Source organism: Azospirillum sp. VT-I1 (genome assembly GCF_055698305.1).
Genome location: NZ_CP168800.1, coordinates 2302559 through 2357140, shown reverse-complemented (window position 1 = coordinate 2357140; position 54582 = coordinate 2302559). Strand labels below are relative to the sequence as shown.

Genomic DNA, 54582 nt, shown 5'->3' with positions numbered 1-54582 from the left:
ATGAGCGCATTCCTCCGCGTCAACGGCCGGGAAGAGCCGCTGTCCGCCGCCTGCGTCGCCGACCTGCTGGCGGCGCGCGGCATCGCCGAAGGCACGCCCGGCGTCGCCGTCGCCCTGAACGGCGCCGTGGTTCCCCGCCGCCGCTGGCTTGAGACCCCGCTCCAGCCCGGCGACAGTCTGGAAATCGTCCGCCCGATCCAGGGCGGCTGAACCTCTGATCCTCCCTCTCCCGCCCGCGACCCGGGAAGAATCCCCTCTCCCCCCGGGGAGAGGGTTAGGGTGAGGGGGACGCACGGCGTGGATTCTCGAGAATCCACCCTTGTGCATCCCCTCACCCCGACCCTCTCCCCGGGGGGAGAGGGAGATTTCCACGGGCTGGTCGCCTCGGGAGAGGGCCTTTGAAAAGGCTCCCACCATGTCCCAAACCGATACCCTCACTATCGCCGGGCGCAGCTTCGGTTCGCGGCTGTTCCTCGGCACCGCCGGCTATCCCAACCAGCAGGTGATGCTCGACGCGCTGGAGGCCAGCGGCAGCGAGCTGGTCACGCTGGCGATCCGGCGCATCAGCCTGGACGGCTATTCGGAAAGCCTCGTCGATGTGCTGGCCCGCGCCACCGCCAACCGTCCCGCCGGCCCGGTCGGGCTGCTGCCCAACACCGCCGGCTGCATGACCGCCAAGGAGGCCGTGCTGACCGCCCAGCTGTCGCGCGAGGCGCTGGACACCCCCTGGATCAAGCTGGAGGTCATCGGCGACCGCGAGCTGCTCTATCCCGACGTGGAGGAACTGCTGCGCGCGACGGAGGAGCTGGTGAACGACGGCTTCGTCGTGCTGCCCTATTGCAACGACGATCCCGTCACCTGCCGCAAGCTGGCCGATCTGGGGGCTGCGGCGGTGATGCCGCTGGGCGCCTTCATCGGCTCCGGCATGGGCATCCGCAACCCGCACGCCATCGAGACGATCTGCGCCCGCAGCCCGGTGCCGGTGGTGCTGGACGCCGGCATCGGCACCGCGTCGGACGCCGCGCTGGCGATGGAGCTTGGCTGTGCCGCCGTGCTGCTGAACACCGCGGTGTCGAAGGCGCGCGATCCGGTGCGGATGGCGGCGGCGATGCGCGACGCGGTCCGCGCCGGGCGCGGCGCCCATCTGGCCGGCCGCATGCCGATGCGCGCCTATGCCGAGCCGTCCAGCCCGCAGATGGGCCTGATCGGCAGCTGATGGCGGGTTGGTGGCGGCTGCGGCGTGTTGGCGGCTGTCCAATCGGCCGCTTGATCCGGCAGGGCGGCTGACGCAGGCTGTCGCGCACCGCCTCTCAAGCCGGAGACCTTCCGACCGTGCCCGCCACCTTCGAACCCCGTACCCCCGACTGGAAGGCGCGCTGCCTCGCGTCCTTCGAACGGCAGCCGATCTGCAGGACGCTCGGCATCGAGATGGCGGCGATCGAGCCCGGCTTCTGCGAGATGCGGCTGCCCTTCCGCGCCGACCTGACGCAGCAGCACGGCTTCTTCCATGCCGGCATGGTCAGCACGCTGGCCGACAATGCCGGCGGCTATGCCGCGCTGAGCCTGATGCCCGCCGGGGCGGAGGTGCTGGCGGTGGAGTTCAAGATCAACCTGATGTCCCCGGCCAAGGGCGACGTGATGATTGCCCGCGCCCGCGTGGTGAAGCCGGGTCGCACCCTGGTCATCACCCAGGTCGAGGTGTCGATGCTGGACGGCGGCGCGGAGAAGGACTGCGCCCTGATGCAGCAGACCACCTTCTGCGTGATGCCGAAATGATGGTCCAACCGGTTCGAAAGGGATTTCCCATGCCGTCCACTCGCACCGCCGCCCTTCTGCTGGCCGGCGGCCTGATGGCGCTCGCCGTCCAGGCCGCTCCGGCGGAGGCCAAGGATCCGCCCTCCTGCGCCGCCATCTCCTTCCGTCCGCTGCCGAGCGGCACGCCGGACGGCGAGCAGGAAACCGGCCTCTACAAGTCGCGCTTCGGCAAGATCGAGGTGAAGGCCGACGTGAAGGGCGGTCTGGCCACCAACTATTACATGGTGCTGAACGGCAAGAAGGTGGACGGCCCGGCCACGCCGCCGAAGATGTCGGACGCCTGCCTGAAGTCCAAGCACGTCAAGCTGCCCTTCGCCAAGCAGGCCCAGGGTGCCTGCACCGGCAGCCGGTTCCGCGTCGTCGTCGACCGGTCCGGCGCCAAGCCGGTTGCAGCCTTCTTCGGGCTGCAGGGCGAGGACTGGGCCTACTGCAGCGCCACCACCCTGTAAGGGTATCCCGGCGCGGCGCCCTCACCCGCACCCGCCGCGCCCGCCCCTTTACAGCAGGAACACCGACGCCAGCCCCAGGAAGGCCAGGAAGCCGATGACGTCGGTGATGGTGGTCAGGAAGACGGCGCTGGACACCGCGGGATCGACGCCCAGCTTTTCCAGCCCCAGCGGGATCAGCGCGCCGCTGAGCCCCGCCACCACCAGATTGATGATCATGGCGAGCCCGATGACGATGCCGATCATCGGGCCGTACCAGATCAGCGCGATCACCCCCACCATCACGGCGAAGATGCCGCCGTTGATCAGCCCGACCAGCAGCTCCTTGCCCACCACACGCATGGCGTTGGTGGAGGACAGGTCGTGCGTCGCCAGCGCGCGGACGACGACGGCCAGCGTCTGGGTCCCGGCATTGCCGCCCATGGAGGCGACGATGGGCATCAGCACCGCCAACGCCACGATCTGCTCGATGGTCGCTTCGAACAGCGAGATGACGCCCGACGCCAGGAAGGCGGTGGCGAGGTTGACGGTCAGCCAGCCGACGCGGCCGCGGGCGATGTCGGCGATGCCGCTGAACACGCCGGTGTCGCCCGACCCGCTCAGCTTGCGCAGGTCGTCCTCCGCCTCCTCGTCGATGATGCGGACGACGTCGTCGACGGTGATGACGCCGATCAGCCGGCCGGCGGGATCGACCACGGGGGCGGAGACCAGGGCATATTGGCGGAACAGGTTGGCCACCTCCGCCCGCTCCATGGTGGCGGGGATTACGTCGACCTCGCCGGTGACCAGATCGGCGATGCGCACGGCCCGGCGCTGGCGCAGCAGGCGCGACAGCGGCACCGCCCCCACCACCCGGTGCATCGGGTCGACGATGAAGATGTCGTAGAAATCCTCCGGCAGCGTGTCGGTCGCCGCCCGGACGAAGTCGATGGTCTTCCCCACCGTCCAGAATTCCGGCACCGCGACCAGCTCGCGCTGCATCATGCGGCCGGCGCTGTCCTCGTCGTAGGTCAGGTTCTCCTGCACCAGGGCGCGTTCGGCCTCGGGCAGCTTCGCCAGGATCTGCGCCCGCGTCTCCGCGTCCAGATCCTCGATCAGCTCGACGGCGTCGTCGGTGTCGAGGTCGGCGACGGCGGCGGCCAGCTCCTGCGGCTCGAACCGCTCGATCAGCGATTCGCGCAGGTCCGGGTTCAGGTAGGACAGCACCTCGCCGTCCAGCTCCGCCGGCAGCAGGTCGATCAGGTCGGCGCGCTCGGCCGGGTCGGCCTGCTCGATCAGGTCGGCGATGTCGGCGGCGTGCAGCCCCTCCAGCCGCGCCAGCACGGCGTCGCGTTCGCGGGCGCGCAGCAGGGCGACGATCTCTTCCACGAATTCGGGTTCGACGCCGTAGGGACGTTCGTCCTCCGCCTCATGGCCCGTGGGACGAGGTCCATGGGCATTGGAGTGGGCGGCGCTGTCCGGCCGCAGGTCCGGCGTGTGGGGATCGGTGTGCATGCCGGCACCCTCCCTTCGACGATGGCAACGCCCGAACGCCGGCACGGACGCCGACGGCACGGCAACGGCGACGCGGCTCCGCAGCAACGGACGGCGGGCCGGCGGCGTTCGGGGTTTGCGGGTTGTGGAAGGCCCCCGCGCGGTACCATGGTCCCGGCGCGAAGGACGGGAGCGGAACCGGCGGGGGCGCCCCCGACATAGAGGCGCCGCCCCCGTTTGTCCAGTCCGGTCGGGCATGGAACGGCCGTTCCCGACGCTTTTCCCACCATACCCTTGCACCGCAACAACCCTTCATGTTCCCATCACGGCGTGCCGCATCACGGGGAGAGGGGCCGGACCCGCCTATGGAGTATGCCTTCACCACCGTCGGTGACCGCGACGGCATCCTGCTGTCGGGCCGCTGCACCTACGAGGACGGCGGCCGCTTCCACGACATGCTGCGCGATTGGGACTTTGCCGCCAGCCCGGTGGTGCCCATCGACCTGCGCTTCGTCACCTTCATCGACTCCGCCGCCATCGGCATGATGTTCATCCTGGCGAACCGCTGCCGCGAGGCCGGCGGCCACATCGTCGCCAGCGGTGCCGCTCCCCACATCGTCCGCGCCCTGCGCCGCGCAGCACTCGACCGCTATATCGAGTTCCGCTGAGGCAGGTCTCCCCGGCAGTCCGAATTCGGGGAGGGTGGCACCCCGAACCGCTTTGCCCGCGGCCCGGACGGCGCCTTCCGATGCGCCGTTGACCCGTCTTGTCATAAAACCGCAACACTGGCCGGCACCCCATCAACCCGTGGAGTCGCCGTGGAGACCCTGCATCGTCTCGACCAGGCATTTCTCCTGTGGCTGAACCAGGTCGCGGGGCACAGCGCGGCGCTGGACATGGCGGTGCGCGGGATCGCCAACATCTACCTGATAAAGCTGGGCGTGCTCTGCGCTGCCCTGTGGTGGCTGTGGTTCCGCCGCGACGATATGGAGGCCGGGCGCCGGCTGGTGGTGGACGCTCTGGCCGCCGTGGTCCTGGCGGTGGCGGCGTCCATCCTCATCCAGGCGGTGATGCCGGCGCGGCCCCGCCCGCTGCACGACGCCGGGCTCGCCTTCGTCCCGCCCATCGGCCAGAGCCGCGACGCCCTGAAGAACTGGAGTTCCTTTCCCAGCGACAATGCCGCCCTCGCCTTCGCGTTGGCCGCGACCTTCGTCCGCGCCTCGCGCTTATGGGGGCTGCTGGCCTGCCTGTGGGCGGCGCTGGTCGTCAGCCTGCCGCGGGTCTATCTGGGCCTGCATTATCCCGGCGACGTGGCCGGCGGCGCCCTGATCGGCATCGCGGGCGCCGCCACGGTCGCCCACCTGCTGCCGATGGGCGGCGTCCACCGGCTGGCGGCCTGGGCGGAGGAGCGCTGGCGGCCCTGGTTCTACAGCGGCGCCTTCCTGGCGATCTACGAGATGATGGTGCTGTTCGAGGATGTCCGCCGCGCCGCCGGGGGTGCGGCGAGGCTGCTGCGCGCGATGGTCGGATAGGCGCGGGAAAAGGCGGATACGAAAAAGCCCGCTCGGTCTTGCGACCTGCGGGCCTTTCGTCATTCCCGTATCCCCGGGATGGTCCCATCTGCATGGGAGAGTGGTGCGGTCGAGAAGACTCGAACTTCCACGGGTTGCCCCACAGCGACCTCAACGCTGCGCGTCTACCAATTCCGCCACGACCGCATCAGGCTGGTAGTTCCCGACGTCCGCTTGCGCGCCTCATCGGGTGGAGCGGGTAGATATCAGCTTCCCGACGGTCGATCAAGCGCTACAATCATCGTTCGCGAAGAAAATTTCGGAACGGCCCTCCGGCCGCTCCGCCGATACTGCAGCCGACACCGCCAGAGACCTTATCGAATGACCACCCCGACCAGCCTGTCCGCCAGTCAGTCAATCAGTCAGCCAGCCAGTCAGCCAGCCAGTGAGCCCGGCACCGCCGCCCCGCAGCCGATCGAGTGGCGCATCTCCGACGAGCCGGTGCCCTACCCCGACGCCATCGCCGAGATGGAGGCCCGCGTCGAGGCGATCCGCGACGGCACCGCGCCGGAGATGGTCTGGCTGCTGGAGCATCCGCCGCTCTACACCGCCGGCACCAGCGCGCGGGACGAGGATCTGCTGGAGGCCGACCGCTTCCCCGTCTACCGCAGCGGCCGCGGCGGCCAGTACACCTATCACGGGCCGGGCCAGCGGGTGGCCTACGTCATGCTGGACCTGAAGGCGCGCGGCGCCGACATCCGCGGCTTCGTCCGCGACCTGGAGGACTGGATCATCCGCACGCTCGCCTCCTTCAACATCAAGGGCGAGCGGCGGGAGGGCCGCGTCGGCATCTGGGTCGACAAGCAGCCCTATGGCGGGCTGAAGGGCCAGGAGGACAAGATCGCCGCCATCGGCGTGCGGGTGCGCCGCTGGGTCAGCTTCCACGGCATCGCCCTGAACGTGGAGCCGGACCTGTCCCATTTCGGCGGCATCGTCCCCTGCGGCATCGCCGAGCATGGCGTCACCTCCATCGTGGCGCTGGGCCAGCTGGTGACGATGGAGGATGTCGACTCAGCCCTGATCGCGGCGTGGCCGGAGGTGTTCGGCGGCGCGATGCGGGGCGAGGACGCCTAATACTTCTGGAATCCGCCGGCGGCCGGGGTGGCGGCCTGACCGCCGGCGGGGTTCACCCGCGGGTCCTGGTTGTCCATCGACTGCACGGTGCAGGCGGTCGAATCGCCGTTGCGGAACAGATAAATCTTCTTCCGGTCCGCCTTGCGGTCGGGATCGTTCAGGTTCAGCCCATGGCCGAAGGCGACGCCCAGCACCTCCCCCTTGAAATAGGCGCGGAAGCGCAGCGGCGTGATCTCGGTGAAACGCAGGGCGGCGCAGTCCCGGCTCAGTTCCTTCTCGAACTTGCCGGCCTTGCGCCAGTCCTCCTTGGAGCGGATCGTCACCCATTGCGGCGGCAGCGGGAACTGCACGAGCGGCGGCGCGATGGGCAGGGTGGAGCCCGGTTGCGGCGGCGCCTGATGGCCCGGCTCCGTCCGCTCCAGCGCGCCGGCCAGCGCCGGGGCGGCGCCCGGGATCAGCACCGCCAGGACGACTGCCGGAAGGATGAAGGCCGGAAGGATGGCCGTCATCCGGCGGCGCGGGTCAGATCCGGACATCGTATTTCCGCTCCCTGGTCTCGGCCTGCTTGGGCGCGGCCTCCACCGTGGGTTTCGCCTTGGCGGGTTGGGCCGGCGCCGCATCGGCCAGCCGGCCGGACAGGACAAGCGACAGATCCAGTCCTCCGCCATCGCCCGGCGCCCCTTGCGGCGACAGGATCACCGTCCCCTGCAACCCCTTCGGCGGTCCGGCCATCGCCTCTTCCAGCAGGGCCATGACGCGGCCGAGATCGTCGATGGCGACCCGGTCGGTCTCCACCGTCAGTCCCCTGCCCGGCCGGATGACCGAGCGGATGGCACCCAGCACCGCGGCAAGCCCCTCGCCCGCCGCCTCGACCGGCACGCGCTCCAGCACCAGCGCCGCCTCGTCCAGCCGCACCGCCACGCGACCGCCGGCCAGTTCCAGCCCGATGCCGCGCAGGTCGACCGCAATGTCCTGTCGCGCATCCTGCGCCAGCGGCCGCAACTCCCCGGCCGGCCCGTCCAGTGCGGCAAGCGCGGCCCGGCGCTCCGCCTCGCCGAAGCGGACGGCGAGCGCATGCTCCGTCGCCGCAGCCTCCTCCCCGCTCATCCCGAACGCGCTCAGCAGTCGCCCCAGGTCGCGGGCCAGCGCCTGGATCGCCGGGGTAAGCCGGTCGGCAAAATCGACGGACGGCAGTTCGGACGACCGTGCCGTCGCATCCTCCGCCGCCTCCGGCCCCAGGCTGAGACGGACGGCCGGCTCCTGTGCGGAAGCGGCGGCAACCTGACGGGCCGCGGCAGGCGCGGGCTTGCGCACGGCCTTCCCCTTCGCCTCCGCCGCCTTGGCGAAGACGCCGGTGAGCATGGCCTTCATGCCGGCCACATCCGACTTCCTGGCAGTCATCCCGGCTGTCGTCCCTTAGACCCTTGGCCTTTATCCACGGCGACAGCCAGCATGCCGCCGTCATGGTTAGCGGAACGCTAATGCGGACGTCACGCCGTCGGCCGCTGTTCGAAGCCGGCCATGCCGGGGTCCTGCTCCGGTTCGGACACCACGTCGCGGACGATGGCCGAGGGCGGGCCGCGGCGGCAGGCCTCCAGCATGCGGTCGACGGCGTCGGCGGGACCGGCGAACAGCGCCTCCACCGTGCCGTCGCTGCGGTTGCGGACCCAGCCGGTCAGGCCCAGCCGCCCCGCGGTATCGACGGTCCAGCCGCGATACCACACCCCCTGCACCTTGCCCTGGACGCGGACGCGAACCGCCTTCCGTTCGACGGCGCTCATGCCGAGCCACCACTCGCGGCGGCGGCGTTGCGTTTGCTCTGCTCCTCGTCCAGCAGGGCCTTGCGGGACAGTTTTCCGATCATGGTCTTGGGCAGCTCCCGGCGGAATTCCACGACTTTCGGCATCTCGATGGGCGACAGCTTGTCCTTCAGGAAGGCGTGCAGCTCCTCGGCGGTCAGGCTCTGCCCCTCGTCCAGCCGGACATAAGCCTTCACCGTCTGGCCGCGATACTCGTCCGGCACGCCGGCCACCACGCATTCGGCGACGGCGGGGTGCAGGTAGATCGCCTCCTCCACGTTGCGGGGATAGACGTTGAAGCCGCTGCACAGGATCATGTCCTTGATGCGGTCGACGATGGTGGTGTAGCCGTCCTCGTCCATCACCCCGACGTCGCCGGTGTGCAGCCGGCCGTCGACCAGCGTCTGCGCCGTCTCGTCCGGCCGGCGCCAATAGCCCTTCATCACCTGCGGCCCACGGATGCAGACCTCGCCCTTCTCGCCGGGCGGCAGCACGCGGCGCGGCTCCTCCAGGCTGACGATCTCCACGATGGTGCCGGGCAGCGGCAGGCCGATGGAGCCCTTCTTGTCGCTGTGCAGCACCGCCGGGTTCACCGTGGCGACGGGGGAGCTTTCCGACAGGCCGTAGCCCTCCACCAGCGTACAGCCGGTCGTCCGCTCGAACGCCTCCTTCACCTCCAGCGGCAGCGGCGCCCCGCCCGACATGCAGAAGCGGATGGAGGACAGGTCGAACTCCTTCAGGCGCTTGTGGTGGTTGATCGCCGTGTAGATGGTGGGGACGGCGGGGAACAGGGTGATCCGCTCCTTCTGCAGGGTGCGCATGACCTGCTCCAGCTCGAAGCGCGGCAGCAGGACGATCTCCGCCCCCAGATGCAGGCCGAAATTCATCACCGCGGTCATGGCGAAGACATGGAAGAGCGGCAGCACGCCCAGCATGCGCTCCTGCCCGTCGTCGTCGCCCTCTCCCGGCTTGCGCTCCTTCGCCGCGTACCAGGTCGCGCACTGGATGGTGTTGGCGTAGAGGTTGGCATGGGTCAGCATCGCGCCCTTCGGCACGCCGGTGGTGCCGCCGGTGTATTGCAGGACCGCCACATCCTCGCGCGCGTCGATGGCGACCGGCGCCGGCCGGCCGTCGTTGGCGATCAGCCGGGCGAAGGGGATGTGGCGGTCGTCGCGCGGGATCGCCGCGATTTCCGCCTTCTTGGCGATGGGGAACAGCCAGTTCTTCGGGAAGGGCAGGATATCGGCCATGCGGCAGATCACCAGCCGCTTCAGCCCGGTCTCGGCCAGCATCCGCGCCATCTTGTCGTACAGCAGCTTCAGGTCCAGCGTGACCATCAGGTCGATGTCGCTGTCGCCGATCTGGTGGGCCAGTTCGCGTTCGGCATAGAGCGGGTTGAAGTTCACCACCGTGCCGCCGGCCTTCAGGATGCCGAAGAAGGCGATGACGTAATAGGGCGTGTTGGGCAGGAACAGCCCGACCCGCGTGCCCTTCCCCACCCCGATGGCCTGGAAGCCGCGGGCGGCGTGGTCGACCAGCTGCCCCAGCTCGCGATAGCTGGTGCGCTTGCCCAGGAAGTTCAGGCAGGGCTTGGCGCCGTGGCGGGCGACGGCGCCGTCCAGCAGCTCCGTCAGCGGCCGGGCGGGGATCGGCATCGCCCAGTCCACCGTCGGCGGGTAGGAGGCCAGCCATGGATGATCGGGCAGTGTGCGGGCAGCTTCTCCCATGCGCGTGTCCTCCCCTATGTTCGTTTCCGGCTCGATGTCCGTTTCCGGATACCGGTTTCCCCCGGCATCGCCACACCCCGAAGTCTATGCGCCGGAGCGGGGGATTGTCCCCTGGAGAGGAGATGGTTACGCGCACAATCCGAACAAGCGGGGATACCGGCGGGAGATGAACGGAAGGGTGCCGGCGCCCCGCTAACGCCTGCCGCGCAGGCGGTGCAGCACCTCCACCGCCATCCATTCGGCGAGGTTTCCGTCCTCGCCATCCAGGAAGACGGCGACGGAGACCGGGACCGGCCCCGGCATGTGGTAGGCGACCGGCGTCACCCCCGGACCGCCGCCGGTGTGACCCCAATAGGGACCGGCCGCCGGGTCCAGCTCCATCATCAGGCCCAGGCCATAGGACGGCTCCACCCAGGGCCTGCCGGCCATCGGCCCGCCGACCGGCAGGGCGTCGCGCATCCGCCGCAGCAGCGCATCCGGCAGATACCCCTCCGTCAGGCCATGGATGAAGCGGCAGGCGTCGGACACCGTCATCGCCGCCACCCCATGCGACACCCAGCCGGGATGATAAGCTTCGGCCACCGGCCGGCCGCCGAAACTGGAACTCGGCCCGAAGAACAGCCCGGCAAGGTCGGAGCGATCGCGCAGCAGCGCCGCGCTGGACAGGCCGAGCGGCGCGAAGACCTCGCGGGCCAGCAACTCCGCCAGCGGGGCGCCGCCGGCCCGCTCCAGCAGCCGGCCGACCAGCAGATAGCCGATGTTGGAATAGGCGAAGCTGCCGACGGACGGACCTTCCAAGCCGCAGCGGGCCAGGAACTCATCGCCGCTCCACGGCTCGCCGCCGGCGGCGACGGCGGCGTGATAGTCGGCCCGCCCGCCGTAATCGGGCAGTCCGGCGCGGTGCATCAGAATCTGGGCGACGGTGACCGCCCCCGGCCGGCCGGCCAGTTCCGGCAGCCAGCGCTCCGCCGGCCCGTCCAGATCGACGATGCCGCGCGCCGCCAGCCGCAGCACGGCGGCGGCCAGGATGGTCTTGGTCAGGCTGTAGACCAGGGCGCGCCGCTCGGCCGGATCGTCGGCAGCGCTCTCGCCACGCACCGCCCGCCGCCGCAGCACCAGCGTGCGCGGCGGTTCCGCTTCGGCGCCGCGCCCGCGGAGGATGGCGACCAGCGCCGTGCCGGCGGGGGCCGGGCTGGTGCTCTCCTCCTCCAGCAGGCCGGCCAGGGCGGTCCTCAGCAGCCCCAGGTCCATATCGGCCTTCGCCGCGTTGCTGTCGTCCGTGCCCATCGCCTGCCCGCTCCCGTCCGCTTGTCCTGCTTGTCACCACCGATAAGAAGGCAGTGCCGCGGCAAAAGGAAATCCGGTCCGTTCCCACTGGGGCGCCCAGCAAGGGAGCCGTTAACCACAAACTGCCGGCTGTCGCCCGCCGCTCACCTGCGGTATCCTTTTGCGAATGCCCCTGGGGAGGGCCGGGCCATGCCCGCGATGGACGCCGACCAGCGCCGCAAACTGGAAGACCAGCTTCTCCGCAAGGCGGAGGAGGCGATCCGGAGCCTGCGCCGGGAAGCTGAAACCGGCGACCCCGCCCGCGTCGACTCGCTGGCCGAGGGGCTGGCCGGGCTGCTGAAGACCCGCGAATTTCCCAGCCTGCGCGCCGCCGAGTTCCGCGAGCTTGCCCGCGCCATCCAGCGTGGCGCCTATCAGCGCAGCGTCGATTCGCTGCTGGTCCAGGCCGAACGCTGCGGCCACCGCGGCGACGAGAAGGGGCGCAACGCCCTGTTGACCCGGGCCAAGGACCATTTCGCCAAGGCCCTGCGCTTCGGCGCCGACGACGAGTTCCGCCACGGTGTCGAACGGCGCGTGCAGGCGACGCTGATGACCAGCAAGGACGGGGTGGACGACCGCACCAAGCAAGCCGCCAAGCGCAAGCTGGACCAGCACGACGTCGGCGCCAAGCCGCCGAACGGCATCGAGCGGCGCCGGGCCATCCGCTACATGGACCCGGTGCTGGTGGTGGAGGCGGAGGGCCGGCGCTGCCGGACGATCAACTGGTCTACCCGCGGCCTGCTGGTCGATCTGCCGCCGGAGGAATTCAGCCACGCTGTCGGCGGCAAGCTGCGCCTGGAGCTGCGTTGCCCGGACATACCGGAAACCGCCGGCCACCCGGTCGGCGGCCGCCAGATCGCCCATGTGGTACGGCTCGACCCCGACCGCCGGGCGGTGGCGCTGTCATTCCCCGACATCAGCACCGTCGTGCTGGACCTGACGCACGCGATGAAGGAGGCGGGCATCAAACCGGAACCGGAACGATGACCGCACCCCTTCGCGTCCTCGCTTACACCACCCCGATCCCGCTCGGCGCCGTCACGGCGTGTTCCTTCAGGATCGCCTCCGAGATGGCCGACACCTCGACCAGCTGCACCTCGTAGCCCCACAGGTTGGCGATGTGGCGCAGCACCGCCTTGGCGTCGCTCTCGTCCAGCAGAACGCCGTTGGTGACGCGGTGCTGCAGGATCAGCTTGCGGTCGCCGGCAAGATCGACGTCGACGATCTGGATGTCCGGTTCCAGATAGCCAAGGTCGTACTGGCGGGCCAGCTTCTTGCGGATGTCGCGGTAACCACGTTCGTTGTGGATGTGATCGACCAGCAGATAGGGGTCCTCCGCGTCGTCGCGCACGCTGAACAGCTTCAGCTTCCGCATCAGGTGCGGGCTGAGATACTGCAGGACGAAGCTCTCGTCGCGGAAGTTGGCCCAGGCTTCCCGCACCGCCGCCATGCCGTCGCCGCGGCCGGCAAGCTCTGGGAACCACTGGCGGTCCTCGTCGGTCGGCTTTTCGGCGATGCGGGCGATGTCCTGCATCATCGCGAAGCCCAGCGCATAGGGGTTCAGGCCGGAGAAGCGCTTGTCGTCGAATTCCGGCTGGAACACGACCGACGTGTGGGAGTGCAGGAATTCCAGGAAGGCGCCTTCGCTGATCTGGCCGGTCTCGTGCAGGCGGCTCATGATCTGGTAATGGACGTAGGTGGCGCAGCCCTCGTTCATCACCTTTGTCTGTTTCTGCGGGTAGAAATACTGGGAGATGTGGCGGACGATGCGCAGGATTTCGCGCTGCCAATGCTCCAGCCGCGGCGCCTTCTTCTCCAGGAAATAAAGGATGTTCTCTTCCGGCAGGCCGAGCAGCTTCTTGCGCTCCGACACCGACTTGCTGGGTCGCGGGCCGGCGGCGGTCTTGGGCACCGTGCGCCACAAATCGTTGAAGGTCTGGTCCTGATATTCCTGCCGCTCGCGCTCGCGCCGTTGCTCGGTCCGGAGATCCGAGCGCTTCTTCGGATACTTGTGCACCCCCTGGCTCATCAGCGCGTGGGCGGCGTCCAGCACCCGCTCCACCGCGGCATGGCCGTAGCGCTCTTCGCAATGGGTGATGTAGGTCTTGGCGAATTCCAGATAGTCCAGAATGCCTTCGGCATCGGTCCATTGCTGGAACAGCTGGTTGTTCTTGAAGAAATGGTTGTGGCCGAAGGCGGCGTGGGCGATCACCAGCGTCTGCATCGTCATGGTGTTCTCTTCCATGATGTAGCTGATGCAGGGGCTGGAGTTGATGACGATCTCGTAGGCGAGGCCGCGATAGCCCTTGCGGTACATCATCTCGTCGCGGGCGAAATGCTTGCCGAAGGACCAGTGCTTGTACATCAGCGGCATGCCGATGGACGAATAGGCGTCGAGCATCTGCTCGGCGGTGATGACCTCGATCTGGTTGGGATAGACGTCGAGGCCCATCTCCTTCAGCGCGATGTGCTCGATGGCGTCGTAGACGCGCTTGATCTTGTCGTAATCCCACTCGACGCCGTCATACAGCAGCGCCTCGGGTCTGGTGATCACAGCGGTCATTCTCGATCTCCCCCAGCCTTCCATTCCTGGAAGGGATTCAAAACTGCCCTCTCCCGCCCCGGGAGAGGGAGGGGCCCGCCGAAGGCGGGAGGGTGAGGGGTGATCCAAAGGGCCAGAAGCGCATGGTTCCTTGGATCACCCCTCACCCTTCCCATGCTCCGCATGGGCCCCTTCCCTCTCCCGGGACGGGAGAGGGAGATTACGCCCCTGCCTTCTCGCGGGCGAACAGCTCGCGGAAGACCGGGAAGATCTCCCGGCGGGAGCGGACGCGGCGCATCGCCAGCGGGCGTTCCGGGCTCTGCACCTGCTTGTAGGTGCGCCACAGCTCGGTCTCGCGGCCCAGCGCCGACAGGCCCATGTTGTGTTCCGCCGCCACCTCGATGTAGGCGAAATACTGGCACATCGGCAGGATCACGTCGCGCAGCAGGGTCGCCGACTTGGCGTTGTCCGACGACATGTTGTCGCCGTCCGACGCCTGGGCGGCGTAGATGTTCCATTCATTGTGCGGGTACCGCTCCTGCACCACCTTCTGCATCTCCTCCAGCGCCGTCGACACCACGGTGCCGCCGGTCTCGGTGGAGTAGAAGAAGGTTTCCTCGTCCACCTCCTTGGCCTCGTGGGTGTGGCGGATGAAGACGATGTCGACCGACCGGTAGCGCCGCCGCAGGAACAGGTACAGCAGCATGAAGAAGCGCTTGGCCAGATCCTTCATGTGCTCGGTCATCGAGCCGGACACGTCCATCAGGCAGAACATCACCGCCTGGGCGATCGGCTTCGGCACCGTCTCGAACCGGTTGTAGCGGACGTCGATCGGGTCGATGAAGGGGATGCGCCTGGAGCGCAGGACGATGTGTTCCAGCTGTTCGCGCAGCGCCTGGATCTGCTCGGCATCCTCGCCGGCCTCCTCCGCCTCGCGCAGCATCTCCTCCAGCTCGCGGATCTCGTCGCGCTTGGGGCGCTTCAGCGCGATGCGGCGCGACAGGCTGTTCCGCATGGTGCGGACGAGGTTCAGGTTGGCGGGCGACCCCGACACCGAATAGCCGGCCCGGGTCAGCGTGTGCGATTCCGACTGCTTGACCTTCTGCTTCACCAGATCGGGAAGCTCCAGATCCTCCAGGAAGATGTCCAGGAACTCGTCGCGCGACAGGACGAAGCGGAACTCGTCCTCGCCCTCGCCGTCGGCGCTGCCCTCGCTGCCGCGGCCGCCACCGCCGCCGTCCGGGCGCTGGATGGTGTCGCCTTCCACATATTCCTTGTTGCCGGGAACGACATAGTCGCGCACCCCGCCCTGGCTGGCGCGATGGAAGGACGGCTCCCGCACGCCGCCGGCGGCGATCGTCACCTTCTCGCCGTTCTCGATATCCTGGATGCCCCGTTTGCCGGAGGCGTCGCGGACCGCCTTGACCACCTGTTCCTTGGCACGGCGCAGGAACCGCTGGCGGTTGGCCAGGCTCTTGCCCTGCGGGTTCAGGCGACGGTCGATGATGTTCATCAAGGGGCTGGCCCTCCCACCCGTTTCGTCACGCGGCCTTCGAACTCTGACAGCATTCTATGACAGTGGGGTTGCCGCGGGGCGTTGCAACACCCCGCCCCGCGGCAATTAAGAACCCCGTCAGCCTACCGGACTCAGCCCGCCTGCTTCACCCGCATGTACCACTCGACCAGCCGGCGGACCTGCCGCTCGGTGTAGCCGCGGGTCATCATGCGCGAGACGAACTCGGTGTGCTTCTTCTCGGTCTCGCCGTCCTTCTTCGAGCCGAAGCTGATCACCGGCAGCAGATCCTCGACCTGGCTGAACATCCGCTTCTCGATGACCTCGCGGATCTTCTCGTAGGAGGTCCAGGACGGGTTGCGGCCGGCATTCGCCGCACGCGCGCGCAGGGCGAACTTCACCACCTCGTTGCGGAAGTCTTTCGGGTTGGCGATGCCCGCCGGCTTCTCGATCTTGGTCAGCTCCTGGTTCAGCAGCTCGCGGTTCATCAGCTGCCCGGTGTCGGGATCCTTGAAGTCCTGATCCTCGATCCAGGCATCGGCATAATCGACATAGCGGTCGAACAGGTTCTGGCCGTAGTCGGAGTAGGATTCCAGATAGGCCTTCTGGATCTCGTTGCCGATGAACTCGGCGTAGCGCGGGGCGAGCTCGGCCTTGATGAACTCGACGTATTTCTTCTCCGTCTCCTCGGGGAACTGCTCGCGCCGGATCGCCTGCTCCAGCACATACATCAGATGGACCGGGTCGGCCGAGATCTCGGTGCTGTCGTAGTTGAAGGTCGAAGCCAGCACCTTGAAGGCGAAGCGGGTGGAGATGCCGCCCATGCCCTCGTCGACGCCGGCCTGGTCCTTGTACTCCTGCATCGACTTGGCCTTGGGATCGGTCTCCTTGACGCTTTCGCCGTCATAGACCCGCATCTTGCTGTAGAAGCTGCTGTTCGGGTGCTCGCGCAGGCGCGACAGCACGGAGAAGCGGGCCAGCATCTCCAGCGTCGCCGGCGCGCAAGGGGCCGTCGCCAGATCGGAGCCGTTGACCAGCTTCTCGTAGATCTTCTGCTCCTCCGCCACCCGCAGGCAGTAGGGGACCTTGATCACGCAGATGCGGTCGATGAAGGCTTCGTTGTTCTTGTTGTTCTTGAAGGTCTGCCACTCCGCCTCGTTGGAGTGGGCCAGGATCACGCCCTGGAAGGGGATGGCGCCGATGTTCTCGGACCCGACATAATTGCCCTCCTGCGTCGCGGTCAGCAGGGGGTGCAGCATCTTGATCGGGGCCTTGAACATCTCGACGAATTCCAGCATGCCCTGGGTCGCCCGGTTCAGGCCGCCGGAGAAGCTGTAGGCGTCGGGATCGTTCTGGCTGTAGATCTCAAGCTTGCGGATGTCGACCTTGCCGACGAGCGAGGAGATGTCCTGGTTGTTCTCGTCGCCCGGCTCGGTCTTGGTCACGCCGATCTGGCGCAGCTTGCTGGGGTGCAGCTTCACCACCTTGAAGCGGTTGATGTCGCCGCCGAACTCGTCGAGGCGCTTGACCGCCCACGGGCTCATCAGCCCGGTCAGGCGGCGCTTCGGGATGCCGAAGCGTTCCTCAAGCTCGTCGCCGATCTCGTCCGGGTTGAACAGGCCGAGCGGGCTTTCGAAGATCGGGCTGATCTCCTTGCCGGCCTTCAGGACATAGATCGGGCATTTCTCCACCAGCGACTTCAGCCGCTCGGCGAGAGAGGATTTGCCGCCGCCGACCGGACCCAGCAGGTAGAGGATCTGCTTGCGCTCTTCCAAGCCCTGCGCTGCGTGCCGGAAGAAGCCGACGATCCGTTCGATCGTCTCTTCCATGCCGTAGAACTCGGAAAAGGCGGGATAGACCTTGATGGTCCGGTTCATGAAGATGCGGCCCAGGCGCGGGTCGCGGGCCGTATCGACCACCTCCGGTTCGCCGATGGCGGCCAGGATGCGTTCGGAGGCCGAGGCGTAGGCCATGGGGTCGTCGCGGCACAGCTGGAGATAGTCCATCAGGGACATCTCGGTCTCGCGGCGGGTCTCGTAATTCTGCGTGTAGCGCGTGAACAGTTCGTCGGCCGGGAACATTCGTCGCTCCGTCTTATCTGGTCCGATGCGCCGGGGCGCCGCCGGTGGCTGCGGCGGCAGGCCGCGGCGCATGCCGCGATCCAAGGGGCACTCCAGGGGAGAGGCGGACCGCGCGGGGTCCGCAGCCTCCCCGCTCAGCGGTAGAAGCCAGCGGTCTGGTGTAAGGAACGGTCCTGTGAAGGCCGGGAGCCGTCCGTCCTGCGACGCGGCAACCCCCGAACGAGTCATTTTTGAATGTAATGCTCCACCTAGAGCTTTCCAGGCACTCAGGCTCCATAGCCGGAAAGCCCGCGATGGAGCCGGCCTCTGCCATAGGACCTAGGTCCCACGGCCAGGGTTGGTGCGGCGAGCGCACCCGTTCAACCCGCACGCGCATCGGCCGCGCGTGCGGAAGGTTCGGCGAAAGAAAAGAGACAGTATCGGAGAGGGACGGCGTGAAACCGGCGGCAATCGTCGTTGCCCGTCCAGTCGGGGAGAGTAGCCCAGTGAGGTTCGACCCGGTACGGTTCGATCGGGCGCTCATTATCACGCCATCGGCCTCCTCAGGAAAGCGCGCCGCCTCGACCAAGCACGGCGCAGGGACTTACCGTCGATGCTGAACTCCAAACCTTAACAAAATCCCGTCAGCGGAATTGCGGTCGGCCGTATCGCTCGGCCGGGGCGCCGCAACACCTCTTAGAGATCATGTTGCGTCCCAATCGTCCCCAGCAACAAGGCGGAAATTGGGTGATGATGGGGCACCCATACGGCACGGTGGAGGGTTACCGTTCGATTGCCGAACTGTTTCAATCACTTGGCAGGCTTGCCACAGAGTGGGAATTTTTTGGGCAACACCGGCGCCGGTCGCGGACTGCCGCCGAAGCGGGCAATCGAAGGTCGTAAAGGGGACTTTCGGACGAGGGGCGCCGGCCGTCAGGCGGGCAGCGCCGCTCCCAATCCTATGGACAGCGCCTCGCGCAGGCTGGCGGGGGTGACCGGCTTGGCCAGCACCAGGGCGGCGCCGCTGGCACGCGCCGCCGTTTCGCGGTCGTTGTCGACGCGGCCGCTCATGAAGACGACCGGCAGGCTGCTGCTGCGGGACTCCGGGCTGGCGCGCAGCGCGCGGACGAAGCCGAAGCCGTCCATCGGCTGCATCTCCACATCGCACAGCACCAGATCGGGGGCATGGGCGGCGACCGCGGCCAGCGCCGATTCGCCGTCGGCTGCCTGATGAACCGCCTTGACGCCCAGCGTGCCCAGCATCTTCGCCAGCACCATGCGGGTGAAGGATTCGTCTTCGACCACCAGGACGGACAGGGCGCCGAAGGGCGTCTCCGTCTCCTGCGCAGCCGCGCCATCAACCGATCGGTCCGCCACCACGCCCCGCCCTTTCGCTGCGCGATCCCCCGGCATGCGCCGGAGGTCATTTCGTGACTGAACCTGTGTACGATGGCAACCAAAGCGGCGCAAGATGCCCGAAGCGTCCGGCTCAAGGCGCCCGGCCCAAGGCGTTCGGCCCAAGGCGTTCGGCCCAAGGTGTTTAGCCGGGAGTGCCCTGGATGAGCGGTTGCGGCGCCGGCCCGGCCCCATGTAGATGGAAACCATGAGCTTCCTCGATCACATCCGCGCGTGCAACGCGCATGACCTGTCCGGCTTCCGTCCCTTCGAGCTGGAGGGCCACACCGTGGGCTGGGTGCGCCATGCCCTGGCCGAGGCGTTGCCCGGCGTCGATCCCGGCTTCGTCGTCACCCCCGACCGGCTGACCATCGCCCCCGAGATCCGGGATTTCGAGGCGCGCTCGACGCTGCTCGACCATGCCGCCGCCTATCTGGTCGAGCAGGGAACGGTGAAGGCACTGCGCGGGGAATATTACCCGGTCCTGCCGCGCTGGGGGGCGGAGCCGCTGGCCCGCCTCGACCGTGCCGCCGTCGGCGCCTTCGGCATCGAGGCTTTCGGCCTGCACATCAACGGCTTCGTCCGCGACGACTCCGGCGGGCTGCTGCTGTGGGTCGGCCGGCGCGCCCGCGACCGCGAGGTGGCGCCGGGCCAGTTGGACAACCTGATCGCCGGCGGCCAGCCGATCGGCCTGACGCTGGCCGAAAATCTGGAGAAGGAGGCGGCGGAGGAGGCCGGGCTCGATGCCGAGACCGCGCGGCGCGCCGTGCCGGTCGGCGCCATCAGCTATACGATGGAGACCCCGCCCGGACTGAAGCGTGACCGCCTGTTCGTCTACGACCTGGAGCTTCCGCCCGGCCTCACCCCGGTGAACACCGACGGCGAGGTGGAGACCTTCGAACTCTGGCCGCTGGACAAGGTGGCGGAGTCGGTGCGCGGCACCGGCGACTGGAAGTTCAACGTCAACCTCGTGGTGACCGACTTCCTGATCCGCCACGGCTGGCTGACCCCGGAGACGGAGCCCGACTATCTGGAGATCGCCTGCGGCCTGCGGCGGTAGGCGGGACAGCCCGCAGATCGGCCAAACAAAACGGCCCCGCCCTCTTGCGAGAGCGGGGCCGTTTTCGTGATAGCGCGACCCGCCTTACTGCGGCAGCGGCTGCGGGCTGTCAGCCAGCGAGCGCAGATAGGCGATGACGGCGGCGCGGTCCTCGTCCTTCTTCAGGCCGGCGAAGGTCATCTTCGTCCCGGCGGCATAGCCCTTCGGGTCATAGAGGAACTTGTTCAGCTCGTCATAGGTCCAGCTGCCGCCGGTCTTCACCAGGGCGTCGGAATAGCTGAAGCCCTGGATGTGGCCCTTCGGACCGCCGACGATGCCGTACAGGTTCGGGCCGACCTTGTTGGCGCCGCCCTTGTCGAAGCTGTGGCAGGCGGCGCAGGCCTTGGCGACCTTCTGGCCGTTCTCCGGGCTTGCGGCGGCGAGCAGCGGAGCGATCGGTGCCGGACCGGCGGGAGCGGCCCCCTTGTCGGCGGCGGGCGCTGCCCCCTCGGGCGTCGCGACGACATAGACACTCTTTTCCAGCGGCTTCGAATGAACCAGCACCTTGGAGGCGAATCCGGCCAGCATCGCGATCAGCCCGGCCAGCAGCACGGCGCCGAAAATCTTGTTCCACTCCATGCTCATTGATGAGCCCCTTTGTTCCCTAATTTCAGTGCACTCGGCGTTTCTCCCGCCCGCGGCTGAACGCGCCGCGGTCACCATAGCCTGCGGTCCGAAGCTTGTCATAGCCCGGTGGACCGCGAAAAAAGGTCGCATACAAATTTGTCGCAGTCACCAACCTCTTAATTTACTTGCGCATTACGCTGCATCGCAAAACATCCCCCGTTCGGGTCATGCCGGCACTTGACGCCGCAGCGGCGTCCGTGTTTCACCCGCGCCGGTATGTCACGGATCCGTGATCTACCGGCCATTTCCACCGGAGCTTCCGCGCCATGCCGACCGCCTCCAGCCCCACCCGTCCCGCCAACCCCATCGTGGTGATCCCGGCGCGCATGGCGTCCACCCGGCTGCCGGGCAAGCCGCTGGCCGACATCCTGGGCGCGCCGATGATCGTCCATGTGCTGCGCCGCGCCATGGAGGCGGCGATCGGCCCGGTGGTGGTCGCCTGCGCCGAGCCGGAGATCGCCCGCGCGGTCGAATCCGCCGGCGGCACCGCGGTGCTGACGCGCCCCGACCACCCGTCGGGCTCCGACCGCATCTTCGAGGCGCTGCAGCTGATCGACCCGGAGGGGCGTCACGACGCGGTGGTCAACGTGCAGGGCGACCTGCCGACCATCGAGCCGGAGAGCGTGCGCGCCGTCTTCGCGCCGCTGGCCGACCCGGCGGTCGACATCGCCACCCTGGTGGTGGAGATCACGCGGGAGGAGGAGCGAACCGACCCCAACGTGGTCAAGGCGGTGCTGGAGCTGCCGGCCGGTGCCCGCCAGGGCCGCGCGCTCTATTTCACCCGCGCCACCGCGCCCACCGGCGAAGGGCCGCTCCACCACCACATCGGCCTCTACGCCTACCGCCGGGCGGCGCTGGAGCGCTTCGTGTCGCTGCCGCCCTCGGTGCTGGAACAGCGCGAACGGCTGGAGCAGCTGCGCGCGCTGGCCGACGGCATGCGCATCGACGCGGCGGTCGTTGACGCGGTTCCGCTGGGTGTCGATACTCCCGCCGACCTGGAGCGCGCCTGCGCCCTCCTGTCCGCCCGCAAGGGCGGCTGAAACACGATGCCGTCCGCCCGCAAGGGCGGCTGACGCCCTAAAGACCCGCCTTATAAGATCCGCCGGGGGAACTCCGTCCATGCCCACGTCCAACATCATCGCCTTCCAGGGCTTCCCCGGCGCCTATTCCGATCTGGCCTGCCGCAACGCGCGGCCGACCATGACGACGATGCCCTGCGCCACCTTCGAGGACGCCTTCGCCGCGGTGCGCGAGGGGCGGGCGTCGCTGGCGATGATTCCGGTGGAGAACTCCATCGCAGGCCGCGTCGCCGACAACCATTATCTGCTGCCCGAAGGCGGCCTTCACATCATCGGCGAGCATTTCCAGCGGGTGAACCATCAACTGCTGGCGCCCAAGGGCGCCACGCTGGACAGCATCGAGACGGTGCGCAGCCACATCCAGGCGCTGTCGCAGTGCCAGACCGCCATCCGCAGCCTGGGCCTGCAGCCGATCAACCACGCGGACACGGCAGGCGCGGCGAAGGAAATCGCCGCGATGAACGACCCGCGCCATGCCGCCATCGCCTCCTCGCTGGCCGCGGAGATCTATGGCCTCGACATCCTGAAGAGCGGGATCGAGGACGCGACCCACAACACCACCCGCTTCCTGATCCTGGCGCGCGAGCCGAAGCTGCCGGCGCTGGGCTCCTGCAAGACGATCACGACCTTCGTCTTCCGCGTCCGCAGCGTGCCGGCCGCGCTGTACAAGGCGCTGGGCGGCTTCGCCACCAACGGCATCAACATGACCAAGCTGGAAAGCTACATGGTCGGCGGCCACTTCACCCAGACCCAGTTCTACGCCGACGTGGAGGGCCATCCCGACGAGCGCCCCCTGCGCCTCGCGCTGGAGGAGCTGGACTTCTTCGCCCGCGAGGTGAAGATCCTGGGCGTCTACCCGGCCAACCCCTTCCGCTACCAGGAAAGCCAGCGCGTCGGCGAGGACTGACCCCTCCCGCCGACACCCCCCGCTACGCCGCAAGTCTTTTCGCACCTGCCGCACGCCACGCGTCATTCCGCCGCAGCGACGCGACTTAGCCGTGGCCGTGCCCGGCGGGTGCTGGGCAGGATTAGCGGAAGTTGTTATACAATGGGAACCGGCAAGCGCCGGCTTCATAAGTCCACGAATACAACAGAACACCACGGCGGCTGACGGGTGAAACCCCGCCGACGGCCATGGCGCCACGGATGGAGGTTGCCATGCTTACGATGGACGATTGCCTGGGTTTGGCTGATCTGGAAGCGGAGGAGGTGGCGCAGATCGCCGCCCACGAACATCTCCCCTTCATGACCGCCCTGGAAAAGGGTGCCTCGCTTCTGCACGAGCCCTGGGGCGATGCGGCCGTCCGCCAGATGGTGTGGGACAACCTGTGCAGCGCCAGCCGCCGCCGTCCGGCCGAGGCGGCGTCGCTGATGACGCTCTACAACGACACCTGCGCCCGCCACCCCAACCCCTTCGACCGCCGCCGCTCCCCGACACGCGCCGCGGGACCGCAGCGGCGGCATTGAGGGGGACTCCACCCTTACGCCGCATGACCGGCTCGCCGCTCCGTGTTAAGCTTTGCGGTCTCCGCAATTCTTGCCATACGTCAGGCCAGCCATGCGCATGATCCGAGGCATGTCCAAACCACCGGTGGAACGGCCCGTTTCGCCGGCAAGGCTCGCTGCGGACACGCCGGAGGACGGGCTTTACGACGAGGATTTCGTCGCCTGGATCGAGCGTCAGGCGGCGCTGCTTCGTTCGGGCACCCTCACAGCGCTGGACCGCGCCAACCTAGCCGAAGAGCTGGAGGATATGGGTAAGGCCAAGCGGCAAGAACTGCGCAGCCGGCTTGAAGTGCTGCTCACCCATCTCCTCAAGTACCAGTTCCAGCCGGCGATGCGCACGGGCAGCTGGCTTGGAACCATCGGCGAGCAGCGACACCGCATCGAAGACGTGGTGGAGGAAAGCCCAAGCCTGCGTCCGCTGCTCGCCGAGTTGCTGGAGGATGCCAAGCTCTACAAGCGGGCCGTCCAGAAGGCGGTGCTGGAGACCGGCCTATCCGCCGGCACCTTCCCGCCGGTCAATCCCTATGGCGGGCGGGCGCTGGACGACCGCTTCTGGCCCGGTCCAGGCCCGCATCCGGACCTCGACTGAACCGGGCCGGCCAACTCCTCCTCACCCCTCCGCCATCCATTCCCGGATCAGGCGGTGGGCGATCGAATCGGGGCGGGCGAGGCGGAAGGTCTCGTCGGGGGTGTGGGTGCGCAGAAAGTCGCGGTCGAACCAGCGGGCGCTTTCCAACTCGTCGTTGCCGGTGTCGATGTCGAAGCTGGTGGCGCGCGCGGTGAAGCCCAGCATCAGCGACGACGGGAAAGGCCAGGGCTGCGACGAGCGGTATTGGATGTCGGTCACGGTCAGCCCGACCTCCTCGAACACCTCGCGGGCGACGGTGTCTTCCAGGCTTTCGCCCGGCTCGACGAAGCCGGCCAGCACCGAATGCATGCCGGGCGGGAAACGGCTCTGGCGGCCCAGCACGATGCGGTCGCCGCCGTCATGAACCAGCATGATCACCGCCGGGTCGGTGCGCGGGAAATGGTGGGTGGCGCAGTCCGGGTTGGTGCAGAGCCGCATATGCCCGCCTTCCGCCGACGCCGCCGGCGACCCGCAGACTCCGCAGAAGCGATGGCGGGCGTTCCACCACACCATGCCGCGGGCGTAGGCGCACAGAGCCGCCTCCCCCTCCGGCATCAGCGGACCGGCGGCGCGCAGATCCTCGAAGCGGCCGTTACCCCGCAGGGCTGGCAGGGCGTCCGGCTCCTCCGCCATCGACAGGTCGACGGCGAAGAGCGGGGCGCCGTCCTCCATCAGGCCGAGGAAGATCGGCACCGCGTCCAGCCCCTCCGCCGGCAGCAGCACGGCGCGCGGCGCGTCGTCCGGGCCGGCGACGAAGCTCTTCGTCTGCCACACCGGCAGGACGCGGGATGCGGGCGCGAGCCAGGCCTCCGTCAGCCAATCCTCGTCCTTGCGGCGGAGGGAGGCGCGGTCGATCGGCGTGGCGGCGTAGATGTTGGGTCGGTCGGTCATGGCCGGTGGAGGCTGCCACAAGCGGCGACGGGCGGAAAGCCCTGCCTTAAGGCCAGTTGTCTGGTGGCCGGTCGGACCATTGCCGCAGCGTGGGCGGGGCGCTTTCGGGTTTCCGGGGCGGGCCCACGCCGTTAGGATGCGGCACTCACATCGACAGCAGCTTCAAGGAGCGACCATGACCGAACCCTGCCCCGCCCCGATGGTGGCGCTCGCCCAGCGGTTGGCCGACTCCAGCGGCAGCGTGGTCCGCCGCTATTTCCGCACCCCCGTCGCCATCGACGACAAGGCCGACGCCTCGCCGGTCACCATCGCCGACCGCGAGGCGGAACATGTCATCCGCACCATCATCGAAAGCCAGCGCCCGGACGACGGCATCTACGGCGAGGAGCACGGCACCAAGAACCTGGACGCCGAATGGGTGTGGGTGATCGACCCCATCGACGGCACCAAGTCCTTCATCACCGGCCGGCCGATCTTCGGCACGCTGATCGCCCTGCTGCACCATGGCCGCCCGGTACTGGGCATCATCGACCAGCCCATCGTCGGCGACCGCTGGATCGGCGTGGAGGGCCGCCCGACCACCCACAACGGCCAGACGGTGCGCGTCCGCCCCTGCCCCGGCGGGCTGCCGGCCGCCATGTTCGGCACCACCTCCCCCGACCTGTTCCCCGGCAGCGATTACGATGCCTACCGCCGCGTCGCCGCCAAGGTGAAGACGGCGGCCTATGGCGGCGACTGCTACACCTACGGCCTGCTGGCGTCCGGCTATTACGACCTCGTCGTCGAATCTGGGCTGAAGCTCTATGACTTCGCGGCGCTGGTGCCGGTGGTGACCGGGGCCGGCGGCCTGATGACGGATTGGGAGGGCAAGCCGCTCGACGCCAACTCCAGCGGCCGGGTGATCGCTGCCGGCGATCCGCAGACCCACCGGGACGCCATGGCGGCCCTGGCCGGTTGATCGGGCTGGCTGACCCGCTTGCAGAAACGCCTATTCGGAAACCGAAATGACTGCCATCGCCCCGCCAACCCGTTCCGTCTTCGAAACGTCACCTGAAAAGCTGCGGCCATTCCTGGAAGGGCTGGCGGCGCGGGTGTCGGGCGGGTCGAACTGGATGGTCCGCAAGAAGACCGTCTGCGACCTGCTGCTGGGGCTCGACGCCTTCTTCGCCCTGCCCGCGGCCGAACGGCAGGCCCTGATGAGCGACGGTGCCGCCCCGGCGGACGCCGCGGAGGCGGACGGCGGTCCGGAGGATTTCCGCAGGGTCCTGCCGCTCTATGTCGGCGCGATCCTGGAAGGGCTGAAGGAAACGGTCATTGCGTCCCCGGAACAGGCCGCCATCTACCTGTTGTCCATCCACCCCGAACATCAGACGGCGGCGGAAGCCTGGATGCTGGCCGACCCGCGCAACGGAAAGTCGGTGCGCAGACTGATGCGGACCGACCGTCGCTATCGCCAGTTGATGGACCGCATGGCCGACCACTGGCGGACGGCGGGAAACGGCGGAGCGTGAGACGGAATTGCGCTTGACCGGGACGCGGACGTGGCAATCTAACCAAGACGCCCGCTCCCGACACAGGACCGCCGATGCGCCGCCTCCTCGCCGTTGCCGCCACGATCCTGACCCTCGCCGCACCGGCCGCCTTCACGCCGGCACAAGCCGCGAACGTGACCGTCACCGCGCTGAAGCAGTTCGGGGAGCCTCAGTTCAAGCCGGGCTTCACCCATTTCCCCCATGTCAACCCGGACGCGCCCAAGGGCGGATCGGTGTCGCTGGCCGGGTCGCAGCCGGGATCCTACGACAGCCTGAACGGCCTGATCCTGCGCGGGGTGCGGCCGCGGACGCTGGGGCTGATCTCCGACACGCTGATGGTCGGGTCCGGCTGGGAGCTGGACGCCGCCTACGCCCATCTGGCGGAAAGCGTGGAGGTGCCCGACGATTACGGCTGGGCGATCTTCACGCTGCGCCAGGGTGCCCGCTGGCATGACGGCACGCCGATCACCAGCGCCGACGCCGTCTTCACCTGGGACGCCATCCAGGCCCACGGCGCGCCCTTTCTCAAGTCCTTCCTCGACCACACCGCCAAGGTGGAGGCGCTGGACGACCGCCGCTTCAAGATCACCCTGACCGGCACGGGGGAGATCAAGCCGATCATCGACTTCGCCACGACCTTCGCGCCGCAGCCCAGGCATTGGTGGACGGCGCAGGGGCGCGACATCTCCAAGACGACGCTGGAGCCGGTGCTGGGCAGCGGCCCCTACCGGATCAAGAGTGTCGATCCCGGCCGTTCCATCACCTACGAGCGGGTGGCCGACTGGTGGGCGAAGGATCTGCCGACCGCCCGCGGCTTCTACAATTTCGACACGGTGAAGGAAGACTTCTACCGCGACGACGACGTGATGTTCGAGGCGTTCAAGGCCGGCGCCTATGATTTCCGCGGCGAATACCGGGCGCAGCGCTGGACCACCGGCTACGACTTCCCTGCCGTCAGCGACGGCCGCGTCGTGAAGCTGGAGGTGCCGAGCGAACTGCCGCTGGGCGCCCAGGGCTTCCGACTGAACACCCGCCGCGACAAGTTCGCCGACCCCCGCGTGCGCGAGGGGCTGGCCCTGCTGTTCGATTTCGATTGGATCCAGAAGAACATCCTGTACGGCCAGTACAAACGGACGCTCAGCAACTTCCCCAACTCCGACTTCGGCGCCAAGGGGCCGCCCGGCCCGGCGGAGCTGGCCCTGCTGGAGCCGTTCAAGTCGCAGCTGTCGGAGCGGCTGCTGACCCAGCCTTTCACCCTGCCGACCACCGACGGCAGCGGCAACAACCGCGCCCAGGTGCGCGAGGCGACGCGCCTGTTCAAGGAGGCCGGCTGGGAGGTCCGCAACGGCAAGCTGACCAACGTGAAGACCGGCGCGGTGATGGCGATCGAGTTCCTCGACGGCACCGGCGCGCTGACCCGCGTCATCCAGCCCTATATCGAGAGCCTGCGCCGCGTCGGCATCGACGCCACCATGCGCCTTGTCGATACCGCCCAGTATCAGGCGCGGCTGGACGAATTCGATTTCGACGCCATCATCGTCAATCTCGCCTTCTTCACCCCGCCCGGCACCGAATTGCGGGGCTATTTCGGCTCTGCCGCGGCGGGCGTCAGGGGATCGGCCAACTATTCCGGCATCCATGACCCGGTCGTCGACGCGCTGATCGAAAAGGCGCTGGCCGCCAAGGACCTCGATTCGGTCCAGGCCGCCACCCGCGCGCTCGACCGCGTCCTGCTGTGGGGCTTCTACATGGTGCCGCAATGGCACAATCCGGAAAGCTGGATCGCCCACAAGGCGTGGCTGGCCCATCCCCCGGTCTGGCCGAAATACGATCAGGCCTATCGCAGCACCAATTTCCCGGCGACATGGTGGGTCGATGCGGCTAGCAAGGCAGGGCAGCCTTGATGACGCCCCATTGCGAGGCTAACTCCATCACGCTGAACGATTTTTGGACAATGATCGAGGGAGGGGACCGGGCATGACCTGTCGGATGCGGTGGTTGAACACCGGCGTGACGGCAATGAAGGCAGGGGCGGCGATGGCGGCGCTTCTGCTGCTGGCGTCCCCGCTCGCGGCGCAGGAAAAGGGCAGCCACGCCCTGGCCCTGCACGGCCAGCCGAAATACGGGCCGGACTTCCAGCATCTCGACTACGTCAATCCCGACGCGCCGAAGGGCGGCGAGGTCAAGCTGATGGCCTTCGGCGGCTTCGACAACCTCAACCCCTTCATCCTGCGCGGGCAGGCCGCCGCCGGGGCCGGGCTGGTCTTCCAGACCCTGACCACCAGCAACGGCGACGAGGCGATCACCGAATACGGCCTGCTGGCCGAGACCATCCAGGTCGCCGACGACCGCACCTGGGTCGCCTTCACCCTGCGGCCGGAGGCCCGCTTCCACGACGGCAAGCCGGTCACCGCCGACGACGTGATCTGGAGCTTCGACACGTTGCGGGAAAAGGGCCACCCGCTCTACCGCACCTACTATGCCGACGTCACGAAGGCGGAGAAGACCGGCGAGCGGACGGTCAAATTTTCGTTCCGGGATGGCAATAATCCCGAGCTGCCGGTCATCATGGGCCAGCTGCCGGTTCTGCCCAAGCACACCTTCGCCAACCGCGACTTCGCCACCACGACGCTGGAGCCGCTGGTCGGCAGCGGTCCCTACAAGGTGGTGGACGTCCAGCCCGGCCGCGCCATCACCTATGAGCGGGTGAAGGACTGGTGGGCCAAGGATCTGCCGATCAACCGCGGCCGCTACAATTTCGACCGCATCCGCTACGACTATTACCGCGATCTCGACGTGGCGTTCGAAGCGTTCAAGGCCGGCGCCTATGATTTCCGGCTGGAGAATTCCTCGAAGAACTGGACCACCGGCTACAATGTCCCGGCGGTGCAGAACGGCCAGATCGTGAAGGAGGAGCTGAAGCACGAAGACCCGCAGGGCATGCAGGCCTTCGTCTTCAACATCCGCCGCCCGATCTTCCAGGACCGCCGCGTGCGCGAGGCGCTGAATTACCTGTTCGACTATGAATGGACGCGCGCCAACCTGTCCTACGGCCTCTACCAGCGCACCAGGAGCTATTTCGCCAACACCGAACTGGCGGCGACCGGCCTGCCCTCGCCCGCCGAACTGAAGCTGCTGGAACCGTTCCGCGGCCAGATCCCGGACGAGGTGTTCACCAAGCCCTACGAGCCGCCGAAGACCGACGCCAGCGGCAACATCCGCGGCAACCTGCGCACGGCACTCGGCCTGCTGAAGGACGCCGGTTGGGAGTTGAAGAACGGCAAGCTGGCCAACGCGCAGGGCCAGCCCTTCCGCTTCGAGATCCTGCTGGTGCAGGCCGACATGGAGCGTATCGTCCAGCCCTTCGTCCGCAACCTGGAGCGTGCCGGCATCGAAGCGCAGATCCGCGTGGTCGACAGCGCGCAGTACCAGAACCGCACCGATAATTTCGATTACGATATGATTATCGAGCGGTTCGCGCAGTCGTTGTCGCCCGGCAACGAACAGCGCGATTACTGGGAATCCTCGCGCGCCGACCAGCCCGGCAGCCGCAATGCCATCGGCATCAAGAACCCGGCGATCGACAAGCTGGTGGAGACGCTGATCGCCGCCCCCGACCGCGAGGCGCTGATCACCGCCACCCGGGCGCTGGACCGCGTGCTGCTGTGGAACTGGTACGTCATCCCGCACTGGCACGACACGGTGTACCGCGTCGCCTATTGGAACCGTTTCTCCCATCCGGCGGTTGCCCCGAAATACGGCCTGGGCTTCTCCGACACATGGTGGGTCGATGCGGACAAGAACGCCAAGCTCGCCAACAGCGCGCGCCGCACGGGCCCCTGAACTGTCTGACATGCACAACGGTCTGGTCTAAGCTGCCGTTTCCTTGAGGATTGGGGAGGGTCGGGACACCTGCGATGCTGGCTTACATCATCCGCCGCCTGTTGCTGATCATCCCCACCCTGTTCGGGATCATGGTGATCAATTTCCTGATCGTGCAGATCGCCCCCGGCGGCCCGATCGAGCAGATGATCGCCCGCGTCCAGGGCACGGCGGTGGAAGCGACGTCGCGCATCGGCGGCACCGCCGGCGGCGACGCCAACACCGCCCAGCGCCAGAACCAGACCGCCGGCGATAGCGGCGGCAAGTATCGCGGCGCCCAGGGCCTGGACCCCGCCTTCATCAAGCAGCTGGAGAAGGAATTCGGCTTCGACAAGCCGATCCACGAACGCTTCATCCACATGATGTCGAACTACATCGTGTTCGATTTCGGGACCAGCTACTTCCGGGACCGCCGCGTGGTCGATCTGGTGCTGGAAAAGATGCCGGTGTCGATCTCGCTCGGCATCTGGACGACGCTGATCGTCTATCTGGTCTCCATTCCCTTGGGCATCGCCAAGGCGGTGCGCGACGGCCAGCCCTTCGACGTCTGGACCAGCGGCGTGGTCATCGTCGGCTACGCCATCCCCAGCTTCCTGTTCGCCGTGCTGCTGATCGTGGTGTTCGCCGGCGGCCGCTATCTCGACTGGTTCCCCTTGCGCGGGCTGGTGTCGGACAATTGGGGCAGCCTGCCCTGGTACAAGCAGGTGCTCGACTATTTCTGGCACATGGCGCTGCCGGTTCTGTCGATGGTGATCGGCGGCTTCGCCGGCCTGACCATGCTGACCAAGAACTCCTTCATGGAGGAGATCGGCAAGCAGTACGTCATCACCGCCCGCGCCAAGGGCCTGACGGAAAACCGCGTGCTGTACGGCCATGTCTTCCGCAACGCCATGCTGATCGTCATCGCCGGCTTCCCCGGCGCCTTCATCGGCATCCTGTTCACCGGCGCCCTGCTGATCGAGGTGATCTTCTCGCTCGACGGGCTGGGGCTGCTGGGCTTCGAGGCGGCGATCAACCGCGACTATCCCGTGATGTTCGGCACGCTGTACTTCTTCACGCTGCTGGGGCTGATCATGAATCTGGTCGGCGACATCACCTATGTGATGGTCGATCCCCGCATCGACTTCGAATCGCGGAGGGTGTGATGACTCCGCTGACCCGGCGCCGGCTGGCCAACTTCAAGGCGAACCGCCGCGGCCTCTGGTCCTTCTGGATCTTCCTGGTGCTGTTCGTCCTCTCGCTGGGGGCGGAGTTCATCGCCAACGACAAGCCGCTGCTGGTCGAATACGAGAACCAGTATTACTGGCCGGTCTTTCAGACTTATCCGGAGACCACCTTCGGCGGCGAGTTCGAGACGGAGACCGATTACCGCGACCCCTATGTCCGCGACCTGATCCAGGCCAAGGGCTGGATGGTCTGGCCGCCGATCCCCTACAGCTACCGGACCATCAACTACAACCTGCCGGTCCCCGCCCCCGCCCCGCCGTCCGCCGACAACTGGCTGGGCACCGACGACCAGGGGCGCGACGTGGTGGCACGGCTGATCTACGGCTTCCGCATCTCGGTGCTGTTCGGTCTGGTGCTTACCGCCTTCTCCTCCGTCGTGGGCGTGGCGGCCGGCGCGGTGCAGGGCTATTTCGGCGGGCTGACCGACCTGCTGTTCCAGCGCTTCATCGAGATCTGGCAGGGGCTTCCCACCCTGTTCCTCCTCATCATCCTGGCCAGCGTGGTGACGCCGACCTTCTGGTGGCTGCTGGGACTGCTGCTGCTGTTCTCGTGGACTGCCCTTGTCCATGTGGTGCGGGCGGAGTTCCTGCGGGCACGCAACCTCGATTACGTGCGCGCCGCCAAGGCGCTGGGCGCCGGCGACGTCACCATCATGGTGCGCCATGTGCTGCCCAACGCGATGGTGGCGACGCTGACCTTCATGCCCTTCATCCTCAACGGCTCCATCACCACGCTGACGGCGCTGGACTTCCTGGGCTTCGGCCTGCCGCCGGGATCGCCCTCGCTGGGCGAGCTGCTGGCCCAGGGCAAGGCCAACCTGCAGGCGCCCTGGCTGGGCCTGACCGCCTTCTTCGTTCTGGCGATCATGCTGAGCCTGCTGATCTTCATCGGCGAGGCGGTGCGCGACGCCTTCGACCCGCGCAAGACCATCGCACAGATGTCCACTGCGCTGCCCGGCGAGGCCGCCGCGGCGACGGCGGCGCGCAAGGAGGCGGCGGAGTGACGATGACGACCGTTAAGAGCCCGACATGACCACCATGCCCCCCAACCCCGACCTGCTGTCCGTGCGGGGCCTGCGTGTCGATTTCCGGTCCGGCGCCGGTGCGACGCAGGCCGTCAAGGGCGTGTCCTTCGACATCCAGAAGGGCGAGACGGTGGCGCTCGTCGGCGAATCGGGCTCCGGCAAGTCGGTCACGGCTCTGTCGATCCTGCAGTTGCTGCCCTACCCGATGGCGCACCATCCCGCCGGCTCGATCCGTTTCCGCGACACCGAGCTTCTCGGAGCCGACGAGCGGACCCTGCGGCAGGTGCGCGGCAACCGCATCGCCATGATCTTCCAGGAGCCGATGACCTCGCTGAACCCGCTGCACAGCATCGAGCGGCAGATCAACGAGACCCTGTTCCTGCACAAGCGCCTGTCGACCGCCGCCGCCCGCGCCCGCACGCTGGAGCTGCTGCGTCTCGTCGGCCTGCCCGACCCGGAAAAGCGGCTGACCGCCTACCCGCACGAGCTGTCGGGCGGCCAGCGCCAGCGCGTGATGATCGCCATGGCGCTCGCCAACGAACCCGACCTGCTGATCGCCGACGAGCCGACGACGGCGCTCGATGTCACCATCCAGGCGCAGATCCTGGCGCTGCTGAAGGATCTGCAGAGCCGCTTCGGCATGGCGCTGCTGCTGATCACCCACGACCTGGGCGTGGTGCGCAAGATGGCGGACCGCGTCTGCGTGATGAACCAGGGCGAGATCGTCGAGCAGGCCAAGGTCGACGACCTGTTCATCCGCCCGCGCCACCCCTACACCCAGAAACTGCTGTCGGCCGAGCCGCGCGGCAACCCGCTGTCGCCGCCCGAGGACGCGGCGGAGGTGATGGCCGCCGACAAGCTGAAGGTCTATTTCCCGATCAAGAAGGGCCTGCTGCGCCGCACCGTCGGCCATATCAAGGCGGTGGACGGCGTCGACGTGGCGGTCCGCCGCGGCCACACCGTCGGCGTCGTCGGCGAATCGGGATCGGGCAAGACGACGCTGGGTCTGGCGCTGCTGCGCCTGCATGCCAGCGAGGGCGCCATCCGCTTCGACGGCACCGACATCCAGGGCTGGCAGCCGAAGCGCCTGCGGGGCTTGCGGCGGGAGATGCAGATCGTCTTCCAGGACCCCTATGGCAGCCTGTCGCCCCGCCTGTCGGTCGGCCAGATCATCGGCGAGGGGCTGGGCATCCACGGCATCGGTGACAGCAAGGAACGCGAGGCGATGGTCGCTCGCGCGCTGGAGGAGGTCGGCCTGCCGCCGGAGGCGCGCAACCGCTACCCGCACGAGTTCTCCGGCGGCCAGCGCCAGCGCATCGCCATCGCCCGCGCCCTGGTGCTGAAGCCGAAATTCGTCGTGCTGGACGAGCCGACCTCGGCGCTCGACATGTCGGTGCAGGCGCAGATCGTCGACCTGTTGCGCGACATCCAGGCCCGCCACAACCTCGCCTACCTGTTCATCAGCCACGATCTGCGGGTGGTGCGGGCACTGTCCAGCCACGTCATGGTGATGAAGGACGGCAAGGTGGTCGAACAGGGCCCGACCCAGCGCATCTTCGAGGAGCCGCGCGAGGAGTACACCCGCGCCCTGCTCGCCGCCGCGCTGAACCTCGAAGCCGTGGAGTCGCCGGCGGTGCGGACGTGAGGGGGGCGTGAGACGGCCGTGATCCCCCCGGTGCGTGGGATACGGACAAGATCTCCACGGATTTCACGGATTTCGACACGGATTACACGGATTTTTCTGAACTTGGCGACGCTTCGGCTTTTCCCGATGGCCGTCGCTTCAGAACGCCACATCCGTGAAATCCGTGCCCCAATCCGCGAAATCCGTGGAAAGCCCACGCGCCGAAACCGCACCGCCCGGAACAACCCGCCACTCCGCCAAAGGCTTTATCCCGAGCGGCTCCACGGGTAGGGTAGCCCTCCCCTCGCACTGACCCACGCGCCGCCATGACCGACACCGCCCCGCAAGACGCCGCCCGCCTCGCAGAAGCCGTCCGGTCGGGGGACCGGCGGGCGCTGGCCCGCGCGATCACGCTGATCGAATCGACGCGCGCCGACCATCGCGCCACCGCCGACGCGCTGCTGGCGGCGCTGCTGCCCCACACCGGCAACTCGGTGCGACTCGGCATCTCCGGCGTGCCGGGGGTGGGCAAATCGACCTTCATCGAGGCGTTCGGGCTGCATGTCATCGGGCTGGGGCACAAGGTCGCGGTGCTGGCGGTCGATCCGTCGTCGCAGCGCACCGGCGGCTCGATCCTGGGCGACAAGACCCGCATGGTCGATCTGTCGCGCGAGCCTGACGCCTTCATCCGCCCCTCCCCCGCCGGGGCGACGCTGGGCGGCGTGGCGCGGCGCACGCGCGAGGCGATGCTGATCTGCGAGGCCGCCGGCTTCGACGTCATCGTGGTGGAGACGGTCGGCGTCGGCCAGTCGGAGACCGCGGTCGCCGACATGGTGGACCTGTTCATGCTGCTTCTGCTGCCGGCCGGCGGCGACGAGTTGCAGGGCATCAAGAAGGGCATCGTCGAACTGGCGGACCTCGTCGTCGTCAACAAGGCCGACGGCGACCTCGCCGCCACCGCCCGCCACACCGTCGCCGACTACCGCCACGCCCTGGCCCTGCTGCGCCATGGCGACTGGCGTGTGCCGGTGCTCAGCTGCTCCGCCTTCCAGAAGGTCGGCATCGACACAGTGTGGGACACCATCGGCGAGCACAAGGCGCTGACCGAGGCCAACGGCGCCCGCGCCACCCGCCGGGCAGAACAGGCCCGCGCCTGGCTGTGGAGCGAGATCCGCGAGACGCTGATCGACCGCTTCCGCGCCCATCCCGCCGTCAGGGCCGATCTGGCGCGACTCGAGGCGGAGGTGACCGCCGGCACCACCATTCCGACCGCGGCGGCCCATACCCTTCTCGGGCGCTTCCTCGGCCAAACGGGCGGCGCATAACCCGTTCAGCTTATGTTGCACCGCAACAAATCCGTTGCACCGCACCAACCGTAGGGCTATTCTGCATCGGGCGGGAAAGGGGCGACGTGCGCCGATTCGATCTTGTCGATTCGCGTCCGTCGTCTGGGCCGGGGTGCCCGCGGTCTCCTGGGGTTACGCCGGAGCGGCCTTTCCGTTTCCGCCAATGTGCCTTTTCCACGGGAGACAACGCCATGACCGCTCAGCCGACCCCCGCCGCCGTCCTGACCCTGCTCAAGACCAACGCCCAAACCACTGCCGCCAAATCCGCCCGCGTCGCCACCCTGGTCCAGGACGGCTATCGCCGCTGGTTCGACGGCGTGACCGCGTCGGTCGGCGACGCCAGTCGTCTGGCCGCCGGGCTGGGCAAGGCGCGCACCCCCGCCGATCTGGCGGCACTGCAGCGCGACTGGCTGTCCACCACCCAGGCCCGCGTGACCGAGAGCGTTCAGGGCTTCCTGGACGTCTCCACCAAGATCGCCGCCGAGATCACCACTCTGCCGGTGCCGGCCGCCGACACCGCTCCCGCCGCCACTCCGGCCCCGAAGGCCGAAGCTCCGCTGACGGTCGCCGCTCCGAAGGTCGAGGCCCCCAAGGTCGAGGCTCCGAAGCCCGAAGTGAAGGTCGAAGCCCCCGCTCCGGCTCCGGTCGTCGAGGCGCCGCAGGCCGCTCCGACGCCCGCCCCGGTTCCGGCCGTGACCGCCGAGATCGCTCCGGTGGCCGCCCCGGCCGCCGAATCGACCGCCGAATCGGTCGATGTGCCGGTGAAGGAACTGGTCGAAGCGGTGAAGGCGGAGACCGCCGCTCCCGCAGCCGCCATCGCCGCCGAGGTGAAGGCCGCGGTCAAGCCGGCGCCGCGCCGCGCCGGCAAGCCGGCGTCGAAGACCTCCCCCACCGTGAACTGACACCCGTCGGCACAAGATTGGCGCGGCGCGTCTCTTCGCCTGATCGAAGAGGCCGCCGCGCTTCGACTCTCCACACTCCCGCGACGACTCGGCTATTGATCGGTTCATCGCGGATCCCGGCTTGATGACAGGCTTGACGACGGCGCTTTTGTTCGACTATATAGCGGCCTCCTTCGGGCGGCAGGCCGTCCGTTACCGGGTTTCATTTGCTAAAATAAAGGATCAGTCCGATGGCACGTCGGTGCTCCGTGACCGGCAAGGGCACGCAGTTTGGCAACAACGTCAGCCACGCCAACAACAAGAATCGCCGCCGCTTCCAGCCGAACCTCCAGGAAACGTCGCTGCTGAGCGACAGCCTGGGGCAGCTGGTGCGTCTGCGCCTCTCGGTGAACGCGATCCGCTCGATCGAGCACAAGGGCGGCCTCGACGCCTTCCTGCTCGATGCGAAGGACGCCGTGCTGAGCCTGGATGCCCGTCGCCTGAAGCGCCGGATCTCCAAGGCGCAGGAGAAGCAGCAGGCTGCGGCCTGATCGCTTCCCCGATTCTGGGGCGCGTTTGGTGTGCTGAGGCGGGGCGCTTGCCGCTCCGCTGACGAAATTTAGGACGCGTACAGGACGATTCCGACTCCCGGTAAGAGAGCGGCGCGCGACATCCGAAAGGGTGCCGCGCGTTTCGTCGTTTCTGGGGGTGTGTTGTTGCGCCGGTTGCCCCCTCCCCATCCCTCCCCCGCCCTCGGTCGGCCAAAGGCCGATCCGATCGCGGGAGAGGGGGTAGGATGCTTGTTGGCGTGACGTAGCTGCCAGAGCGGCGGCAGTCCCCTCTCCCGCCCAGCGGGGGAGGGTTAGGGAGGGGGCGCCGGGAGAGAACTCACTCCCCCAACAGCTCCTCCGGGTCCTCCGCATCCACCACCCGGCGGGCGACCTCATAGCCGAAGCCGGCCCGCCCCAGCGCCGCCATGTCCTTCTCGCGGTGGGCCTCGCGCTGCTCCGGCCGCCGGTACGGCCCCAGCCGCCGCCGCTTGGCCAGCGCCAGCGCCGCGGTCAAATCCAGGTCGGGCCCGACATCCTCGCGCAGGCTGTCCAGCGCCCGGTCGGCCTCGTCGCGGCCGATGCCCTTGCCGGCCAGCTTCTGGGCGATCAGCCGGGTGGAGGCGCCGCGGCGGTGCAGGCTCTCCGTCCGCATGCGGGCATAGGTCTCGTCGTTCAGCAGGCCGCTGCGGACATAGCGGGCCAGCAGCTCGTCGATCCAGCGGGCGCCCTCCTCCCGGTCGGTGCCGTGGGCCTTGGCCGACAGGTCGACCTTGCGCATCAGCACCCGGCGCAGGTTGGCCGTCGAGCTGGCGAAGCGTTCCAGATAATGCAGCGCCGCGTTCTCCAGATACTGCGGCGTGACCCGCTTGGGCGGCTTGCGGGCCGGCGGGGATGGGCGCTTGTCGTCGGTGTTCATGGCAGTCCCTTCGGCGGCGGCGGTTGCCGGATGGGCGGGCCGCCAGTACAGTCCGTGACCTTCTCGGCAGTCTGTGGCCTTGCCGGCGCCGGTACCCAAAAGGCAGATCGTGACGCGATGACCCTTCCCCTTCCTCCCATGCCGCGCAACGTCGGTTCCGTCAACTGGATCGGCCTGTGGACGCTCTACGCACGCGAGGTACGACGCTTCGTCAAGGTGCACCAGCAGACCGTCTGGGCGCCGGTGGTGACGACCCTGCTCTTTTACGCGGTGTTCGCCCTGTCGCTCGGCTCCGCCGTGCGGATGGTGGGGGAAACGCCCTATCTGCAGTTCCTGGCGCCCGGCCTGATCATGATGGCGATGGTGCAGAACGCCTTCGCCAACACCTCCTCCTCCATCGTGATCGCCAAAGTCCAGGGCAACATCGTCGACATCCTGATGCCGCCGCTGTCGCCGATGGAGCTGGTCAGCGGCTTCGTCTTCGGCGGCATCACCCGCGGCCTCGTGGTCGGTCTGGTGACGGGCCTCGCCATCTGGGCGGTGATCCCCATGCACATGCCGCATCCGGGCTTCGTGCTGTTCCATGCGGTGATGGCGTCGATGCTGCTGTCGCTGCTGGGTCTGGTCGGCGGCGTCTGGTCGGAGAAGTTCGACAACATCGCCGCGGTGACCAACTTCGTGGTGACGCCGCTGTCCTTCCTGTCCGGCACCTTCTATTCGGTCGAGACCCTGCCGCCCGTCTTCTGGTGGGTCGCCCATTTCGACCCCTTCTTCTACATGATCGACGGCTTCCGCTACGGCTTCATCGGGGTGTCCGACGGGTCGCGCTGGCTGGGTGTCGCCGTGATGCTGGGGGTGAATGCCGGGCTGTGGTGGCTGGCCTGGCGCATGTTCAAGACCGGTTACAAGCTGAAGGCGTGAAGTTTCCGCAGCGCTTGCGCCTTTTCCGACCTGTCCGTTGACAGAACCCATCAATCTCCGGATATTTGCCGTTCCCGGCGGTCAGGCATGGCCGCCGGATTTTCCTTTTTGGGAGACCAAAGCCGTGATCCCCGTCGTTATGCCCACATACGCCCGCGCCGACGTCGTGTTCGAGCGTGGTCAAGGTCCGTATCTCTACGCGACCGACGGGCGACGATTCCTCGACTTCGCCGCCGGCGTCGCGGTGAACGCCCTGGGTCACGCGCATCCCTATCTGGTGGAAAAGCTGACCGAGCAGGCGAACAAGCTGTGGCACACCTCCAACCTGTTCCGGGTCGCCGGGCAGGAGAGCCTGGCCAAGCGCCTGACCGAGGCGACCTTCGCCGACACCGTGTTCTTCACGAATTCGGGTGCGGAAGCGTGGGAATGCGGCGCCAAGACCGTCCGCAAGTACCATTATGAGTCCGGCAACCCGCAGAAGAACCGCATCATCACCTTCGAGCAGGCCTTCCACGGCCGCACGCTGGGCGCCATCTCGGCCGCCAAGCAGGAGAAGCTGATCCACGGCTTCGACCCGCTGCTGGACGGCTTCGACCAGGTGCCCTTCGGCGACCTCGACGCCGTGCGCGCCGCGATCACGCCCGCGACCGGCGGCATCTGCGTCGAGCCGATCCAGGGCGAGGGCGGCATCCGCGCCGGCTCGGTGGAGTTCCTGCGCGGCCTGCGCGCGCTGTGCGACGAGCATGGCCTGCTGCTGTTCCTGGACGAGATCCAGTGCGGCATGGGCCGCACCGGCAAGCTGTTCGCCCATGAATGGGCCGGCATCACGCCGGACGTCATGTGCGTCGCCAAGGGCATCGGCGGCGGCTTCCCGCTCGGCGCCTGCCTTGCGACCGAACGCGCGGCGTCGGGCATGACCGCCGGCACCCACGGTTCGACCTATGGCGGCAACCCGCTGGCGACCGCCGTCGGCAACGCCGTGCTGGACGTCGTGCTGGCGCCGGGCTTCCTGGACACCGTCCAGAAGACCTCCGCCACCATGCAGGGCCGCCTGGAGGAGCTGATCGCCAGGCATCCGTCGCTGTTCCTGGAACTGCGCGGCCAGGGCCTGATGCTGGGCCTGAAGCTCGGCCAGCCGGTGGGCGAGGTGGTGGCGAAGCTGCGCGCCAACGGCTTGCTGTCGGTCCCGGCCGGCGACAATGTGGTGCGGCTGCTGCCGCCCCTGAACATCGGCGAAGCCGAAGTGGACGAAGCCGTCGGGATTCTCGACCGGACGGCGCAGGAGTGCGTGGGATGAGCGGCGACAACAACACGGCCGATAATGGCGTTCGGCATTTCCTCGACATCGACCGGCTGGACGGCGCCACGCTGCGCCGCCTGCTCGACCATGCCGTGCGCATCAAGGCCGACCTGAAGAAGGACCGGCTGGCCCATTCCACCCTGCTGGCCGGCCGCTCGCTCGCCCTGATCTTCGAGAAGCCCTCGACCCGCACCCGCGTGTCGTTCGAGGTCGGCATGCAGCAGTTCGGCGGCAACGTCGTGGTGCTGAAGCCCGACGACATGCAGCTGGGCCGCGGCGAGACCATCGGCGACACCGCCCGCGTGCTGTCGCGCTTCGTCGACGCCGTGATGGTCCGCACCACCGGCGAGGAGCGGGTGCATGAGCTGGCGGCCCATGCCAGCATCCCGATCATCAACGGCCTGACCGACCAGACCCACCCCTGCCAGATCATGGCCGACCTGATGACCTTCGAGGAGCATCGCGGTCCGATCAACGGCCGGACCGTCGCCTGGGTCGGCGACTGCAACAATGTCGCGGTCAGCTGGGCCCACGCCGCCGTCCGCTTCGGCTTCGAGTTGCGTCTGGCCTGCCCCACCGTCTACGGCCCGTCGCCGGAGCTGCTGGCCTGGGCCGAGCGCGAGGGCACCGGCCGTCTGGTGGTCACCGAATCGCCGGAAGAGGCGGTGCGCGGGGTCGAATGCGTCATCACCGACGCCTGGGCCTCCATGCACAACACCGACGTGGACGAGCGCGCGGCGATCCTCGGCCCCTATCAGGTGAACGAGGCGCTGATGGCGCACGCCCACCCGGACGCGCTGTTCATGCACTGCCTGCCGGCCCACCGGAACGAGGAAGTGACCGATGGCGTGATCGATGGCCGCCATTCCGTGGTCTGGGACGAGGCGGAAAACCGCCTGCACGCCCAGAAGGCCATCCTCGGCTGGTGCATGGGCGTGCTGGACTGACGTTCTTCTTGCGTTAGACCCCCACCCTAACCCTCCCCCGCTGGGCGGGGAGGGAACAAGTGCTGAAACGGGAGAGCGGCGGCAGTCCCTCCCCCGCCCAGCTCTCGCACAAAGCTATGCTTTGTGCTGACGCGGCAGGCGGACCGTAGGTCCGCTGAGAGCGGGGGAGGTCAGGTGGGGGTCCAACCTCCCCACACCACAGGCCACCCCCATGCATGGGTGCCCTGCCGGCCTTGATTCGGCCCTCGTCCGCCCCGATCTTCGGCCCTACGCCTGCATCGCCGGTCTCTGTCTTAAGGAATCCGCCCTATGGACGATCCGTCCGTCCGCCCGCTCACCGATGATTTCGTCCTGCCGTTCCAGATCGAGGCGTCGCGCCTGCGCGGCCGCGTCGTCAAGCTGGGGCCGGCCATCGACGAGATCCTGACCCGCCACGACTATCCGCCCACCGTCGCCCGCTTCCTGGCGGAGACGGCGACGCTCGCCGTGCTGCTCGCCAGCATGCTGAAGTACGAGGGCATCTTCACGCTGCAGACCAAGGGCGAAGGGCCGATCCGCCTGATGGTGGCCGACGTCACCTCGGTCGGCGACGTGCGCGCCTATGCCCAGTTCGATCCGGAGGCGGTCGCCAAGGCCGAAGCCGACGTGGAGATCGCGCCGGCCGCGGCCCTGCTCGGCAAGGGCTACATCGCCTTCACGGTGGACCAGGGCCCCGACACCGACCGCTACCAGGGCATCGTCGAGCTGTACGGCAAGACGCTGACCGACTGCGTCCAGCATTACTTCCGCCAGTCCGAGCAGATCGACACCGGCCTGACCGTCTCGGTCGACCGCGAGGTGAAGCCGGACGGCACCCCCGGCCAGTGGCGCACCGGCGGCATCATGATCCAGCGCCTGCCGCAGGAGCAGGGTCTGGTCGCGTCCGACAAGGAAGACGATTGGCGCCGCGCCATGGTGCTGATGGCCAGCGTCACCGGCGACGAGCTGCTGTCGACCGACCTCGCCGCGTCGGACCTGCTCTATCGCCTGTTCCACGAGGACGGCGTGCGGGTCTATGAGGGCCACGCGCTGCGCTTCGGCTGCCGCTGCTCGCGCGAGCGGGTGGAGAACATGCTGCGCAGCCTGCCCCGCGAAGAGGTGCAGGAACTGAAGATCGACGACGGCCGGGTCGAGGTGACCTGCCAGTTCTGCTCGACCGACTACCACTTCACCGACGCGGATCTCGACCGCGTGTATGGCGCGTAAGCGATGTGAAGGCGGCCGGTGCCGAAAGGCGCCGGCTGTCCGCTTGCGCTCCCCGCCGGCCTCGCCCATACTCCATGTCAAAGCTTGACATATGATCTTCATGGGGAAGGCGGCGATGGCGACCAACGTGCATCTCACCCCTGAGTTGGAGCGGTTCGCCCGCGACTGTGTCGAAGGCGGACGCTACAACAATGTGAGCGAAGTGGTGCGTTCCGGCCTGCGGCTGCTGCAGGAAGCCGAGGAGCGGCGGCGGACTTTCAACGCCATGCTGCTCCAGGCCGAGGCCGAAGCGGACCGTGACGGCAGCGTCGCCATCGACGATGTGCTGGCCGAAGCGGACGCAATCGTCGACTCCGCCATCAACTCTGCAATCGACTCCCGCGCCGACCACCGCAGCCAATGACCACGGCGCTGCTGTCGCCGGCGGCGCGCCGTGATCTGCTGGCGGCGATCCGCTGGATCGCCCAGGATAATCCAGGCGCCGCCCGCGCCTTGCGCGATACCATCGCCCGCACAGCGGAGCGCATCGGCACCCATAGACTGGTCGGAACGCAACGCCCGGACTTGGCCGCCCCGGCCTATCGCTTCCTCAGCCTGACCGGCTTCCCTTATATCGTCGTCTACAATGCCGAGCGCCAGCCGCCGTTGATCGTCCGCATCCTTCACGGCGCCCGCGACCTGCCGGTCCTGCTCGCAACACTGGGGGAAGATCTCCCGGACGGCTGAAGCAGTCCGGAAGGCGTTCACCGGAATGGGCGTGATGCAGAGGCCGGGCATGCCGGCTATAGTGCCGCCGCACTTGTCCACCCCCTCCCTCACCCGGAGCCCCCATGCTGTCGCGCCGCCTTGCCCTTGCCGCCGGAACGGCCACCCTCCTGCTTGCCGCCTGCCAGAGCGCCCCGCCCCGGCCGGCGCCGCGGCCCGTCGATTTCTCCAATTTCGGGCCGATCGTGCTGAATGCCGGCACCATCGACGTGGCCGATGCCTACCGCCCGATGGGGGCCAAGCATGTGGAGGGACGCTCCGCGGTGCCGCCGGCCGAGGCGGTGCGGCGCTGGGCGGCGGAGCGGCTGCAGGCGGCCGGCGGGACAGGCCGCGTGCGCGTCACCATCCGCGACGCCAGCATCGTCGAGGTGGCGCTGCCCACCAAGAAGGGCATCAGCGGCTATTTCACCAACGATCAGGCCCAGCGCTATGACGGCCGGATCGAGGTGGAGATCACCGGCGAGGTGCCGGACACAGGCAATGGCGGCTTCCGTGGCGTGACCCGCTCCACCGTCACCCATTCCACCACCGTGCCGGAGAACATCTCGCTGGCCGACCGCGAGGCGACCTTCCTCGAGATCACCCGGCGGATGATGGACGACCTGAACGCCCGGCTCGACGCGGGCATCCGCAAGGATCTGGCGCCGATGGTACGGCGCTGACCTCATAGCAGGAGTTGGCCCGGCGCTTGCGATGGGCACCCGACGTTTCGTCAGAACGGAGAGTGCCCATGCCGAAATTCGAGCTCTACGTCGTCCGGCCGCCGGAGGGATCGGCCACCGTCACCGCCATCCCCGAGGAAAAGCAGCAGGCGTCCCAGGCGGCGCTGCGCAACCTCAGCCGCTCCGGCTGCGTGGTGAAGCCCTTGGGCGGCATCGACCTGTGCTTCGTCAAGAAGTCGGAGGCGCAGATCAAGCTGGAACTGGCGGTGCGGCAGATGTTCGCCGCCTCCGCCTACAAGCCGCCGGTGTCGATCGTCTGGTAACGGCCTTCGGGCGGGGGTGGCAGAATCTGCCCCCGCCCGCCGCCCCCCCAGCGGTAAATTTGGCCGGTAATTTTGGCCGGCAAACTCTGCCCTATATCTCCAGCTGCATGCCCAGCTCGACCACCCGGTTGGGCGGGATGCAGAAATACTCCGACGCGCTGGTCGACAGTTTCGACAGGAAGATGAACAGCGGTTCCTGCCAGCGCGGCAGGCCGAGCTTGCCGTGGCTGCGGATCAGCGTCTCGCGGCTGACGAAATAGGTGGTTTCCATCGGCTCGAACGGCAGGCCGGGAATGCGCTTGGTTTCCAGCGCCTGCGGGATGTCGGGTTCGTCCTTGAAGCCGAAATGGACGATCAGCCGGAAGAATCCGGCCGACAGCGCCTTCAGTTCGAAGCGCCGCTCGTCCGGCACATGGGGCACGTCCTCGATGTCGACGGTCAGCAGCACGACGCGCTGGTGCAGCACCTTGTAGTGCTTCAGGCTGTGCAGCAGCCCCGGCGGCAGGCCGCGCGGGTTGCCGGTCAGGAACACGGCGGTGCCCGGAACCCGCTGCACCGACCCGCTCTTCAGCCGTTCCACCAGCAGGTCGAAGGGCAGCGCATCCTCGGCCAGCCGCTTGCGCACCACCTCGCGCCCGCGCCGCCATGTCGCCATCAGCAGGAAGACCGCAGCACCCACCACCAGCGGGAACCAGCCGCCCTCCTCCACCTTGACGAGGTTGGCTAGGAACAGCGCCATGTCGACGGTCAGGAACACCGCCAGCGCCAGCACCGCCTGCCACAGCTTCCAGCGACCGAGCGAGCGCGCGACCTTGTAGGCCAGCAGCGTCGTCGCCACCATCGTGCCGGTCACCGCGATGCCATAGGCGGCGGCGAGGTTGCTGGAAGTCTGGAAGGTCAGCACCAGCAGGAGAACGCCGGCCAGCAGCAGCCAGTTCAGCTGCGGCATGTAGATCTGGCCCTTCTCGTGCTCCGAGGTGTGCATCACCTCCATCCGCGGCAGATAGCGCAGATGCATCGCCTGCAGCGTCACCGAATAAGCGCCGGAGATCACCGCCTGACCGGCGATGATGGTCGCCGCGGTGGCCAGCAGCAGAAGCGGCACCTGCGCCCAGTCCGGCGCCAGATGGAAGAAGGGATTCTCAATGGCGTCCGGTTCGTGCAGCAGCAGGGCGCCCTGACCGAAATAGCACAGCAGAAGCGACGGCAGCACGATGGTGTACCAGGCGCCGCGGATCGGCTTGCGGCCGAAATGGCCCATGTCGGCGTAGAGCGCCTCGGCCCCCGTCACCGCCAGAACCACCGCCCCCAGCAGCAGGAAGCCGTGCCAGCCATGATTGAACAGCATTTCCACGGCATGGCCGGGCCAGACCGCGGCCAGCACGCCGGGGTAGCGCACGATCTGCCACAGGCCCAGCGCCGCCAGCGTTATGAACCAGACCAGCATCACCGGCCCGAACAGCCGGCCGACCTTCTCCGTCCCGAAACGCTGCAGCACGAACAGACCGATCAGGATGGTCAGCGTGATGGGGATGACATAGTCGTCCAGGGCAGGCGCCACGACATGCAGTCCCTCCACCGCGCTCAGCACCGAGATGGCGGGGGTGATCAGGCTGTCGCCGTAGAACAGCGAGGCGCCCATCACGCCGATGGCCATGACGATGCCGGTGCGCCGGTGCCCCGGCCGCATGCCACGCAGCGCCAGCGCGGTCAGCGCCAGGATGCCGCCTTCCCCCTGGTTGTCGGCGCGCATGACGAAGACGACATACTTCACCGTCACCGTGATGATCAGCGCCCAGAAGATCAGCGACAGCACGCCCAGGATGACCTCCGGCACCAGCGGAAAGCCGCCGCCCTCGGTCAGGCATTCGCGCAGCGTGTAGAGCGGGCTGGTGCCGATGTCGCCATAGACGACACCCAGCGCCCCCAGCGCGAGTGCGCGCAGCTTCGCCGCATGCTCCCGCTCATCCATGCCTGCTTCCATAACCCGGTCTGCTCCTGTCCCGTTTCATCGCGTCCGCCGGTCCGACGATCGTTGGCATACGCACAGCCATGCCTAAGGTGGCTTGCGGTGGCCGCGCAAGCACCGAATGGCGAAACGCGCCACCGGCCAGTCCGATCCTCCGCCATTTTCACCCTTTCGGCAGGCTGCTCCCATGCGGCGGAACGCACCACTCGGCACCGTTGCATCCGCCGCGCCGTCATGCTTCCATTCATACGTGCACCGCGCGGAGCCCCGAGCCGGCAGCCATGCCCAACGATTTCCTGTTCGCCTCGGACGAGTCTCCGACAACGCCGCTACCGGGCTCCGGCACGCCCGGCTCCGGCGCCGCGGACCCCGCCGCCCCGCCCTGGCTGGTCCTGGTCGCCGACGACGAGCCGGAGGTGCATGCCGTCACCCGGCTGGCGCTGGCCCGCCTGCGCTTCCGTGGGCGCCCCGTCCGCCTGCTGGACTGCACCAGCGCCGCGGAGGCGGAGCGCATCCTGCGCGAAACGCCCGGCATCGCGGTCATCCTGCTCGACGTGGTGATGGAGACGGAGGACGCCGGGCTGCGGCTGGTCCGCACCATCCGGGAGGATCTGGGCAACCGGGCCGTCCGCATCGTCCTGCGCACCGGCCAACCCGCCCGCGTTCCGGAGGAGGACCTCGTCCTCGCCTATGAGATCGACGGCTACACCGCGAAAACGGAGCTGACCGCGCGCCGGCTGTTCACCGGCGTGGTGACGGCGCTGCGCGCCTACGCCGCCTTCGAGGCGCTGGAACACCAACTCGCCGAACGCACCCGCGCACTGGAGGAGGCGACCGTCCGCCTGAACCGGCTGGCGGTGCTGGACCCGCTGACCGGCGTGTGGAACCGCCGCCGCTTCCTGGAACTGGCGGCGGCGGAACTGGCGCGGGCACGGCGCTACGGCCGTCCGCTCGGGGTCTTCCTGCTCGACCTCGACGGGTTCAAGGCGGTCAACGACGCCCATGGCGACGCCGTCGGCGACGCGGTGTTGCGCGCGGTGGTGAAGCGGATGCGGGCGGCGTTGCGCATCTCCGACCATGTCGCCCGCTCCGGCGGGGAGGAATTCGTCGTGCTGCTGCCGGAGACCGATTCCGCCGGCGCCGCCGTGGTGGCGGAACGGGTGCGCGCCGCCCTGGCCGACAGCCCGATCATGGTGGACGGTCCCGCCGCCACCCTCGCCGTCGCCGTCACCGCCAGCATCGGGATCGCCGACTGGCTGCCCGGCGAACCCGGCGTCGAACAGACCATGCACCGCGCCGAACGCGCGCTCCAGGCCGCCAAGCAGGCCGGCCGCAACCGGGTGGAGCGCGCCGCCGGCTAGGCGGCCCGATCATGGTGGATGGCCCCGCCTGGGTGTTTCATGTGAAATATCGTTACAGCGCGGCGATTGAACGGCGGGGGCCCAGGGGTTACTCCTATCGATGGAGACATCCATCCGGATGATGCTCCCGATCAGGGGATCGCACATGTGGCAGGACTACAGCAACGCGCTCATCTCCGCCTTCGGGCTGGCGGGCCTGGGGTTCGGCATCGGCAAGCTCGTCATCCTGCTCGGCGAACGCGCGATCGAACGCCGCCACGGGTCGGAGGGGGTGCGCGACGTCATCGCCCGCCGCGCCAAGATGGAGACGAAGTTCGAGGCCCGGCGCGCCGACCGCATCCGGGAGCTGAAGGAGCTGGACGGCGCGGTGGAGGATGTGCTGCGCCGCCGCAAGGTGCTGGAACGCCAGATCGAGGAGTCGCGGCAGTCCGGCGAGCGTCTGGTCCGCCTGATCGGCGAGGAGGTCCAGGGCTGCCCCTGCTATGTCGCGATGGTCGTGAACAAATATGTCGGCACCGGCGCGGTCCAGCAGAGCCAGCACGCCCTGGTCGACCCGAGTTGGGCCCAGCCGCAGACGATCGAGGTGTGGGCGCGGTCGATGGCGGAGGCGCGGACGGAGATCGAACGGCGCTATCCCCCCGCCTTCGGCTATGCGGTGACCCGGATGCAGGAGTTCCTGTCCGCCGACACCCCCGTCGCCAAGGCCGGGTGAGCCCCCTGTCGGAAAAGAACACGCCATGGACAGCATGCCCTACATCTTCGCCGGCCTGGTCGGCGTCGCCTCCCTGTCGGTGTCGCTCCTTCTGGCCGTGCGCCGCCTGAAGACCTCGGAGGAGCGGATCGCCAACGCCGTCTCGCGCAAGCAGGCGCAGGTGGAGCGGATCAAGAAGGTTGCCCGCGTCACGCTGCAGCAGGCCCGCGACCTGCGCGACGCCCGCCGCCGCAAGGCGATGGCCGAGCTGGGCTGCGAGGATCTGGAACAGCGGATGAAGGCGACCGGCGCTGCCGACCGCCGCATCTATGTGCTGGACGACCGCCGCACCCAGAAGGACCAGGGCTGGCTTCTGCGGGTGGTCAACATCGAATACGGCACCCGCGTCAACGCCAACCTCACCCCCGCCGCGCTGGACAGCTGGAAACGCGGCCGCCGCTTCCTGGTCTGGGCGCTGGACGAGAAGAAGGCCCGCGAGAAGGTCAACGCGCGCTTTCCCGAGAACAAGGGCTTCACAGTCATGGGCGTGGAGTCCTATCTGGGGTAGGTGCTGGCTTTGGATGCCCCCTCCCCATCCCTCCCCCGCCCTCGGCCGGCCGAAGGCCGGTCCGATCGCGGGAGAGGGGGCAGAACGCTTGTCGACGTGACCTAACTGCTGAAGCGGCGGCAGTCCCCTCTCCCGCGTGAGCGGGGAGGGTTAGGGAGGGGGCACCCGCAGCCGACACCTATCCTCTCCCCCGCCACAATAATGACACCAATCCCATTTCCGGACTATCATCCCCGCGCGCACCCATCCGCCAGCGCCGGGGAGCCTTGCCATGATCCGCTACGCCGAACTGCAAGTCGCCACAAGCTTCAGCTTCCTGGAGGGGGCGTCGCACCCTGACGAGCTGGCGCTGACCGCGGCGGCGCTCGGGCTGGCGGCGGTGGGGGTGACGGACCGCAATTCGCTGGCCGGCGTGGTCCAGATGCATGCGGCGGCGAAGAAGGTGGGCATCCGGTCGCTGGTCGGCTGCCGGCTCGACCTGACCGACGCCGAGAGCCTGCTGGCCTACCCGACCGACCGCGCCGCCTATGCCCGGCTGTCGCGGCTGCTGACGCTGGGCAAGATGCGGGCGCCGAAGGGCGAGTGCTTCATCGCCCGCGCCGACGTGCTGGCCCATGCCGAGGGCATGCTGTTCCTGCTGCTGTCGCCCGACCGGCGCGACGAGTCTTTCCTGCGCGAGCTGCGCGCCTGGCGCAGCGGGCTGGGGCGCGGGCAGCTTTATCTGGCGGCGAGCCACCGCTATCAGGGCGACGACGCCCGGCGGCTGCGCTGGCTGGCCGGGCTGGCGGAGGCGGAGGGGGTGCCGCTGGTCGCCACCAATGACGTGCTCTATCACGGTGCCGGGCGGCGGGCGCTGGCCGACGTGATGACCTGCATCCGCCACCACACCAGCATCGACGAGGCCGGCTGGCTCCTGTCCGCCAATGCCGAACGCCACCTGAAGCCGGCCGTGGAGATGGTCCGCCTGTTCCGCGACCATCCCGACGCCGTCGCCCGCAGCCTGGAGATCGCCGACGCCTGCCGTTTCTCGCTGGACGAGCTGCGCTACGAATATCCCGACGAGGTGGCGGAAGGCCGCGACCCGCAGGAGACGCTGGAAATCCTGACCTGGGAGGGGGCGGCCAAGCGATATCCAGACGGGATTCCCGACACGGTGCGCCAAACGGTGGAGCGCGAGCTGGCTCTGATCGCCGGCCAGCGCTATGCCCCCTATTTCCTGACCGTCCACGACATCGTCCGCTTCGCCAGAAGCCGGGACATCCTCTGCCAGGGCCGCGGCAGCGCCGCCAACTCCGTCGTCTGCTATTGCCTGGGCATCACCTCGGTCGATCCGACAGAAGTCGATCTGCTGTTTGAGCGCTTCATCTCCGCCGCCCGTGGCGAGCCGCCGGACATCGACGTCGATTTCGAGCATGAACGGCGCGAGGAGGTGATCCAGTACATCTACGAAAAATACGGCCGCGCCCGCGCCGGCCTGACCGCCACCGTCATCCGCTACCGCGCCCGCAGCGCGTTGCGCGAGGTCGGCAAGGCGATGGGGCTGTCGGCCGATCTGGTGGCGCGGCTGACCGGAACGATCTGGGGCTGGAGCAGCCAGGGCGTGGACGAGGAGCGCGCCCGCTCGCTCGGCCTCGACCCCGCCGATCCGCGCCTGCGTCGCACGCTGGAACTGGCGCAGGAGCTGGTCGGCTTCCCCCGGCACCTGTCCCAGCATGTCGGCGGCTTCGTCATCACCCGCGGACCGCTGTCGGACCTCTGCCCGGTCGCCAACGCGGCGATGGAGGACCGCACCACCATCGAATGGGACAAGGACGACATCGACGCGCTCGGCATCCTGAAGGTCGACATCCTGGCGCTGGGCATGCTGACCTGCATCCACCGCGCCTTCGACCTGATCGAGCAGGTGCACGGGACACGCTGGACGCTCGCCACCCTGCCCAAGGAGGATCCGGCGGTCTACGAGATGCTCTGCCGGGCCGACAGCCTGGGCGTCTTCCAGGTCGAAAGCCGGGCGCAGATGAGCATGCTGCCGCGGCTGAAGCCGCAGAAATTCTACGATCTGGTGATCGAGGTCGCCATCGTCCGCCCCGGCCCGATCCAGGGCGGCATGGTCCATCCTTACCTGCGCCGCCGCAGCGGGGCGGAGCCGGTGACCTACCCGATGCCGGCGCTGGAGCCGGTCCTGCGCAAGACTTTGGGCGTGCCGCTGTTCCAGGAGCAGGCGATGAAGGTCGCCATGGTCGGCGCCGGCTTCACCGCCGAGGAGGCCGACCAGTTGCGCCGCGCCATGGCCGCCTTCCGCAGGACCGGGCAGGTCCGCCTGTTCCACGACAAGTTCATCGCCGGCATGACCGCCAACGGCTGCGACCCCGCCTTCGCCGAGCGCTGTTTCCAGCAGATCGAGGGGTTCGGCGAGTACGGCTTTCCCGAAAGCCACGCCGCCAGCTTCGCCCTGCTGGTCTATGTCTCCGCCTGGATCAAGCGCCACCACCCCGCCATCTTCGCCGCCGCCCTGCTGAACAGCCAGCCCATGGGCTTCTACGCCCCGGCCCAGATCGTCCGCGACGCGCGCGAGCATGGCGTGACCGTGCTGCCGCCGGACGTGAATGTGTCGGGATGGGATTGCGCGGTGGAGGTTGCGGGCGAGGCGCCGCCTCAGTCCCTTCTCCCCCCGGGGAGAAGGTTAGGATGAGGGGGTTCGGCGCAGCCGAAGAGATCCTCGAAACGCATCCCCCTCACCCCGACCCTCTCCCCGGGGGGAGGGGAAGCGCCTCTACCTCCGCCTCGGACTCCGCCTCATCAAGGGCTTCACCCCCGGGCACGCCGACGCCCTCGTCCTGTCCCGCGCCGGCGGCTACCGCGACCCCTACGACCTGTGGCGCCGCGCCCGCCTGCCGGTCGCGGCGTTGGAAAAGCTCGCCAGGGCCGATGCCTTCCGTTCGGTCGGGCTCGACCGCCGGGCGGCGCTGTGGGCGGTGCGGGCGCTGGGGGAAACGCCGCTGCCGCTGTTCGCGCGACTCGACGGCCCGATGGCCGAGGAACCGGAAGCCACCCTGCCCGCCATGGCGCTGGGGGAGCAGGTGGTGATGGACTACACCAGCCTGTCGCTGTCGCTGAAGGCCCACCCGCTGGCCCTGCTGCGCGACGGCCTGCCCGGCATCACCCCGGCGGAGCGGCTGGCCCGGACGCGCGACGGCCGGCGGCTGACCACCGCCGGGCTGGTTCTGGTCCGCCAGCGGCCGGGCAGCGCCGAGGGCGTCGTCTTCATCACGCTGGAGGACGAGACCGGGATCGCCAACCTCGTCGTCATGCCCGACGCCTTCGAGACCTTCCGCCGCCCGATCATGACCGCGCGGCTGATGGCCGCCACCGGCCGGGTGCAGAACCACGAGGGCGTCGTGCATCTGCGCGTGGAATCGCTGCTCGACCTGACCCACCGGCTGTCCGAGTTGACCGGCGAGGACCGGCCGGCGGCCGGCTCCTTCTCCAAGGGCCGCAATTTCCATTGAGGGGACCGGCCATTTTAATTCGGCCAACCGATTGCTCCTGACATCACGCTGTCAGGAGGGGGTGTGCTATCAAGGGGACGTGCCGGCACGAACCACGAACATCCTTATCCCCACATGTCAGGAGCAGGTTCCATGAACAACCCGCATGTCGTCACCTGGTTCGAAATCCCCGCCGCCGATCTCGCCCGCGCCGTGCGCTTCTACGAGACCGTCTTCGCCACCACTCTGAATCAGGAACCCTGCCCCAGCGGCATGAAGATGGCCGTCTTCCCGGCCGAGGGCGAGGCAGTGAAGGGCTGCCTGATCGAGCACGAGTCGTGCAAGCCCAGCGCCGACGGCACCACCGTCTACCTCAACGGCGGCGACGACCTGTCCGCCCCGCTGGCCCGTGCCGAGCAGGCCGGCGCCACCATTGTCGTGCCGAAGACCCTGATCACCCCGGAAATCGGTTACTTCGCCCAGTTCATCGACAGCGAGGGCAACCGCATCGGCCTCTATTCGATGCACTGACCCCGCTGACCTGGGCCAAGCCTCCATGCGCCGCGCCGACCGCCTGTTCCAGATCGTCCAGCATCTCCGCAAGGGGCGGCTGGTGACGGCTGCCGAGCTGGCGCGCTGCCTGGAGGTGTCGGAGCGCACCGTCTACCGCGACATGCGCGACCTCGCCGCCTCCGGCGTGCCGGTGGAGGGCGAGGCCGGCGTCGGCTATCTGCTGCGCGACGGCTATGACCTGCCGCCGCTGATGTTCACCCGGGACGAGGTGGAGGCGCTGGTGGTCGGCGCCCGCCTCGCCCGCGCCTGGGTCGGCGGCGGCTTGGCCGATGCCGCCGCCCGCGCGCTGGAGAAGGTGGAGGCGGTGGTGCCGGAAGGGCGGCGGCGCGAGCTTGCCGACAGCCGCGTCTTCGTCCCCGACTTCTCCTTCCCCACCGCTCTGCGCGACCGGATGGACGTGCTGCGCTGCGCCATCAACGCCAGGCGCGTCGTGCTGTTCGACTACCGGCGCGAGGACGGCACCCACTCCGCCCGCGCGGTCCACCCGCTGGGCCTGTTCTTCTGGGGCCGCGTCTGGACGCTCGGCGCCTGGTGCGAACTGCGCGAGGAGTTCCGCAGCTTCCGCATCGACCGCATGGAGACCCTGATGGCGCTGGAGCGCCGATTCGACGAGATCCCCGGCCGCGGCCTGGAGGACTATCTCGCCCTCTGGCGCGAGGAGGGCTGTCCGCGGGGGTGAGGCGCCCTACTCCACCAGCCTGATCTCCGTCGTCGCCACGCCCGAGGCGCCGACCGGCACCGCGTAATCGTCGAAGCTCGGCGGGCCGAAGCTGCCACGGGCGGAGCGGCTGAAGCCGTGCGGTTCGGCGGGGATGCCGAACAGGCCGGTGGCAAGCTCGCCGTTGTTGTCCAGGTCCTGGAAGGCGATCAGGCCATAGCGGCCGGCCGGCAGGTCGGGGAACACCGCGACCAGTTCCGTCCCCACCGCCGCGGCGAAATAGCCGGCGCGCGGCGCCTTGGCCGCCTGGGCCTCGGCGCTGTCGAACAGCGCGATCATCACCTTGCCCTGATTGGGCTTGACGTTGCGGACGGTTGCGCGAAGCTCCCCGGCGGCGGCCGTTCCCGCGGCGGCCAGCGCCAGCAGAGTCACCGGGGCGATCATCCTTGCGAACCAACGCGCGAACCAACGGCGTGCCTTCATTCCCCAATCCTTCCTGGCGGTTCCCGGCCAGCCGGGCACCGCGCGATGCGTGACGCGACCATGCCGGACGGCGCCGCCTCCACCCCATCCGTTCCCTACGGCAGGCGCATGCTGCGCCGGCGCCTGCCGCTGCTGGCGGGCTCCATCCTAGCATTGGCTCTGCTGGGGCCGTTCGGCACATTCCGCGAAATGGGGTTCATGCTGCGGCTTGGCTACTGGGGCGGGCTGATCGCCAGCGGCTGGTCGATGTTCGAGCTGGTGGTGCTGGTCGCCCGCCGCGTGCTGCCGAACCTGGAGCGCACATGGCCGCTGATGCTGGCCGCGGCCTTCCTGACCGTCGGCGTCCTGCAGACCCTGGTGGTCGCCCTGCTGGAAAACCTGCTGCGCGGCGAGGATTTCCTCACCCCCGCCGGGCTGGCCGAGCTGTTCGGCTATGTGCTGATCATCACCACCCTGGTGTCGGCCCTGCCGGTGTGGCTGGAACTGCGGGAGCATGGCATCGTCGGCCACCCGCCGCCCGCCCCGCCCCTGCCCACCATCGCCGGCGACCCGGCGGCCCCCGCCCCGCCCCCTTCCTCGACCGCATCCCGTCCAGGCTGGGCCGCGACCTGCTGGCGCTGGAGATGGAGGACCATTACGTCCGCGTCCACACGGCACTCGGCAGCGACCTGATCCTGATGCGGATGCGCGACGCGGTGGCGGAGCTGGCGGGCATCGACGGCCGGCAGGTCCACCGCTCCTACTGGGTCGCCGCCTCGGCGGTGGCAGCGGTGGAGCGCAAGCCGGACGGCAAGCTGTCGCTGCGGCTGACCAACGGCCTGCTGGTGCCGGTCAGCCGCACGCACGCCCCGTCGGTGCGCGCCGCCGGCTGGACCGAAAAAGCGGTTTCCTAAACGCCTTCCCCGCGGAAGGGCCGCGACAGCAGCCCGTCGATGGTCTCGTCCAGCCCGGCGCCGCGGTTCAGGATGGCGTCGACCGCGGTGCAGATCGGCATGTCGACGCCCAGCTTCGCCGCCAGCCCGACCACCGCGGCGGCGGTGTAGACGCCCTCCGCCACCGACCGGCGCACCGCCA

At 68.4% G+C, this 54582-nt stretch carries 57 protein-coding genes, 1 tRNA gene and 1 pseudogene (2 of these 59 only partly in view); 42 read left to right on the top strand and 17 right to left on the bottom strand.

What is annotated here, in order from left to right; all coding sequences use genetic code 11:
- Positions 1-4: the 3' end of a glycine oxidase ThiO gene (thiO, locus tag AB8P05_RS11340; RefSeq protein WP_472758010.1), read on the top strand. Its footprint begins 1178 nt before the window's first position; the window shows 4 of its 1182 coding nt (coding positions 1179-1182); its start codon lies beyond the left edge, outside the window; it ends in the stop codon at positions 2-4.
- A complete protein-coding gene (gene thiS / locus AB8P05_RS11335) occupies positions 1-210 on the top strand; it encodes a sulfur carrier protein ThiS (protein WP_455170906.1) in 210 nt (69 codons plus the stop codon). Before thiO ends, thiS begins: the two co-directional genes overlap by 4 nt.
- Before the next feature lie 205 nt (positions 211-415).
- Entirely contained in the window at positions 416-1216 is an 801-nt protein-coding gene (gene thiG, locus AB8P05_RS11330; protein ID WP_455170905.1) for a thiazole synthase, read from the top strand.
- Between the two features lie 116 nt (positions 1217-1332).
- On the top strand, positions 1333-1776 hold the full coding sequence (locus AB8P05_RS11325) for a PaaI family thioesterase (RefSeq protein WP_472758008.1): 444 nt from the start codon (positions 1333-1335) through the stop codon (positions 1774-1776).
- Between the two features lie 29 nt (positions 1777-1805).
- Positions 1806-2264: a hypothetical protein gene (locus AB8P05_RS11320; RefSeq protein WP_472758006.1), complete on the top strand. Its 459-nt coding sequence runs from the start codon at positions 1806-1808 to the stop codon at positions 2262-2264.
- 48 nt (positions 2265-2312) lie between these two features.
- On the opposite strand, the gene mgtE is transcribed toward AB8P05_RS11320, so the two are convergent.
- Complete coding sequence (gene mgtE, locus AB8P05_RS11315; RefSeq protein ID WP_472758005.1) at positions 2313-3755, bottom strand: magnesium transporter; 1443 nt, start codon at positions 3753-3755, stop codon at positions 2313-2315.
- A 344-nt stretch (positions 3756-4099) separates the two neighbouring features.
- On the opposite strand from mgtE, the gene AB8P05_RS11310 reads away from it, so the two are divergent.
- Both AB8P05_RS11310 and AB8P05_RS11305 read left to right on the top strand, forming a co-directional pair.
- Positions 4100-4402, top strand: coding sequence for an STAS domain-containing protein (locus tag AB8P05_RS11310; protein ID WP_455170901.1), 303 nt, complete (start codon positions 4100-4102; stop codon positions 4400-4402).
- Positions 4403-4552: 150 nt separating this feature from the next.
- The gene (locus AB8P05_RS11305) at positions 4553-5266 is read left to right on the top strand and encodes a phosphatase PAP2 family protein (RefSeq protein WP_472758003.1); all 714 of its coding nucleotides are present in this window, start codon (positions 4553-4555) and stop codon (positions 5264-5266) included.
- A gap of 101 nt (positions 5267-5367) precedes the next feature.
- Here AB8P05_RS11305 and AB8P05_RS11300 read toward each other — a convergent pair.
- A tRNA-Leu gene (locus AB8P05_RS11300) sits at positions 5368-5452 on the bottom strand.
- 174 nt (positions 5453-5626) lie between these two features.
- Here AB8P05_RS11300 and lipB point away from each other — a divergent pair.
- A complete protein-coding gene (lipB, locus tag AB8P05_RS11295; RefSeq protein ID WP_472758001.1) occupies positions 5627-6379 on the top strand; it encodes a lipoyl(octanoyl) transferase LipB in 753 nt (250 codons plus the stop codon).
- Here the strand turns inward: lipB and AB8P05_RS11290 are convergent.
- The 5 genes from AB8P05_RS11290 to AB8P05_RS11270 form a co-directional block, all read right to left on the bottom strand.
- On the bottom strand, positions 6376-6915 hold the full coding sequence (locus AB8P05_RS11290) for a hypothetical protein (protein ID WP_472758000.1): 540 nt from the start codon (positions 6913-6915) through the stop codon (positions 6376-6378). The genes lipB and AB8P05_RS11290 overlap by 4 nt on opposite strands.
- Positions 6902-7750, bottom strand: coding sequence for a hypothetical protein (locus AB8P05_RS11285; protein WP_472757999.1), 849 nt, complete (start codon positions 7748-7750; stop codon positions 6902-6904). The genes AB8P05_RS11290 and AB8P05_RS11285 overlap by 14 nt, the downstream gene beginning before the upstream one ends.
- 119 nt (positions 7751-7869) lie before the next feature.
- Positions 7870-8160 carry an acylphosphatase gene (locus tag AB8P05_RS11280; protein ID WP_472757998.1) on the bottom strand — a complete coding sequence of 97 codons (291 nt, stop codon included), beginning with the start codon at positions 8158-8160 and terminating at the stop codon, positions 7870-7872.
- Positions 8157-9905: a long-chain-fatty-acid--CoA ligase gene (locus AB8P05_RS11275; RefSeq protein WP_472757997.1), complete on the bottom strand. Its 1749-nt coding sequence runs from the start codon at positions 9903-9905 to the stop codon at positions 8157-8159. The genes AB8P05_RS11280 and AB8P05_RS11275 overlap by 4 nt, the downstream gene beginning before the upstream one ends.
- A 192-nt stretch (positions 9906-10097) precedes the next feature.
- Positions 10098-11192, bottom strand: a complete 1095-nt coding sequence (locus AB8P05_RS11270; RefSeq protein WP_472757996.1) for a serine hydrolase domain-containing protein — start codon at positions 11190-11192, stop codon at positions 10098-10100.
- Between the two features lie 189 nt (positions 11193-11381).
- Between AB8P05_RS11270 and AB8P05_RS11265 the strand changes: the two genes are divergently transcribed.
- A complete protein-coding gene (locus tag AB8P05_RS11265; protein WP_472757995.1) occupies positions 11382-12218 on the top strand; it encodes a PilZ domain-containing protein in 837 nt (278 codons plus the stop codon).
- 22 nt (positions 12219-12240) lie between these two features.
- On the opposite strand, the gene AB8P05_RS11260 is transcribed toward AB8P05_RS11265, so the two are convergent.
- The 4 genes from AB8P05_RS11260 to AB8P05_RS11245 form a co-directional block, all read right to left on the bottom strand.
- On the bottom strand, positions 12241-13794 hold the full coding sequence (locus AB8P05_RS11260; protein WP_455170892.1) for a SpoVR family protein: 1554 nt from the start codon (positions 13792-13794) through the stop codon (positions 12241-12243).
- A 199-nt stretch (positions 13795-13993) separates the two neighbouring features.
- A complete protein-coding gene (locus AB8P05_RS11255) occupies positions 13994-15286 on the bottom strand; it encodes a YeaH/YhbH family protein (RefSeq protein WP_472757994.1) in 1293 nt (430 codons plus the stop codon).
- A gap of 134 nt (positions 15287-15420) precedes the next feature.
- A complete protein-coding gene (locus AB8P05_RS11250; RefSeq protein ID WP_455170890.1) occupies positions 15421-17367 on the bottom strand; it encodes a PrkA family serine protein kinase in 1947 nt (648 codons plus the stop codon).
- A gap of 912 nt (positions 17368-18279) precedes the next feature.
- Positions 18280-18723 carry a response regulator gene (locus AB8P05_RS11245; protein ID WP_472757993.1) on the bottom strand — a complete coding sequence of 148 codons (444 nt, stop codon included), beginning with the start codon at positions 18721-18723 and terminating at the stop codon, positions 18280-18282.
- A gap of 226 nt (positions 18724-18949) precedes the next feature.
- On the opposite strand from AB8P05_RS11245, the gene AB8P05_RS11240 reads away from it, so the two are divergent.
- The gene (locus AB8P05_RS11240) at positions 18950-19801 is read left to right on the top strand and encodes a DUF4743 domain-containing protein (RefSeq protein ID WP_472757992.1); all 852 of its coding nucleotides are present in this window, start codon (positions 18950-18952) and stop codon (positions 19799-19801) included.
- Between the two features lie 84 nt (positions 19802-19885).
- Here the strand turns inward: AB8P05_RS11240 and AB8P05_RS11235 are convergent, their stop codons facing one another.
- A complete protein-coding gene (locus tag AB8P05_RS11235; protein ID WP_455170887.1) occupies positions 19886-20425 on the bottom strand; it encodes a c-type cytochrome in 540 nt (179 codons plus the stop codon).
- Positions 20426-20733: 308 nt separating this feature from the next.
- Between AB8P05_RS11235 and AB8P05_RS11230 the strand changes: the two genes are divergently transcribed.
- The 4 genes from AB8P05_RS11230 (at position 20734) to AB8P05_RS11215 (ending at position 23641) form a co-directional block, all read left to right on the top strand.
- A complete protein-coding gene (locus tag AB8P05_RS11230; protein WP_472757991.1) occupies positions 20734-21507 on the top strand; it encodes a 3-deoxy-manno-octulosonate cytidylyltransferase in 774 nt (257 codons plus the stop codon).
- A 79-nt stretch (positions 21508-21586) separates the two neighbouring features.
- Positions 21587-22453, top strand: coding sequence for a prephenate dehydratase (locus AB8P05_RS11225; RefSeq protein ID WP_455170885.1), 867 nt, complete (start codon positions 21587-21589; stop codon positions 22451-22453).
- Between the two features lie 251 nt (positions 22454-22704).
- Positions 22705-23013: a hypothetical protein gene (locus tag AB8P05_RS11220; protein ID WP_472757990.1), complete on the top strand. Its 309-nt coding sequence runs from the start codon at positions 22705-22707 to the stop codon at positions 23011-23013.
- Between the two features lie 109 nt (positions 23014-23122).
- Entirely contained in the window at positions 23123-23641 is a 519-nt protein-coding gene (locus tag AB8P05_RS11215; protein WP_472757989.1) for a DUF29 domain-containing protein, read from the top strand.
- Between the two features lie 21 nt (positions 23642-23662).
- Here AB8P05_RS11215 and nudC read toward each other — a convergent pair whose 3' ends face one another.
- Positions 23663-24571: an NAD(+) diphosphatase gene (gene nudC / locus AB8P05_RS11210; RefSeq protein ID WP_472757988.1), complete on the bottom strand. Its 909-nt coding sequence runs from the start codon at positions 24569-24571 to the stop codon at positions 23663-23665.
- Between the two features lie 175 nt (positions 24572-24746).
- Here nudC and hisN point away from each other — a divergent pair, with 175 nt between their 5' ends.
- From hisN to rpmB, 10 genes are all read left to right on the top strand, one after another.
- Complete coding sequence (gene hisN, locus AB8P05_RS11205) at positions 24747-25529, top strand: histidinol-phosphatase (RefSeq protein WP_472757987.1); 783 nt, start codon at positions 24747-24749, stop codon at positions 25527-25529.
- A 46-nt stretch (positions 25530-25575) separates the two neighbouring features.
- Positions 25576-26082 carry a hypothetical protein gene (locus AB8P05_RS11200; protein ID WP_472757986.1) on the top strand — a complete coding sequence of 169 codons (507 nt, stop codon included), beginning with the start codon at positions 25576-25578 and terminating at the stop codon, positions 26080-26082.
- 74 nt (positions 26083-26156) lie between these two features.
- Positions 26157-28007 (top strand): extracellular solute-binding protein, encoded by a 1851-nt coding sequence (locus AB8P05_RS11195; RefSeq protein ID WP_472757985.1) that lies wholly within the window; start codon positions 26157-26159, stop codon positions 28005-28007.
- Between the two features lie 85 nt (positions 28008-28092).
- Positions 28093-29946: an extracellular solute-binding protein gene (locus tag AB8P05_RS11190; protein WP_472757984.1), complete on the top strand. Its 1854-nt coding sequence runs from the start codon at positions 28093-28095 to the stop codon at positions 29944-29946.
- A gap of 74 nt (positions 29947-30020) precedes the next feature.
- Positions 30021-31130: a microcin C ABC transporter permease YejB gene (locus AB8P05_RS11185; RefSeq protein ID WP_472757983.1), complete on the top strand. Its 1110-nt coding sequence runs from the start codon at positions 30021-30023 to the stop codon at positions 31128-31130.
- Positions 31130-32215 (top strand): ABC transporter permease, encoded by a 1086-nt coding sequence (locus AB8P05_RS11180; protein WP_472757982.1) that lies wholly within the window; start codon positions 31130-31132, stop codon positions 32213-32215. Before AB8P05_RS11185 ends, AB8P05_RS11180 begins: the two co-directional genes overlap by 1 nt.
- A 25-nt stretch (positions 32216-32240) precedes the next feature.
- Positions 32241-33881, top strand: a complete 1641-nt coding sequence (locus AB8P05_RS11175) for an ABC transporter ATP-binding protein (RefSeq protein WP_472757981.1) — start codon at positions 32241-32243, stop codon at positions 33879-33881.
- Positions 33882-34186: 305 nt separating this feature from the next.
- Positions 34187-35185, top strand: coding sequence for a methylmalonyl Co-A mutase-associated GTPase MeaB (gene meaB / locus AB8P05_RS11170; RefSeq protein WP_472757980.1), 999 nt, complete (start codon positions 34187-34189; stop codon positions 35183-35185).
- A gap of 212 nt (positions 35186-35397) precedes the next feature.
- The gene (locus AB8P05_RS11165; RefSeq protein ID WP_472757979.1) at positions 35398-36108 is read left to right on the top strand and encodes a hypothetical protein; all 711 of its coding nucleotides are present in this window, start codon (positions 35398-35400) and stop codon (positions 36106-36108) included.
- 230 nt (positions 36109-36338) lie between these two features.
- Positions 36339-36638 (top strand): 50S ribosomal protein L28, encoded by a 300-nt coding sequence (gene rpmB / locus AB8P05_RS11160; RefSeq protein ID WP_455170872.1) that lies wholly within the window; start codon positions 36339-36341, stop codon positions 36636-36638.
- Positions 36639-36975: 337 nt separating this feature from the next.
- Here the strand turns inward: rpmB and AB8P05_RS11155 are convergent, their stop codons facing one another.
- Positions 36976-37554, bottom strand: coding sequence for a regulatory protein RecX (locus AB8P05_RS11155; RefSeq protein WP_472757978.1), 579 nt, complete (start codon positions 37552-37554; stop codon positions 36976-36978).
- Positions 37555-37671: 117 nt separating this feature from the next.
- On the opposite strand from AB8P05_RS11155, the gene AB8P05_RS11150 reads away from it, so the two are divergent.
- The 8 genes from AB8P05_RS11150 (at position 37672) to AB8P05_RS11115 (ending at position 43717) form a co-directional block, all read left to right on the top strand.
- Positions 37672-38475, top strand: a complete 804-nt coding sequence (locus AB8P05_RS11150) for an ABC transporter permease (protein WP_455170870.1) — start codon at positions 37672-37674, stop codon at positions 38473-38475.
- Between the two features lie 124 nt (positions 38476-38599).
- The gene (locus tag AB8P05_RS11145; RefSeq protein WP_472757977.1) at positions 38600-39772 is read left to right on the top strand and encodes an acetylornithine transaminase; all 1173 of its coding nucleotides are present in this window, start codon (positions 38600-38602) and stop codon (positions 39770-39772) included.
- Positions 39769-40722, top strand: coding sequence for an ornithine carbamoyltransferase (argF, locus tag AB8P05_RS11140; RefSeq protein WP_472757976.1), 954 nt, complete (start codon positions 39769-39771; stop codon positions 40720-40722). Before AB8P05_RS11145 ends, argF begins: the two co-directional genes overlap by 4 nt.
- Before the next feature lie 309 nt (positions 40723-41031).
- Entirely contained in the window at positions 41032-41967 is a 936-nt protein-coding gene (locus AB8P05_RS11135) for an Hsp33 family molecular chaperone (RefSeq protein WP_455170867.1), read from the top strand.
- A 115-nt stretch (positions 41968-42082) separates the two neighbouring features.
- Positions 42083-42370 carry a type II toxin-antitoxin system ParD family antitoxin gene (locus AB8P05_RS11130; protein WP_472757975.1) on the top strand — a complete coding sequence of 96 codons (288 nt, stop codon included), beginning with the start codon at positions 42083-42085 and terminating at the stop codon, positions 42368-42370.
- Positions 42367-42693 (top strand): type II toxin-antitoxin system RelE/ParE family toxin, encoded by a 327-nt coding sequence (locus AB8P05_RS11125; protein ID WP_472757974.1) that lies wholly within the window; start codon positions 42367-42369, stop codon positions 42691-42693. The genes AB8P05_RS11130 and AB8P05_RS11125 overlap by 4 nt, the downstream gene beginning before the upstream one ends.
- Before the next feature lie 104 nt (positions 42694-42797).
- On the top strand, positions 42798-43394 hold the full coding sequence (locus tag AB8P05_RS11120) for a hypothetical protein (protein ID WP_455170864.1): 597 nt from the start codon (positions 42798-42800) through the stop codon (positions 43392-43394).
- Between the two features lie 68 nt (positions 43395-43462).
- Positions 43463-43717, top strand: coding sequence for a hypothetical protein (locus AB8P05_RS11115; protein WP_455170863.1), 255 nt, complete (start codon positions 43463-43465; stop codon positions 43715-43717).
- 91 nt (positions 43718-43808) lie between these two features.
- Here the strand turns inward: AB8P05_RS11115 and AB8P05_RS11110 are convergent, their stop codons facing one another.
- Complete coding sequence (locus AB8P05_RS11110; RefSeq protein ID WP_472757973.1) at positions 43809-45689, bottom strand: potassium transporter Kup; 1881 nt, start codon at positions 45687-45689, stop codon at positions 43809-43811.
- 278 nt (positions 45690-45967) lie between these two features.
- Between AB8P05_RS11110 and AB8P05_RS11105 the strand changes: the two genes are divergently transcribed.
- The 8 genes and pseudogenes from AB8P05_RS11105 to AB8P05_RS11070 all read left to right on the top strand — a co-directional run bounded on the left by AB8P05_RS11105 (position 45968) and on the right by AB8P05_RS11070 (position 53046).
- Positions 45968-47047 carry a GGDEF domain-containing response regulator gene (locus AB8P05_RS11105; RefSeq protein WP_472757972.1) on the top strand — a complete coding sequence of 360 codons (1080 nt, stop codon included), beginning with the start codon at positions 45968-45970 and terminating at the stop codon, positions 47045-47047.
- A 118-nt stretch (positions 47048-47165) separates the two neighbouring features.
- Positions 47166-47759, top strand: coding sequence for a hypothetical protein (locus AB8P05_RS11100; RefSeq protein WP_472757971.1), 594 nt, complete (start codon positions 47166-47168; stop codon positions 47757-47759).
- 25 nt (positions 47760-47784) lie between these two features.
- A complete protein-coding gene (locus AB8P05_RS11095; protein WP_472757970.1) occupies positions 47785-48306 on the top strand; it encodes a hypothetical protein in 522 nt (173 codons plus the stop codon).
- 271 nt (positions 48307-48577) lie between these two features.
- On the top strand, positions 48578-50998 hold the full coding sequence (locus AB8P05_RS11090) for an error-prone DNA polymerase (protein ID WP_472757969.1): 2421 nt from the start codon (positions 48578-48580) through the stop codon (positions 50996-50998).
- 106 nt (positions 50999-51104) lie between these two features.
- Positions 51105-51209: pseudogene (locus AB8P05_RS11085) on the top strand (helix-hairpin-helix domain-containing protein); the annotation flags it as partial.
- A gap of 3 nt (positions 51210-51212) precedes the next feature.
- Complete coding sequence (locus AB8P05_RS11080; protein ID WP_472757968.1) at positions 51213-51815, top strand: OB-fold nucleic acid binding domain-containing protein; 603 nt, start codon at positions 51213-51215, stop codon at positions 51813-51815.
- Between the two features lie 132 nt (positions 51816-51947).
- Complete coding sequence (locus tag AB8P05_RS11075) at positions 51948-52325, top strand: VOC family protein (protein ID WP_472757967.1); 378 nt, start codon at positions 51948-51950, stop codon at positions 52323-52325.
- A gap of 25 nt (positions 52326-52350) precedes the next feature.
- On the top strand, positions 52351-53046 hold the full coding sequence (locus AB8P05_RS11070) for a helix-turn-helix transcriptional regulator (RefSeq protein WP_472757966.1): 696 nt from the start codon (positions 52351-52353) through the stop codon (positions 53044-53046).
- A 6-nt stretch (positions 53047-53052) separates the two neighbouring features.
- On the opposite strand, the gene AB8P05_RS11065 is transcribed toward AB8P05_RS11070, so the two are convergent.
- Positions 53053-53508: a DUF2141 domain-containing protein gene (locus AB8P05_RS11065; RefSeq protein WP_472757965.1), complete on the bottom strand. Its 456-nt coding sequence runs from the start codon at positions 53506-53508 to the stop codon at positions 53053-53055.
- A 45-nt stretch (positions 53509-53553) separates the two neighbouring features.
- Between AB8P05_RS11065 and AB8P05_RS11060 the strand changes: the two genes are divergently transcribed.
- Both AB8P05_RS11060 and AB8P05_RS11055 read left to right on the top strand, forming a co-directional pair.
- Positions 53554-54180, top strand: coding sequence for a hypothetical protein (locus AB8P05_RS11060; RefSeq protein ID WP_472757964.1), 627 nt, complete (start codon positions 53554-53556; stop codon positions 54178-54180).
- A complete protein-coding gene (locus tag AB8P05_RS11055; protein ID WP_472757963.1) occupies positions 54132-54401 on the top strand; it encodes a LytTR family DNA-binding domain-containing protein in 270 nt (89 codons plus the stop codon). Before AB8P05_RS11060 ends, AB8P05_RS11055 begins: the two co-directional genes overlap by 49 nt.
- On the opposite strand, the gene AB8P05_RS11050 is transcribed toward AB8P05_RS11055, so the two are convergent.
- Positions 54398-54582, bottom strand: partial view of an NAD(P)H-dependent glycerol-3-phosphate dehydrogenase gene (locus AB8P05_RS11050; protein ID WP_472759339.1) — the end only. 802 nt of this gene lie beyond the right edge of the window; the window shows 185 of its 987 coding nt (coding positions 803-987); the start codon falls outside the window, past its right edge — the gene reads right to left on this strand; the stop codon is at positions 54398-54400. The genes AB8P05_RS11055 and AB8P05_RS11050 overlap by 4 nt on opposite strands.

Excerpts from the sequence above, each read along its gene's own strand:
- thiS (WP_455170906.1), top strand. The coding sequence starts at position 1 with ATGAGCGCATTCCTCCGCGTCAACGGCCGGGAAGAGCCGCTGTCCGCC.
- thiG (WP_455170905.1), top strand. The coding sequence starts at position 416 with ATGTCCCAAACCGATACCCTCACTATCGCCGGGCGCAGCTTCGGTTCG.
- AB8P05_RS11320 (WP_472758006.1), top strand. The coding sequence starts at position 1,806 with ATGCCGTCCACTCGCACCGCCGCCCTTCTGCTGGCCGGCGGCCTGATG.
- mgtE (WP_472758005.1), bottom strand. The coding sequence starts at position 3,755 with ATGCACACCGATCCCCACACGCCGGACCTGCGGCCGGACAGCGCCGCC.
- AB8P05_RS11310 (WP_455170901.1), top strand. The coding sequence starts at position 4,100 with ATGGAGTATGCCTTCACCACCGTCGGTGACCGCGACGGCATCCTGCTG.
- lipB (WP_472758001.1), top strand. The coding sequence starts at position 5,627 with ATGACCACCCCGACCAGCCTGTCCGCCAGTCAGTCAATCAGTCAGCCA.
- AB8P05_RS11290 (WP_472758000.1), bottom strand. The coding sequence starts at position 6,915 with ATGTCCGGATCTGACCCGCGCCGCCGGATGACGGCCATCCTTCCGGCC.
- AB8P05_RS11285 (WP_472757999.1), bottom strand. The coding sequence starts at position 7,750 with ATGAAGGCCATGCTCACCGGCGTCTTCGCCAAGGCGGCGGAGGCGAAG.
- AB8P05_RS11280 (WP_472757998.1), bottom strand. The coding sequence starts at position 8,160 with ATGAGCGCCGTCGAACGGAAGGCGGTTCGCGTCCGCGTCCAGGGCAAG.
- AB8P05_RS11275 (WP_472757997.1), bottom strand. The coding sequence starts at position 9,905 with ATGGGAGAAGCTGCCCGCACACTGCCCGATCATCCATGGCTGGCCTCC.
- AB8P05_RS11270 (WP_472757996.1), bottom strand. The coding sequence starts at position 11,192 with ATGGGCACGGACGACAGCAACGCGGCGAAGGCCGATATGGACCTGGGG.
- AB8P05_RS11265 (WP_472757995.1), top strand. The coding sequence starts at position 11,382 with ATGCCCGCGATGGACGCCGACCAGCGCCGCAAACTGGAAGACCAGCTT.
- AB8P05_RS11260 (WP_455170892.1), bottom strand. The coding sequence starts at position 13,794 with ATGACCGCTGTGATCACCAGACCCGAGGCGCTGCTGTATGACGGCGTC.
- AB8P05_RS11255 (WP_472757994.1), bottom strand. The coding sequence starts at position 15,286 with ATGAACATCATCGACCGTCGCCTGAACCCGCAGGGCAAGAGCCTGGCC.
- AB8P05_RS11250 (WP_455170890.1), bottom strand. The coding sequence starts at position 17,367 with ATGTTCCCGGCCGACGAACTGTTCACGCGCTACACGCAGAATTACGAG.
- AB8P05_RS11240 (WP_472757992.1), top strand. The coding sequence starts at position 18,950 with ATGAGCTTCCTCGATCACATCCGCGCGTGCAACGCGCATGACCTGTCC.
- AB8P05_RS11235 (WP_455170887.1), bottom strand. The coding sequence starts at position 20,425 with ATGAGCATGGAGTGGAACAAGATTTTCGGCGCCGTGCTGCTGGCCGGG.
- AB8P05_RS11230 (WP_472757991.1), top strand. The coding sequence starts at position 20,734 with ATGCCGACCGCCTCCAGCCCCACCCGTCCCGCCAACCCCATCGTGGTG.
- AB8P05_RS11225 (WP_455170885.1), top strand. The coding sequence starts at position 21,587 with ATGCCCACGTCCAACATCATCGCCTTCCAGGGCTTCCCCGGCGCCTAT.
- AB8P05_RS11220 (WP_472757990.1), top strand. The coding sequence starts at position 22,705 with ATGCTTACGATGGACGATTGCCTGGGTTTGGCTGATCTGGAAGCGGAG.
- AB8P05_RS11215 (WP_472757989.1), top strand. The coding sequence starts at position 23,123 with ATGTCCAAACCACCGGTGGAACGGCCCGTTTCGCCGGCAAGGCTCGCT.
- nudC (WP_472757988.1), bottom strand. The coding sequence starts at position 24,571 with ATGACCGACCGACCCAACATCTACGCCGCCACGCCGATCGACCGCGCC.
- hisN (WP_472757987.1), top strand. The coding sequence starts at position 24,747 with ATGACCGAACCCTGCCCCGCCCCGATGGTGGCGCTCGCCCAGCGGTTG.
- AB8P05_RS11200 (WP_472757986.1), top strand. The coding sequence starts at position 25,576 with ATGACTGCCATCGCCCCGCCAACCCGTTCCGTCTTCGAAACGTCACCT.
- AB8P05_RS11195 (WP_472757985.1), top strand. The coding sequence starts at position 26,157 with ATGCGCCGCCTCCTCGCCGTTGCCGCCACGATCCTGACCCTCGCCGCA.
- AB8P05_RS11190 (WP_472757984.1), top strand. The coding sequence starts at position 28,093 with ATGCGGTGGTTGAACACCGGCGTGACGGCAATGAAGGCAGGGGCGGCG.
- AB8P05_RS11185 (WP_472757983.1), top strand. The coding sequence starts at position 30,021 with ATGCTGGCTTACATCATCCGCCGCCTGTTGCTGATCATCCCCACCCTG.
- AB8P05_RS11180 (WP_472757982.1), top strand. The coding sequence starts at position 31,130 with ATGACTCCGCTGACCCGGCGCCGGCTGGCCAACTTCAAGGCGAACCGC.
- AB8P05_RS11175 (WP_472757981.1), top strand. The coding sequence starts at position 32,241 with ATGACCACCATGCCCCCCAACCCCGACCTGCTGTCCGTGCGGGGCCTG.
- meaB (WP_472757980.1), top strand. The coding sequence starts at position 34,187 with ATGACCGACACCGCCCCGCAAGACGCCGCCCGCCTCGCAGAAGCCGTC.
- AB8P05_RS11165 (WP_472757979.1), top strand. The coding sequence starts at position 35,398 with ATGACCGCTCAGCCGACCCCCGCCGCCGTCCTGACCCTGCTCAAGACC.
- rpmB (WP_455170872.1), top strand. The coding sequence starts at position 36,339 with ATGGCACGTCGGTGCTCCGTGACCGGCAAGGGCACGCAGTTTGGCAAC.
- AB8P05_RS11155 (WP_472757978.1), bottom strand. The coding sequence starts at position 37,554 with ATGAACACCGACGACAAGCGCCCATCCCCGCCGGCCCGCAAGCCGCCC.
- AB8P05_RS11150 (WP_455170870.1), top strand. The coding sequence starts at position 37,672 with ATGACCCTTCCCCTTCCTCCCATGCCGCGCAACGTCGGTTCCGTCAAC.
- argF (WP_472757976.1), top strand. The coding sequence starts at position 39,769 with ATGAGCGGCGACAACAACACGGCCGATAATGGCGTTCGGCATTTCCTC.
- AB8P05_RS11135 (WP_455170867.1), top strand. The coding sequence starts at position 41,032 with ATGGACGATCCGTCCGTCCGCCCGCTCACCGATGATTTCGTCCTGCCG.
- AB8P05_RS11130 (WP_472757975.1), top strand. The coding sequence starts at position 42,083 with ATGGCGACCAACGTGCATCTCACCCCTGAGTTGGAGCGGTTCGCCCGC.
- AB8P05_RS11125 (WP_472757974.1), top strand. The coding sequence starts at position 42,367 with ATGACCACGGCGCTGCTGTCGCCGGCGGCGCGCCGTGATCTGCTGGCG.
- AB8P05_RS11120 (WP_455170864.1), top strand. The coding sequence starts at position 42,798 with ATGCTGTCGCGCCGCCTTGCCCTTGCCGCCGGAACGGCCACCCTCCTG.
- AB8P05_RS11115 (WP_455170863.1), top strand. The coding sequence starts at position 43,463 with ATGCCGAAATTCGAGCTCTACGTCGTCCGGCCGCCGGAGGGATCGGCC.
- AB8P05_RS11110 (WP_472757973.1), bottom strand. The coding sequence starts at position 45,689 with ATGGATGAGCGGGAGCATGCGGCGAAGCTGCGCGCACTCGCGCTGGGG.
- AB8P05_RS11105 (WP_472757972.1), top strand. The coding sequence starts at position 45,968 with ATGCCCAACGATTTCCTGTTCGCCTCGGACGAGTCTCCGACAACGCCG.
- AB8P05_RS11100 (WP_472757971.1), top strand. The coding sequence starts at position 47,166 with ATGATGCTCCCGATCAGGGGATCGCACATGTGGCAGGACTACAGCAAC.
- AB8P05_RS11095 (WP_472757970.1), top strand. The coding sequence starts at position 47,785 with ATGGACAGCATGCCCTACATCTTCGCCGGCCTGGTCGGCGTCGCCTCC.
- AB8P05_RS11090 (WP_472757969.1), top strand. The coding sequence starts at position 48,578 with ATGATCCGCTACGCCGAACTGCAAGTCGCCACAAGCTTCAGCTTCCTG.
- AB8P05_RS11075 (WP_472757967.1), top strand. The coding sequence starts at position 51,948 with ATGAACAACCCGCATGTCGTCACCTGGTTCGAAATCCCCGCCGCCGAT.
- AB8P05_RS11070 (WP_472757966.1), top strand. The coding sequence starts at position 52,351 with ATGCGCCGCGCCGACCGCCTGTTCCAGATCGTCCAGCATCTCCGCAAG.
- AB8P05_RS11065 (WP_472757965.1), bottom strand. The coding sequence starts at position 53,508 with ATGAAGGCACGCCGTTGGTTCGCGCGTTGGTTCGCAAGGATGATCGCC.
- AB8P05_RS11060 (WP_472757964.1), top strand. The coding sequence starts at position 53,554 with ATGCGTGACGCGACCATGCCGGACGGCGCCGCCTCCACCCCATCCGTT.
- AB8P05_RS11055 (WP_472757963.1), top strand. The coding sequence starts at position 54,132 with ATGGAGGACCATTACGTCCGCGTCCACACGGCACTCGGCAGCGACCTG.